The organism is Pedobacter miscanthi, assembly GCF_032678605.1.
Taxonomy (GTDB): Bacteria; Bacteroidota; Bacteroidia; order Sphingobacteriales; family Sphingobacteriaceae; genus Pedobacter; species Pedobacter miscanthi_A.
Genome location: NZ_JAVTSU010000014.1, coordinates 57,672 through 115,342 on the forward strand (window position 1 = coordinate 57,672; position 57,671 = coordinate 115,342).

54 protein-coding genes and 1 pseudogene (1 of these 55 only partly in view) are annotated in these 57,671 nt (G+C 38.2%); 26 read left to right on the forward strand and 29 right to left on the reverse strand.

Annotated features, from left to right (window positions below):
• Positions 1–52: 52 nt before the first annotated feature.
• Entirely contained in the window at positions 53–1,042 is a 990-nt protein-coding gene (locus R2R28_RS20125; protein ID WP_316827459.1) for an AraC family transcriptional regulator, read from the forward strand.
• A 47-nt stretch (positions 1,043–1,089) separates the two neighbouring features.
• Here R2R28_RS20125 and R2R28_RS20130 read toward each other — a convergent pair whose 3' ends face one another.
• Positions 1,090–3,510, reverse strand: coding sequence for a DUF5916 domain-containing protein (locus R2R28_RS20130; protein ID WP_316827460.1), 2,421 nt, complete (start codon positions 3,508–3,510; stop codon positions 1,090–1,092).
• 363 nt (positions 3,511–3,873) lie between these two features.
• On the opposite strand from R2R28_RS20130, the gene ffh reads away from it, so the two are divergent.
• The 6 genes and pseudogenes from ffh (at position 3,874) to R2R28_RS20160 (ending at position 8,584) form a co-directional block, all read left to right on the forward strand.
• Positions 3,874–5,211, forward strand: coding sequence for a signal recognition particle protein (ffh, locus tag R2R28_RS20135; RefSeq protein ID WP_316827461.1), 1,338 nt, complete (start codon positions 3,874–3,876; stop codon positions 5,209–5,211).
• Positions 5,212–5,506: 295 nt separating this feature from the next.
• Positions 5,507–5,851, forward strand: a pseudogene (locus R2R28_RS20140) (magnesium chelatase domain-containing protein); the annotation flags it as partial.
• A gap of 59 nt (positions 5,852–5,910) precedes the next feature.
• On the forward strand, positions 5,911–6,582 hold the full coding sequence (locus R2R28_RS20145) for a hypothetical protein (protein WP_316827462.1): 672 nt from the start codon (positions 5,911–5,913) through the stop codon (positions 6,580–6,582).
• An 18-nt stretch (positions 6,583–6,600) separates the two neighbouring features.
• Positions 6,601–7,320: a hypothetical protein gene (locus tag R2R28_RS20150; RefSeq protein WP_316827463.1), complete on the forward strand. Its 720-nt coding sequence runs from the start codon at positions 6,601–6,603 to the stop codon at positions 7,318–7,320.
• Positions 7,321–7,359: 39 nt separating this feature from the next.
• Complete coding sequence (locus R2R28_RS20155; RefSeq protein ID WP_316827464.1) at positions 7,360–7,977, forward strand: XAC2610-related protein; 618 nt, start codon at positions 7,360–7,362, stop codon at positions 7,975–7,977.
• 232 nt (positions 7,978–8,209) lie between these two features.
• Positions 8,210–8,584 (forward strand): hypothetical protein, encoded by a 375-nt coding sequence (locus R2R28_RS20160; RefSeq protein WP_316827465.1) that lies wholly within the window; start codon positions 8,210–8,212, stop codon positions 8,582–8,584.
• 55 nt (positions 8,585–8,639) lie between these two features.
• Here the strand turns inward: R2R28_RS20160 and R2R28_RS20165 are convergent, their stop codons facing one another.
• On the reverse strand, positions 8,640–8,891 hold the full coding sequence (locus tag R2R28_RS20165; RefSeq protein WP_316827466.1) for a hypothetical protein: 252 nt from the start codon (positions 8,889–8,891) through the stop codon (positions 8,640–8,642).
• A gap of 92 nt (positions 8,892–8,983) precedes the next feature.
• On the opposite strand from R2R28_RS20165, the gene R2R28_RS20170 reads away from it, so the two are divergent.
• On the forward strand, positions 8,984–9,334 hold the full coding sequence (locus R2R28_RS20170) for a hypothetical protein (protein WP_316827467.1): 351 nt from the start codon (positions 8,984–8,986) through the stop codon (positions 9,332–9,334).
• Between the two features lie 196 nt (positions 9,335–9,530).
• The gene (locus tag R2R28_RS20175) at positions 9,531–10,913 is read left to right on the forward strand and encodes an MBL fold metallo-hydrolase (protein WP_316827468.1); all 1,383 of its coding nucleotides are present in this window, start codon (positions 9,531–9,533) and stop codon (positions 10,911–10,913) included.
• Positions 10,914–11,196: 283 nt separating this feature from the next.
• On the opposite strand, the gene R2R28_RS20180 is transcribed toward R2R28_RS20175, so the two are convergent.
• Together R2R28_RS20180 and proB are read right to left on the reverse strand one after the other, a co-directional pair.
• The gene (locus R2R28_RS20180) at positions 11,197–12,444 is read right to left on the reverse strand and encodes a glutamate-5-semialdehyde dehydrogenase (RefSeq protein ID WP_316827469.1); all 1,248 of its coding nucleotides are present in this window, start codon (positions 12,442–12,444) and stop codon (positions 11,197–11,199) included.
• Positions 12,445–12,533: 89 nt separating this feature from the next.
• On the reverse strand, positions 12,534–13,613 hold the full coding sequence (proB, locus tag R2R28_RS20185) for a glutamate 5-kinase (RefSeq protein ID WP_316827470.1): 1,080 nt from the start codon (positions 13,611–13,613) through the stop codon (positions 12,534–12,536).
• A 402-nt stretch (positions 13,614–14,015) separates the two neighbouring features.
• Here proB and R2R28_RS20190 point away from each other — a divergent pair, with 402 nt between their 5' ends.
• From R2R28_RS20190 to def, 4 genes are all read left to right on the forward strand, one after another.
• Positions 14,016–16,166: a S9 family peptidase gene (locus R2R28_RS20190; RefSeq protein WP_316827471.1), complete on the forward strand. Its 2,151-nt coding sequence runs from the start codon at positions 14,016–14,018 to the stop codon at positions 16,164–16,166.
• Positions 16,167–16,295: 129 nt separating this feature from the next.
• A complete protein-coding gene (locus R2R28_RS20195; protein WP_316827472.1) occupies positions 16,296–16,748 on the forward strand; it encodes a hypothetical protein in 453 nt (150 codons plus the stop codon).
• A gap of 26 nt (positions 16,749–16,774) precedes the next feature.
• A complete protein-coding gene (locus R2R28_RS20200) occupies positions 16,775–18,007 on the forward strand; it encodes a pitrilysin family protein (protein ID WP_316827473.1) in 1,233 nt (410 codons plus the stop codon).
• 147 nt (positions 18,008–18,154) lie between these two features.
• Positions 18,155–18,715 carry a peptide deformylase gene (gene def / locus R2R28_RS20205; protein ID WP_316827474.1) on the forward strand — a complete coding sequence of 187 codons (561 nt, stop codon included), beginning with the start codon at positions 18,155–18,157 and terminating at the stop codon, positions 18,713–18,715.
• A gap of 198 nt (positions 18,716–18,913) precedes the next feature.
• Here the strand turns inward: def and R2R28_RS20210 are convergent, their stop codons facing one another.
• The 4 genes from R2R28_RS20210 to R2R28_RS20225 form a co-directional block, all read right to left on the reverse strand.
• Positions 18,914–19,396, reverse strand: a complete 483-nt coding sequence (locus tag R2R28_RS20210; protein WP_316827475.1) for a hypothetical protein — start codon at positions 19,394–19,396, stop codon at positions 18,914–18,916.
• A 150-nt stretch (positions 19,397–19,546) separates the two neighbouring features.
• On the reverse strand, positions 19,547–20,182 hold the full coding sequence (locus R2R28_RS20215) for a hypothetical protein (RefSeq protein ID WP_316827476.1): 636 nt from the start codon (positions 20,180–20,182) through the stop codon (positions 19,547–19,549).
• 53 nt (positions 20,183–20,235) lie between these two features.
• A complete protein-coding gene (locus R2R28_RS20220; protein ID WP_039474126.1) occupies positions 20,236–20,481 on the reverse strand; it encodes a NifU family protein in 246 nt (81 codons plus the stop codon).
• A 35-nt stretch (positions 20,482–20,516) separates the two neighbouring features.
• Positions 20,517–21,593 carry an Mrp/NBP35 family ATP-binding protein gene (locus R2R28_RS20225; RefSeq protein WP_316827477.1) on the reverse strand — a complete coding sequence of 359 codons (1,077 nt, stop codon included), beginning with the start codon at positions 21,591–21,593 and terminating at the stop codon, positions 20,517–20,519.
• A 131-nt stretch (positions 21,594–21,724) separates the two neighbouring features.
• Here R2R28_RS20225 and R2R28_RS20230 point away from each other — a divergent pair, with 131 nt between their 5' ends.
• From R2R28_RS20230 to R2R28_RS20245, 4 genes are all read left to right on the forward strand, one after another.
• Positions 21,725–23,887 carry a biosynthetic peptidoglycan transglycosylase gene (locus R2R28_RS20230; RefSeq protein WP_316827478.1) on the forward strand — a complete coding sequence of 721 codons (2,163 nt, stop codon included), beginning with the start codon at positions 21,725–21,727 and terminating at the stop codon, positions 23,885–23,887.
• Between the two features lie 104 nt (positions 23,888–23,991).
• The gene (gene hpt / locus R2R28_RS20235) at positions 23,992–24,534 is read left to right on the forward strand and encodes a hypoxanthine phosphoribosyltransferase (RefSeq protein ID WP_316827479.1); all 543 of its coding nucleotides are present in this window, start codon (positions 23,992–23,994) and stop codon (positions 24,532–24,534) included.
• 55 nt (positions 24,535–24,589) lie between these two features.
• On the forward strand, positions 24,590–25,249 hold the full coding sequence (locus tag R2R28_RS20240) for a phosphatidylserine decarboxylase family protein (protein ID WP_316827480.1): 660 nt from the start codon (positions 24,590–24,592) through the stop codon (positions 25,247–25,249).
• Between the two features lie 31 nt (positions 25,250–25,280).
• Positions 25,281–25,538, forward strand: coding sequence for a hypothetical protein (locus tag R2R28_RS20245; RefSeq protein WP_316827481.1), 258 nt, complete (start codon positions 25,281–25,283; stop codon positions 25,536–25,538).
• Positions 25,539–25,594: 56 nt separating this feature from the next.
• Here R2R28_RS20245 and R2R28_RS20250 read toward each other — a convergent pair whose 3' ends face one another.
• From R2R28_RS20250 to R2R28_RS20285, 8 genes are all read right to left on the reverse strand, one after another.
• On the reverse strand, positions 25,595–26,770 hold the full coding sequence (locus R2R28_RS20250; protein WP_316827482.1) for a mechanosensitive ion channel family protein: 1,176 nt from the start codon (positions 26,768–26,770) through the stop codon (positions 25,595–25,597).
• A gap of 70 nt (positions 26,771–26,840) precedes the next feature.
• Entirely contained in the window at positions 26,841–27,188 is a 348-nt protein-coding gene (rplS, locus tag R2R28_RS20255) for a 50S ribosomal protein L19 (RefSeq protein ID WP_370633640.1), read from the reverse strand.
• Positions 27,189–27,466: 278 nt separating this feature from the next.
• On the reverse strand, positions 27,467–29,248 hold the full coding sequence (locus R2R28_RS20260) for a 7TM diverse intracellular signaling domain-containing protein (protein WP_316827483.1): 1,782 nt from the start codon (positions 29,246–29,248) through the stop codon (positions 27,467–27,469).
• Positions 29,226–29,861 carry a response regulator transcription factor gene (locus R2R28_RS20265; RefSeq protein WP_316827484.1) on the reverse strand — a complete coding sequence of 212 codons (636 nt, stop codon included), beginning with the start codon at positions 29,859–29,861 and terminating at the stop codon, positions 29,226–29,228. Before R2R28_RS20265 ends, R2R28_RS20260 begins: the two co-directional genes overlap by 23 nt.
• A gap of 184 nt (positions 29,862–30,045) precedes the next feature.
• A complete protein-coding gene (gene trmD, locus R2R28_RS20270) occupies positions 30,046–30,720 on the reverse strand; it encodes a tRNA (guanosine(37)-N1)-methyltransferase TrmD (protein ID WP_316827485.1) in 675 nt (224 codons plus the stop codon).
• A 160-nt stretch (positions 30,721–30,880) separates the two neighbouring features.
• Positions 30,881–31,315 carry a hypothetical protein gene (locus R2R28_RS20275; protein WP_316827486.1) on the reverse strand — a complete coding sequence of 145 codons (435 nt, stop codon included), beginning with the start codon at positions 31,313–31,315 and terminating at the stop codon, positions 30,881–30,883.
• Positions 31,316–31,391: 76 nt separating this feature from the next.
• Complete coding sequence (gene rimM, locus R2R28_RS20280; protein WP_316827487.1) at positions 31,392–31,919, reverse strand: ribosome maturation factor RimM; 528 nt, start codon at positions 31,917–31,919, stop codon at positions 31,392–31,394.
• 121 nt (positions 31,920–32,040) lie between these two features.
• Positions 32,041–32,613, reverse strand: a complete 573-nt coding sequence (locus R2R28_RS20285; protein WP_316827488.1) for a 30S ribosomal protein S16 — start codon at positions 32,611–32,613, stop codon at positions 32,041–32,043.
• 144 nt (positions 32,614–32,757) lie between these two features.
• Between R2R28_RS20285 and R2R28_RS20290 the strand changes: the two genes are divergently transcribed.
• Positions 32,758–33,279 (forward strand): 5' nucleotidase, NT5C type, encoded by a 522-nt coding sequence (locus tag R2R28_RS20290; protein WP_316827489.1) that lies wholly within the window; start codon positions 32,758–32,760, stop codon positions 33,277–33,279.
• A gap of 159 nt (positions 33,280–33,438) precedes the next feature.
• On the opposite strand, the gene R2R28_RS20295 is transcribed toward R2R28_RS20290, so the two are convergent.
• A complete protein-coding gene (locus R2R28_RS20295) occupies positions 33,439–36,528 on the reverse strand; it encodes a VIT domain-containing protein (RefSeq protein WP_316827490.1) in 3,090 nt (1,029 codons plus the stop codon).
• A gap of 155 nt (positions 36,529–36,683) precedes the next feature.
• On the opposite strand from R2R28_RS20295, the gene R2R28_RS20300 reads away from it, so the two are divergent.
• The gene (locus tag R2R28_RS20300) at positions 36,684–37,007 is read left to right on the forward strand and encodes a heavy metal-binding domain-containing protein (protein ID WP_029281519.1); all 324 of its coding nucleotides are present in this window, start codon (positions 36,684–36,686) and stop codon (positions 37,005–37,007) included.
• An 87-nt stretch (positions 37,008–37,094) separates the two neighbouring features.
• On the opposite strand, the gene pfkA is transcribed toward R2R28_RS20300, so the two are convergent.
• From pfkA to R2R28_RS20320, 4 genes are all read right to left on the reverse strand, one after another.
• Positions 37,095–38,078: a 6-phosphofructokinase gene (pfkA, locus tag R2R28_RS20305; RefSeq protein ID WP_316827491.1), complete on the reverse strand. Its 984-nt coding sequence runs from the start codon at positions 38,076–38,078 to the stop codon at positions 37,095–37,097.
• Positions 38,071–39,765: a protein-disulfide reductase DsbD family protein gene (locus R2R28_RS20310; protein WP_316827492.1), complete on the reverse strand. Its 1,695-nt coding sequence runs from the start codon at positions 39,763–39,765 to the stop codon at positions 38,071–38,073. Before R2R28_RS20310 ends, pfkA begins: the two co-directional genes overlap by 8 nt.
• Positions 39,766–39,912: 147 nt before the next feature.
• Positions 39,913–40,362, reverse strand: coding sequence for a protein-disulfide reductase DsbD domain-containing protein (locus R2R28_RS20315; protein WP_316827493.1), 450 nt, complete (start codon positions 40,360–40,362; stop codon positions 39,913–39,915).
• A 7-nt stretch (positions 40,363–40,369) separates the two neighbouring features.
• Positions 40,370–41,146: a biotin--[acetyl-CoA-carboxylase] ligase gene (locus R2R28_RS20320; protein WP_316827494.1), complete on the reverse strand. Its 777-nt coding sequence runs from the start codon at positions 41,144–41,146 to the stop codon at positions 40,370–40,372.
• 44 nt (positions 41,147–41,190) lie between these two features.
• Between R2R28_RS20320 and rsfS the strand changes: the two genes are divergently transcribed.
• From rsfS to R2R28_RS20335, 3 genes are all read left to right on the forward strand, one after another.
• Complete coding sequence (gene rsfS / locus R2R28_RS20325) at positions 41,191–41,565, forward strand: ribosome silencing factor (protein ID WP_183766650.1); 375 nt, start codon at positions 41,191–41,193, stop codon at positions 41,563–41,565.
• 28 nt (positions 41,566–41,593) lie between these two features.
• The gene (ftsH, locus tag R2R28_RS20330) at positions 41,594–43,603 is read left to right on the forward strand and encodes an ATP-dependent zinc metalloprotease FtsH (protein WP_316827495.1); all 2,010 of its coding nucleotides are present in this window, start codon (positions 41,594–41,596) and stop codon (positions 43,601–43,603) included.
• Between the two features lie 63 nt (positions 43,604–43,666).
• On the forward strand, positions 43,667–44,311 hold the full coding sequence (locus R2R28_RS20335) for a lactate utilization protein C (protein ID WP_316827496.1): 645 nt from the start codon (positions 43,667–43,669) through the stop codon (positions 44,309–44,311).
• A 59-nt stretch (positions 44,312–44,370) separates the two neighbouring features.
• Here the strand turns inward: R2R28_RS20335 and R2R28_RS20340 are convergent, their stop codons facing one another.
• Positions 44,371–45,354: a hypothetical protein gene (locus R2R28_RS20340; RefSeq protein WP_316827497.1), complete on the reverse strand. Its 984-nt coding sequence runs from the start codon at positions 45,352–45,354 to the stop codon at positions 44,371–44,373.
• A gap of 331 nt (positions 45,355–45,685) precedes the next feature.
• Here R2R28_RS20340 and R2R28_RS20345 point away from each other — a divergent pair, with 331 nt between their 5' ends.
• The gene (locus R2R28_RS20345) at positions 45,686–46,765 is read left to right on the forward strand and encodes a ketoacyl-ACP synthase III (RefSeq protein WP_316827498.1); all 1,080 of its coding nucleotides are present in this window, start codon (positions 45,686–45,688) and stop codon (positions 46,763–46,765) included.
• Here the strand turns inward: R2R28_RS20345 and R2R28_RS20350 are convergent.
• From R2R28_RS20350 to R2R28_RS20370, 5 genes are all read right to left on the reverse strand, one after another.
• Positions 46,762–48,249 carry a tetratricopeptide repeat protein gene (locus R2R28_RS20350; protein WP_316827499.1) on the reverse strand — a complete coding sequence of 496 codons (1,488 nt, stop codon included), beginning with the start codon at positions 48,247–48,249 and terminating at the stop codon, positions 46,762–46,764. The genes R2R28_RS20345 and R2R28_RS20350 overlap by 4 nt on opposite strands.
• Positions 48,250–48,419: 170 nt before the next feature.
• Positions 48,420–49,163: a zinc ribbon domain-containing protein gene (locus R2R28_RS20355; RefSeq protein WP_316827500.1), complete on the reverse strand. Its 744-nt coding sequence runs from the start codon at positions 49,161–49,163 to the stop codon at positions 48,420–48,422.
• Positions 49,163–50,260, reverse strand: coding sequence for a Nif3-like dinuclear metal center hexameric protein (locus R2R28_RS20360; RefSeq protein ID WP_316827501.1), 1,098 nt, complete (start codon positions 50,258–50,260; stop codon positions 49,163–49,165). Before R2R28_RS20360 ends, R2R28_RS20355 begins: the two co-directional genes overlap by 1 nt.
• 87 nt (positions 50,261–50,347) lie before the next feature.
• Positions 50,348–50,734 (reverse strand): TM2 domain-containing protein, encoded by a 387-nt coding sequence (locus R2R28_RS20365; RefSeq protein WP_316827502.1) that lies wholly within the window; start codon positions 50,732–50,734, stop codon positions 50,348–50,350.
• A gap of 5 nt (positions 50,735–50,739) precedes the next feature.
• Positions 50,740–51,042 (reverse strand): DUF2752 domain-containing protein, encoded by a 303-nt coding sequence (locus R2R28_RS20370; protein ID WP_316827503.1) that lies wholly within the window; start codon positions 51,040–51,042, stop codon positions 50,740–50,742.
• A 231-nt stretch (positions 51,043–51,273) separates the two neighbouring features.
• Between R2R28_RS20370 and mfd the strand changes: the two genes are divergently transcribed.
• From mfd to R2R28_RS20385, 3 genes are all read left to right on the forward strand, one after another.
• Positions 51,274–54,612, forward strand: a complete 3,339-nt coding sequence (gene mfd / locus R2R28_RS20375) for a transcription-repair coupling factor (RefSeq protein ID WP_316827504.1) — start codon at positions 51,274–51,276, stop codon at positions 54,610–54,612.
• Between the two features lie 90 nt (positions 54,613–54,702).
• A complete protein-coding gene (locus R2R28_RS20380; protein ID WP_316827505.1) occupies positions 54,703–55,839 on the forward strand; it encodes an ATP-binding protein in 1,137 nt (378 codons plus the stop codon).
• On the forward strand, positions 55,840–56,061 hold the full coding sequence (locus R2R28_RS20385) for a DUF3820 family protein (RefSeq protein ID WP_230142986.1): 222 nt from the start codon (positions 55,840–55,842) through the stop codon (positions 56,059–56,061). It abuts the gene before it with no gap.
• Positions 56,062–56,262: 201 nt separating this feature from the next.
• On the opposite strand, the gene R2R28_RS20390 is transcribed toward R2R28_RS20385, so the two are convergent.
• Entirely contained in the window at positions 56,263–56,979 is a 717-nt protein-coding gene (locus R2R28_RS20390; protein WP_316827506.1) for a DsbA family oxidoreductase, read from the reverse strand.
• Positions 56,980–57,074: 95 nt separating this feature from the next.
• A protein-coding gene (locus R2R28_RS20395; protein ID WP_316827507.1) for a M14 family metallopeptidase crosses the window boundary here: on the reverse strand, positions 57,075–57,671 show its 3' portion. 2,100 nt of this gene lie beyond the right edge of the window; the window shows 597 of its 2,697 coding nt (coding positions 2,101–2,697); the start codon falls outside the window, past its right edge; the stop codon is at positions 57,075–57,077.

Consider the following 57,671-nt stretch of genomic DNA (forward strand, 5'->3'; position numbering starts at 1 on the left):
AAAACGGATCTTTTTATACCAAAAGGATTAAAGTTTATATCAAAAGGATTTTATGGCCTTAAACATTTACGATGGTGACGATAAATATTATGTGGTAGGAAATAAGTTTGATATTTCTAACTATAACCAGGCGCTGGTAACCGAAAGGAGGGATAAATATAGCTTTCCTTTTGGTGATGCGGAGATTGTGCAGATAGCTTTTTCGGGTATTTACATTGTTTACGGCGATATGGTGGTAAAAAAAAGCCGCCTTCGCATTAAATCTTTTGATGAACCTGATTTGGTAGAACTGCATTTTGCACTTACCGGTGGCGGGATTATGGAAAATTACCTCACCAACAAACGTTTGGATATTAAAGCAAACCAACATAATATCATTTACAGTCCTGATTTTGACGGGATGGCAGAATTTACAGGAGGAGGTGCCCATAAATTTTTTGAAGTCAATTTCGAACGGTCACGTTTTATTGATTTAACCAGCGAAAGCAGTGTTCTGTTAAAGAATTTTGCCGAAAATATCATGAATAACCGTTCAGTAGAAATTTCATCAGAAAATCTGCCTATTACGTTAGCCATGCATAGTTGCATCAACGATATCATGAACTGCCATTTTACAGGCGGATTAAAATTATTGTTCCTTCAATCTAAATGTTTAGAGCTTCTGGCCCTGCAGGCACAAGCTTTTGAAGAAGCCGCAAAAAAAACAGAGCGCCCGGCGCTTAAATCGGCTTACGATAAAGAACGGATTTATTACGCAAGGGAATATTTGTTGGCCAATGCCAACCATCCGCCATGTTTAACCGAACTGGCCAAAATTGCAGGAATAAACGAGTTTAAACTTAAACACGGCTTTAAAGAAGTGTTTAAAAATACCGTTTTTGGCTATTTAAGCGATTATAAACTGATGAAAGCCAAAGAACTCCTGGCCGACAACAGCAAAGACATCAAAAATATTTCTGACGAATTGGGTTATTCTTCGGTACAACACTTTAGCAATGCCTTTAGCAAGAAGTTTGGAATAAGCCCGGGGAAAGCACGTTAGTTTAGTCCCAAGTCTTTAGTCTTCGAACGCTTCCAACAAGCTAAGGTTTAAGCCTTTTTTCTTTTTTTCTTCAGATCAAGATAATCTACATAATATAAAACCTTTACCGAAAGGCTGTTATTCTGCGGCGCATTTAAAATCCCGCTCAGGTTTTTGTTGTACCGCTGTGTATAATAAGTCTCGTAAGTTTCTGCCGCGTCTTTATAAGAAACTGAAAGTGTACTGCCCGGAGCAAACTGCCAGGTATAAATTAAATCGATATTGAACACGTTATAATTTCTATCCAATCCATTTAGCGGCGTTCCGGTATAATCAGTTAAATTGCCATCTGGTTTAAGCAGAAAATATTCTTTATTCCTTCTATCGCTCCAATAATGTCTCAATACCACCGTAAAACCCATTAAATTGGTAAAAGTATATTTCGCATCGAAGGAGTTTTCTACCGTTCGGCGGTCGTATTTGGAGAAAATGGCTTTATCGCCCTGGGCCGTAACCCAGTTTACATAATTGTAGTTCGGGTTAAAATTAAGGTCTAAACCAAAGGCGATTTTATCATTTATCCGCAGGTTCTGAAAAAAGTAAAAATTATATTCTTTCCCTTTAAAAAGCTCCTGTTCTCTGTAGCGGATGTTTCCACCAAAATTATACGCTTTTGCACGGTTAGGGTTAATGTATAAAACGAAGCTGTAGCTTTCGGGTGCTTTATATACCTGCCCGTTTCTCGATTCGTAGAAATCGTTTTTTGCTCCGGTATAAATACCATTTACTTCTGCCGACCAAAGGTTTTTGAATTGAACGTAAGGTCCACCTTCTACAGAAAAAGTTTGAAAGCTGCCAGGCGTAGCTCTCCGCGAGTATAAAATATTAAAGTAGCTTAGTAACTGATTGTACCAGCCGCTAGGCTTATAAACGTTATAATGGAAATCCGCCACCTGATCTAAAAAATTGTTATTGGTAAAAAAGCCCAAATCAGAGGGATCGAATTTATCATCGGCGTATTGCTGCGAATAACTCCAGAGGAAATTACCGCTCTGTTTACCAAACTTAAACCCGTAACTATATCCGGTACCGGGTTCTTTACCCCGTAAATAACTCATTTTGCCTGCACCATTAACAAAATATTTGTTGCCTTTATTATTCAGGTTAAACAGTAAAGCTGTTACGTTTGCATCGTAAGCCGAACCTTGCCTTAAAACATTGGTATTGATAAATGTTGCCGAGCTGTTGTTTTTTAACGACTGATCGAAAACCAGGATATTATAATTGGTAAGTGGCTGGGTTTCTACCATACGGACATTGCCCTGCGCATCTTCCACCTCGGTTTCCATACTATTGGTTATCGCATTAAAAATTCCGATACCAAGGCCTTTTGCCGTCCGGCCTGAAATTTTTGTAGCATTTAAAACCTTGGCTTCTGTTTGGTCTTTTACAATTTTATCGCTGCCCAGCCCACTGTAATCGTAATAGGATGGGATAGAGCCAATACGTTTCGAATAAAACAGATCGCCTTTGTTAAAAAGCTCCGTTCCTTCGGTAAAAAACTGCCGGTTTTCGTTAAATTTTACTTCAAAAGGAGTGAGGTTTAGGATCCGGTTATCGGATTGAACCTGACCGAAATCGGGCACCAATGTCATATCCAGCGTAAAACTGTTGTTGATTCCGTATTTTACATCCATTCCCCCATTAAAACGCGATGTTGTATTTTTTACGCCTGGCAAATTAGCCGGATAATGATTTACATACGCCGAAATATAGGGCGAAAAAGATAACCTTAAAGGTGGTTTAATGTCTTTTATCCCCATCCAAAGACCTTCCTGGTTGATAAAACCATTTACTTTCGGATCAACAAAGTTCCAAAAGGTTTGAAGGTTTTTCCGTTGGATCCTCCGGCTAAAATTCAGTCCCCAATTCTGAATATCCTTACCCGAAAAACGAAGGGCCGAATAAGGAATTTTCATCTCGCAAGTCCAGCCCTTATCATCTATTTTAACCGCGCTTTCCCACACGGCATTCCAGTTCGAATCTTCATCGCCCACCTGCGAGTATTTGGCATCAAACTGCACACCAGCAGCGGTAACAAAAAATCCGTTTCCATTCATTTTATCATAGAAGGGATCTACAATAATGGAAATAAAATCCGCGTTACCAATATTATCCCTTGAAACCAGTTCGTGCGAAACACTATCAGGATGATCGTACATGCGGGCATAAACATAAATCGCAACGTCATCATAAATTACCTTCATTTCGGTACGTTTATCCTGAGTTTCAATTTTTCCAGGGTTAGGCTTATTTTCAATAAAATCAGTAGCAATAGGCACATTGTTCCAACAGTTGTCATCTAAAACACCATCAATTTTAGGAATCTGAATGGTTCTTTTAGCATCTAAATGCTTCTGTTTAGAAACATCCTGCGCCTTACAGAAAGTACAAATAAATATTAAAATAGGGAGGATACAGCTTTTCATTCGTTTAGGTTAGTTGGATATAAGACTGTTTACAAAACAAAATGTTGCACCAAAAGAAAAAAACACCAAATTTAACCCATTCATTAATCCTCTTTTGTTTAGGGAGCAAACCGCAGTGCCTAAACCCGACAGAAACGGAAATACTTTTTGTTGCATGGCTTCCAAACTTAGCACAACAGTAGCACAAAAAGATTTTAGTGTATGCGGGGCTGCAGGCCGCCAAATGCCTTAGAACGCCCGTTTTCAAAAAAAGATTTTTGACTTTGAGGTGCAGCGATTTACAAGCAAAATTTGATACATTTGCTTTTTATTAAAAACACCTAGCTTTTTGCCACGCGGCATAAGGCTTTAGCTTAAAAAAAGATGTTTGATAATTTACAGGACAAGCTAGACAGAGCATTTAAAGTATTAAAAGGACAAGGCAGCATTACGGAAATAAACGTGGCAGAAACCATGAAAGAGATCCGCAAAGCATTATTGGATGCCGATGTTAACTATAAAACAGCAAAAGCATTTACCGATGATGTGAGGCAGAAAGCGTTAGGACAAAACGTACTAACAGCCGTTTCTCCAGGCCAATTGCTTACCAAAATAATGAACGATGAACTTGCGGCCTTAATGGGTGGTGAAGTTACAGAGTTAGATACCAAAGCAAATCCTACCATTATATTAATTGCAGGTTTAAACGGTGCGGGTAAAACTACCTTCGCTGGTAAACTGGCATTACACTTAAAAGGTAAAGGCAAAAAACCTTTATTGGTTGCGGGTGATATGTACCGCCCGGCGGCTGTAGATCAGTTAGAGGTTTTAGGAACTTCTGTTGGTGTATCGGTTTATGCCAACCGCGATTCGAAAGATCCAGTTGCTATTGCTTTAGAAGGTATTGCACATGGTAAACAAAACGGAAATAATGTAATCATTATTGATACCGCCGGTCGTTTAGCTATTGATGAATCGTTAATGAACGAGATTTCAGAGGTGAAGGCCAAAACCCAGCCGCACGAAATTTTGTTTGTAGTAGATTCGATGACCGGTCAGGATGCGGTGAATACAGCCAAAGTATTTAACGATCGTTTAGATTTTACCGGTGTTGTTTTAACCAAATTAGATGGTGATACCCGCGGTGGTGCAGCCCTATCGATTAAATCGGTGGTTAACAAACCCATTAAATTTATCGGTACCGGCGAGAAAATGGAAGCATTGGATGTTTTCTATCCAGATCGTATGGCATCGCGTATTTTGGGTATGGGTGATGTGGTTTCACTTGTTGAGCGTGCACAAATGCAGTTCGACGAGAAAGAGGCAGCAGAATTACAAAAGAAAATCCGCAAGAATAAATTCGACTTCAACGATTTCTACAACCAGATCCAGCAGATCAAAAAAATGGGTAACATGAAAGATTTGATGGGTATGATACCGGGTGTAGGTAAAATGATGAAGAATGTAGATATTCAGGATGATGCCTTTAAATCAATCGAAGCAATTATCAATTCAATGACTCCATTTGAGAAAGAAAACCCAGATAGCATTCAACAAAGCCGCCGTTTGCGTATTGCAAAAGGATCGGGCAGCAAGGTAGAAGAAGTAACTAAGCTGATTAAACAGTTTGAAGATATGCGTAAAATGATGAAACAGTTTTCTAACCCGGCAGCCGCAGCAGCAATGATGAAAGGTATGCCTAAAATGCCATTTGGAAGATAAAAAAGGTTTAAGGTAGAAGGTTTAGGGCGTAAGGCTGGTAAACCGAAAATATAATCCCGATCAGCAATGATTGGGATTTTTTGTTTACGATGAATCGTCATTGCGAGGAGGCTTTTTCGGCCGACGAAGCAATCTTTTAGTAGATTTCACAATAGAGATTGCCTCATCCAATGAAAAATTGGCTCGCAATGACGATCCTTCGAAATGTGAAATAATCAAAAATTTACTATATTAGCTTAAATCACTATTCATCCCCGAATAATTTACATCCTGCTTTTATTTAATAAAAAATTTAATGCTTGTAAAAACATACGGGAGCGCTGTTTATGGCGTAAATGCACTCACGATAACCATCGAAGTGAATATCAGTGCAGGCACCAAATATTATATGGTGGGTTTGCCAGATAATGCAGTAAAAGAAAGCCTGCAACGCGTGGCCAGCGCCATTAATATTTCTGGCTTGCGCATGCCAAAGCAAAAAATCGTGGTCAATCTTGCTCCTGCAGATATCAAAAAAGAAGGCTCATCGTACGATTTGCCCATTGCCATCGGTATTTTAGCAGCTTCAGGGCAAATCCCCAATGAGGAACTGGAAAACTACTTTATTATGGGCGAACTTTCCTTAGACGGAAGCATTCAGTTTATTTATATTTATTACCTTAATAAGCATTATGTTTATTGATCTACAATTCTCCCTTTATGAAAAAATCAATTTTTGCGTTTTTCTATTTATTAATGATCACTTTAAGCAGCAACGGTCAAACTCTGCCTGATTTCACCCAACCAAAAAACTACAAATTGGTGCTCGAAACCAAGGGTGATTTAGATAAAGATGGGATAGACGAAGTGGTATATGCTTTTGATACCGATAAACCCGACGGAAAAAACGGGCTAAAAAGAATCCTCTACATCTGCAAACAGCTTGACGGCAAAATTAAATTATGGAAAAGCAACAACAGCATTTTATGGAGCAATAAAGATTGCGGTTTTTGCTTGGATGCAGGTGTAAATCTCTCAATCAAGATTAACAATAATACGTTACTTACCGAACAAACCTTTAACCACAATAGCAGGCATTATAGTACCTGGAAAAACATTTACCGTTATCAAAATAACGATTGGTTTCTGATCGGTTCTACTATGAACGACTATGATACCTGTGATTTTGATTATGAATACGACATAAATTTCTCTACCAAACAAGTGAACGTTGCCTATACTTATGGCAGTTGTGATGAAGGCAAAAAAATACCAAAAGATCATTTTTACAATTTTAAGTATCCATTTAAAACTATACCCAAAATGGAAGGTTTTACACCTGGTAAAGCTGAATTAAAAATTCCTGCAAACGGCAAATACTTCTATTATTAATCTCCGATTCAATCATCCATGAAAAACATTACACTCATCCTGTTTTCGCTGATATCAATTCATCTATATGCCCAAAGCGATCACCCTCAAATCCCTAAAACAGGTGCAAATACAAGTGCTTTTATCCCAAAAGGATGGAAAACAATTTATCAGGCCAAAGGCGATTTAAATAAAGATAATTTTCCTGATGAAGCGATCATTATCCAGAATACAAACCCGAAAAATATCATCAAAAACGACGGTATGGGCGGAGATAAACTGAATGTTAATCCACGTATGCTTTTGGTTCTTTTTAAAACAGCAAGCCAATACCAGTTACAGGTTCAGAATAGTAGATTTATACCCACCGAAAACGATACAGCAACCACTTGTCTGGCCGATCCGCTACAAGAAACAGGTGCCATTATGATCAAGAACGGCGCGCTCATTTTAAGTTATCAGTACTGGCTAAGCTGTGGCTCTTATGATGTGAGCAATCTTGATTATACATTCAGGTTCCAGAATCAAAAAATGGAACTGATTGGCTTTGACATCGAAAGTTACAGCCGCTCTTCGGGTGAAGAAACCATTACCAGCATTAATTTTTCTACACGCAAAAAAAGTGAAACATCCGGGGGAAACATGTTTAGCGACAAAACCAATAAACCAAAAACGGTTTGGAAGAAAATTAATTGGGGGCGACTACTTACACTTGATGAAATGACGGAAGAGCTTGCCCAAAAACTTTCAGAAATGTAACATAAATTCATGCTTATAACCAATTGTAAAATACCAAACATGAACAGGATATTTTTTCTATGTTTTCTATTTATCTCCAGCCATTCATTTGCCCAAAAAATATTTCATCAGCCTAATGCAAAAGGATCCTGGCAATACATTTATCCGTTTCAGGATAAAAACTATGTGCTGGCCATACAACATGATGTAGACGAGAAAGAGCCAGTGGGAGAGGATATAAATGCCAATATTTATTTCGGTAAAATTGGTTTAAAAACCGATCAGGTATTTTGGAAAGAAAAAATTTATGCAAAGCTGATCAATGAAAATATCGCTTACGAAGACTACAATGGTGATGGGATTAAAGATGTGCTGATCTTTTCAGAAACTGGCGCAAGAGGTGGCAATGCATTTTATTATTTGTTTCTGATAGATCCTAAAAACAAAAAGATCCATAAGGTTAAAAATTTCGAAACCATTGTAAATCCTGAGTACAACCATAAACACCATGTAGTTGTATCCTATGGTTTATCAGGTACAAATAATTATAGCATTTATAAAATTTCCAAGGAGTATAATGCCTATGAGATTGGAAAAAGTTTTGAAGATACATTTGAAAGCGATCCTACCGAATTAGATAAAAGAATTAGAAAAGTTTTAAAAAAATCTGTCCATTAACAACGATTATTCTAAAAAAGAATACGCTTCTTCGCTACCTCTTGTTGCTATCTTAAAAAAATTTAACTGTAAAAATTTAAAAGCACAATAACTAACTAATTTTCAATAAATTAAATTTCAAATCAATCACCTAAATCACCTTCATTTCAGCAGTATGCAATCTGCTTTGGCATAGTCATTGTCATAGGGCTGTTACATTTATTACCCTATTTTAAAACAAAAAGTGAAAGAGATGAAAAAGACAGTCCAAATTTTTAGCATGCTTTTAATAGCATTAACAGTAATGGTATCGTGTAAAAAAGATACTGATCCGGCAGATAAAGATTTCTTTGTTGGCACTTATAACGGCACAGTTTCTTACCGCAATGGCGAAACCACCATTAACAGTTCTGACGGTAAGGTAACCGTAAGTAAAGTTGGCGAAACGTATAATTTTTACTTTGGCAACAACATTCCTGACATTACAGGCGTAAAGTTTGAAAAAACCGGCGACAACAGTTATGTGAGTATAGGTTCGGGCTTAACAGGGATCAGTATTGATGCCAGTAACCTTAAAATCCTGGTTGTAAAAGATGGCCAAACCTGGACGGCAAATTGTACAAGGTAAACATTGAATAAGCAAAAGGCCCGATCAATAAAAATCGGGCCTTTTTATGTAAAGATTATAGTTCTTCTTCCTCGTCGCCTTCTTCAGGCACATATTTTTCAATAGCCTGTCCGATTGCATTCACTTCTTCATCTTCTTCAAAAATCGGAAGTTCTGTTTTGTAATCCATTTTTAGCCAGATTGATGAAGTATCTTTCTGAATCTGAATATATTCCCGTCCATCTTTAAAAATGGTGTATGAATCATTTCCTTCAGGAAAAACTGAATAATTAACTGGTCCGATTTCGATGTCGAAAGGTTCTTGCATAACTGATATTTTCTTACAAAGATAAAAATCTTTTGGCAGAGGTTAAACTAGCTCCATGCAGACTTGTTATCTTTATTTCATAATTTTAGCCTGTGGATTTTTCAAAAGCAGATAACAAAGTTGCCCGAAAATTATTCGAGTTGGCTTTACAACGCGAACTAAAAAAAGAAATGCAGGTATTTTCCGAAATTTTAGAGCAATGGAAAACGCAACAGCCTGAAGACAACAGAGACGATTATTATAAAATTTTTACCACCATAAAAGATTTTGATAAACACATCGCCAGAAGGTACGACGGGCTTAAAAATTCATGGTTTTTCGATACTGTAATAGCTTTGCTTACAGATAAAACCATTACTACTGCCGATTTAGAAGATTTTTCGGAAGAAGCAAAAAGCGAAGTATTGAAGAGCCTTAAATTCAGAGAAATCAATCAACTATAGATAAGCCCAAATCTATAATAATTAGAGATACGAACTTATATCGTAAAAGAATGACCATTAATTCTGTGTGGCCCTGTGATCTTTTCTCTGTGAACTTAGGGGTTAATGAATAATTAAAAAATTTACGCCTGATTGTTTAAAAATCCCTTCAATTATATTACTTTACGGCTAAAGATTTTACGCGATAGAAAAGAAGATGAAGTTAACGTTTTGGGGCGCAGCGCAACAGGTAACCGGGAGTATGCACTTACTCGAAATTGGGCATTATAAAATACTCATAGATTGCGGGTTAGATTATGAAAAGGAAACCTACCAGGAAGAAAACCAGCAATTCCCCTTCGATCCGGCCAGTATTAACCTGGTAATTTTAACCCACGCACATATCGATCACTCAGGCAATCTGCCAACACTCGTACGTATGGGTTTTAATGGTCAGGTGCTTTGTACGCCACCTACTGCCGATTTAACTTCGATATTGTTATTCGATTCTGTTGAACTGTTTTTGAGAAAAGCAGGGCGAAAACCCCGTACCAAACGCGGTAATTTCAGCGGACCAAAACCTTTATACCTGCACAAACATGTGATGGATACAATCGATCGTTTTGTAACCATCGCCTTTAACAAGCCCTTCAAGATTAATGGAGATATCAGCCTTACTTTTGTACCTGTAGGCCATCTGCTGGGTGCTGCTGCGGCTATTTTAACCATAAATGATAATGGTATAGAGAAAAAAATTGCTTTTTCGGGTGATATTGGCAGGGAAAATTATCCTGTTTTGGTTAACCCGGAGCCATTACCTGAAGTAGATTATGTGGTAAGCGAAGCAACCTATGGTGGCAGGATGCATACCAAAGATCAAACCTTAGAAGAAAGATTGGTTCAGGAAATTACCGAAGCCTGTATTAAAAGCCCGGGGCGACTGATTATTCCAGCATTTAGTATCGGCAGAACACAATCACTGGTATTTGCCTTAAACCAGATTTTTACCAAAAAACTATTACCTCCTGTCCAGATTTTTGTAGATAGTCCGATGGCTATTCAGGCTACTGAAGTGTATCGCAAACACCATAACCTGGTAAACCAGGAAGCGAAAGATTTTTACCAAACCATGGGTGATGAATTTGAATTTGAGCATTTGGCTTACGTGCAAACCATGAAAGAAAGTAAAGATGTTTCCAATTACTTCGATCCCTGCATCATCATTTCATCTGCAGGCATGTTAGAGGGAGGCAGGATTCAGGATCATTTATATTACAATATTCAGAATTATTATTGTACCATCCTTTTTATCGGATATTGTGCAAAAGGCACACTTGGATATAAGTTATTAAGCGGCGCGCCTATTGTCCGTATCAAAGACCGTGAAATGATGGTTTACGCAACAATACATCAAACTGACCTGTTAAGCGGCCACGGCGATCATAACGACCTGATCAAAACCATCAAACAAACCGGACAGCCCAAAAAGGTTTTTCTGGTGCATGGCGAAGATAAAAGTCTGAAAAGTTTATCATTGGCCCTACAGGAAGATGGCTTTAGTATTGAAATACCTGAAAGGGGAGAGGTTTTTGAACTTTAATACCGCGCTGTCATTCTGAGGGATAATTTATGGTATAAAAAATCAATATTAATGACAGATGGGTAAAAAGGTAAATGGCTTCGTGGTATCGTCATTTCGACCGCAGCGGAGAAATCTTTTAAACTTGATTTGATAACTTGTTACAAAGATTTCTCTCCCGAATGTGCAGATTTAAAGGTAATTTTTCATCGCCTGCAGATTCTTCATTGGATTCAGAATGACCCCATTTATTTTTATGAACCTAACCATTTTCCATCATCCCTGTCACATTTTCCATCTCACATTATTCCCTCACTTGCCCATCACCACGTACCACCCATTTGTAACTCGTTAATTCCTCTAAACCCATCGGTCCGCGGGCATGAAGTTTTTGTGTACTAATGCCTATTTCGGCACCAAGCCCAAATTGTGCGCCATCGGTAAACCCTGTAGAGGCATTGGCATAAACCGCAGCAGCATCTACTTCGTTTAAAAATTGGGTTATGTTAGCTCCATCTTCAGAAATAATGGCTTCGCTATGTTTTGAGCTATGATCGGCGATATGGTTTAATGCAGCAGTTAAATCGGCTACAACTTTTACTGCCAATTTTAATGATAAAAATTCTGTTCCAAAATGTTCAGGTGTTGCTTGATTTAATAATTCTGCAGGATAAGAATCTTTTAACAATTCATAACTTTTTTCATCTGCATATAGTTCCACATTTCCATCGGCCAATGGAGATAAAAGCGCGGGCAGATCGTTAAGTCGATTTTGATTAATCAGCACACAGTCCAAAGAATTGCATACACTAACCCTTCTGGTTTTGGCGTTAAAAATAATCGCCTTACCTTTCTCTAAATCACCTGATTCATCAAAATAGGTATGTACAATTCCCGCTCCGGTTTCAATAACTGGGATTTTACTATTTTCACGGACATAATTAATCAACGATTGGCTTCCTCTTGGAATCAGCACATCAACAAATCCCCTGGCATTTAATAATGCATCGGTTGCAGCCCTTTCTGCTGGCAATAAGGTTAAAACATCGCGGTTGATTTTATGCTTATCCAACACGCTGTGTATCACCTTTGCAATGGCCAGGTTAGAAAATTCAGCATCACTGCCGCCTTTTAGCACAGCAACATTTCCGGTTTTGAAACAAAGCGAAAATACATCGGCAGTAACATTCGGACGGGCTTCATAAATTACCCCCACTACACCCAATGGCACACTCACTTTTTGGATATGCAAATGGTTTTCCAATGTTTTATCAGAAAGGATTTTACCCAGTGGACCATTTAAATCAGCAACATTTTTAAGATCATTAGCAATATCTCCGATACGTGCTTCGCTTAGCTTTAATCTGTCATATTTGGGGTCTTCGATCGGCATTTTAGCTAAATCCTTAGCATTTTCAGTAAGAATCTCACCGGTATTGGCTACCAAAGCCATAGCTAAATCCCTTAAAACAGCATCAGTTGTTTCTTTAGTCAGGCTAATCAAAGTACGACCAGCTTGTTTTGCTTTTTCGAAGTATTGTTTGTAATCCATTATAATAGTATCAAGTAGTGAGTACCAAGACCTGAGTGCACCTTAATATTAAAGTAATCACTTTGGTCTTTCTGCTTTCACCTTTAAGTTTAAATAGCCGAGTAAAAATAATCGTAATGCACCAAAGCTTTCTGTTTCTTCTGGCCAATACGCTCCCTGGCTTTATCCGATCCGTATTCTGCTATGCCCAATCCGATCAGGTTATTTTTCTCGTCAATTATTTTAATAATATCTCCCTTCAAAAAGTCTGTTTGGATTTCGATAATTCCTACAGGCAATAAACTGGTTGCTTTACCAGAGGTTAATACCATTTTAGCCCCATCGTTCAGTTTAACAACGCCCGTTGCAGCAGTCTCAGAATGGGCAATCCATTTTTTCTTGCCTGATTTACTTTTTTCAGGCACAAAGCGCGTATGCACTAATTCATTGTTCAATAAAGAAATCAGCACATCATCTTTTGTTCCGTTAGCGATATGAACTGTAATCCCCAGTTTTGCCACTTTTTGTGCCATGGTCGATTTCGTAATCATCCCGCCACGACCAAATTGCGATTTGCCAGTCTGTATAAAAGAGGCCAGGTTAGCAAGAGAACCATTAATTTCCTGAATCACTTCCGAACCTTCAATTTTCGGGTCGCCGTTATAAATCCCATTTACATTCGATAAAATAATCAGCGCATCGGCATTCAGCATCGAAGCAATTAATCCGGCCAGCTCATCATTATCGGTAAACATCAGCTCGGTAACCGAAACCACGTCATTTTCATTCACCACCGGGATTACCTCGTTCTGAAGTAAAATCTGCAGGCAGTTTTTCATGTTTAAATAATGTGCCCGGTCGCGAAAATCTTCTTTAGTAACCAAAACCTGTGCACATTGTATGTTATGGGCAGCAAAGAAACTGGAATAAGTGTTAATCAGTTTTACCTGTCCAATGGCCGCCAATAGCTGTCTGGTAGTTACCGCATCCTGCTTTTCGGATACTTTGATCAAACTCCTGCCAGATGCCACCGCACCCGAAGAAACTAAAATCACCTCAATGCCCTGCTTTTTAATGTCGGCCAGTTGATTTACCAGGTGTTTAATCCTTGCTTCATCCGGCAAACCATTCGCTTGCGTAATTACATTTGAACCAACTTTAACAACTATTTTTTTGTAACCTAATTTCATTATAATCTTCAAACCGTTTGGATGTGGCAATTTAACATCAATTTTTCTAAATCAGAGGATTATCTATAGGCTTAATGGATTTTTACGAAAATGATAATAATTAATTTGGAGCTGGGAGTTTGGCCCTTGGAGTCGATTTTATGATAAGAGCAACTAACCGATTTTAGCCGTGAGTCTACATCTACGATTTAATAATCAACTGCTTTCTTATACAACATGATAACCAGTGAATAAATGACAAATGAACTACTTTATAAGTAAGAAGACCGAGGTAGGGAAGTGTGAGTTGCCTACAACAGTTAACCGATTTAAATAATTAACCACCACGCCACTAATGAACCAATAGCTATTGAACTAATGAACTATTTCCTTAAATTGCAATTGAACCTAAATCAAAGCACTATGAAACGTATCTTACCTGGCCTTATTTTGCTTTGTGCAATTACGGCCTGTAACCACCCACAAAAGAAAGAAATGAAAGCAATAAAGTGGCCTGATGCAAAGGCACCCATAGCAGAGATTATTCCGCACCAAAGAGTTATACATGGCGATACCGTAGTAGATAATTACTATTGGATGATCGATTATTTTAAAAAAGGACCCGATAGCACCAAGGTTGTGAATTACCTGAAGTCCGAAAATGCTTATCTGGATACGATGCTGAAAAGTACCGATAAGTTTCAGGCCGATTTGTTTAAGGAAATGAAAAGCCGGATCAAGGAAAAAGATGAATCGGTTCCGGTTTTTAAAAATGGATACTTCTACTATAGCCGTACCGAAGATGGACAACAATATTTTAAATACTGCCGCAAAAAAGGAAGTTTATCTGCTGCTGAAGAGATATTGCTGGATGTAGATCAATTGGCTAAAGGGCATTCCTATTACAGCGCTACCGGATTTAGCATCAGCCCAGACAATAAACTGCTTGCCTTTGGGGTAGATCAGGTTTCGCGCCGCCAGTATACCCTCAACATTAAAAATTTAGAAACGGGCGAAATCCTAAAAGATGTAATTACCAATACGGAAGGCGGAGTGGCATGGGCCAATGATAACAGAACATTCTTTTATACATCGAAAAATCCAGTTACGCTTCTGAGTGAAAAAATCAAAAAACATGTGCTCGGCGCTGACGCAAAAAGCGATGCCGTGGTTTATGACGAGAAAGACAACACAAACTATATCGGCGTAGGTAAATCGAAAAATGGCAGATATATTTCTATTGTCTCGCAGGGCACACTCACATCAGAATATAAAATAATTGATGCCGATCATCCTGAAACGCCGTTTAAAGTTTTTGCAGCCCGAACCAAAGATGTGCTTTATGATGTAATACCTGTTGATGGCAAATTCCTGATCTTAACCAACTGGAACGCGAAAAATTTCCGTTTGATGGAATGCCCGCTGGATAAAACCGAAAAAGAAAACTGGAAAGAAGTAATTTCGCACCGTGCTGATGTTTTATTGGAAGGTGTAGATGAGTTTAAGGATTATACCGTTTTATCAGAACGTAAAAACGGCTTGACTGAATTACGTGTAATCAAAAAAGACAAAAGTGATTATTATATCAAATTTGATGAACCTGTTTATGATGCTGGTGTTGGTGCAAATCCCGATTACAACAGCACAACATTGCGTTATGTATACACCTCATTAACTACCCCGAGCTCTATCTATGATTACGATCTTGCAAAAAAAGATCAGAAATTAATGAAACAACAGGAAGTTTTGGGCGGTTACAATCCTAAAGATTATGTAACCGAACGCGTTTTTGCAACGGCTAAAGATGGCACCAAAGTGCCCATTGCGCTGGTTTATAAAAAAGGATTTGAAAAGAACGGCGATTCGCCATTGTTGCTGTACGGCTATGGCTCTTACGGTGCAAATTCTGACGTTTATTTCTCTTCTCCTCGTTTAAGCCTGCTGGATAGGGGCTTTGTATTTGCCATTGCCAATATCCGCGGTGGACAAGAAATGGGTCGCCAGTGGTATGAAGATGGCAAACTGATGAAAAAGAAAAATACCTTCACCGATTTTATTGCAGCAGGAGAGTATTTAATTGATCAGAAATACACCTCAAAAGGTCATTTATATGCGCATGGAGGCAGCGCCGGAGGTTTATTAATGGGTGCCGTGGTAAATATTGCACCCAATTTATGGAATGGTGTAATTGCCGATGTTCCTTTTGTAGATGTAATTAATACCATGCTGGATGAAAGCATCCCTTTAACCACAAATGAATTTGATGAGTGGGGAAATCCGAAACAAAAAGCAGCTTACGACTACATGAAGAGTTACTCTCCTTACGAAAACGTAGAGAAAAAGGCTTATCCCAATATACTGGTTACCACAGGCTTACATGATAGCCAGGTGCAATATTTCGAGCCAGCCAAATGGGTAGCCAAATTGCGGGCCACCAAAACCGATAAAAATGTACTCTTGCTTAAAACCAATATGGAATTCGGTCATGGTGGTGCCTCCGGCCGTTTCGATTATTTAAAAGATGTGGCCTTACGCTGGGCCTTTTTATTCTCACTGGAGGGGATAACCAAATAAAATTCTACTCGGCTCGTCATTCCCAACCTGATTGCGAATCCTAAAGCGTTTATGCATTAAGATTCCAGCCTGCGCAGGAATGACGACCTTCTTTTTTAAAATTTAAATCAAAATCTATATCACCCCACAATGAACACCAAACTAAAAACACTCCAGATCATCCACCTTGCTTTATGCACCGGGGTTTTCCTTTTTGCCCTGATAACCATCTTTCTTAACCGCGAAATCATGTTTTTTGATGCCAATCCTAAAACTACCTCGCCTTTTAACCCAATATTCCCAATTATGGGCTTGATCACCATTTCGGGAAGTATCTTTTTTTATAGAAACTTAATGGCAAAAATTAACAAAAATGCTACTGCAGATACCAAGATCAATATGTATCAAAGTGCGTTTATCATTAGCTCGGCCATGTTAGAAGGGGGTGCACTCTTCAACATCGTTGGCTTTTTTATGACGCATAATTCGTTTTTTTTGATTTTCGGCTTGGCTAATTTTATTTTTCTAGTACTTAAAAGGCCAACTAAGGATAAATTGATTTCCGCTTTACAATTGCAATACCCCGATACAGAGGCTTTGTAATCAATTAGCCTTATCTTTGCCCCTCAATGGAATATAATGTTCACACCCTGCCAAACGGCATACGCCTATTGCATGTGCCTTCGGCTTCTGCCATATCTCATGCCTGCATCATCATCAATACAGGATCTCGTGATGAACCTGAAAATAAAGCAGGTTTAGCACATTTTATTGAACATTTAATTTTTAAGCGTACCGAAAAACGAAGTACAAACCAGATTCTAAATCGCTTAGAAAGTGTTGGCGCAGATTTAAATGCTTATACCACAAAAGAATATACTTGTGTACATGCTTCCTTTTTAAACCCTTACCTCGATCGCACATTAGATCTTTTTAACGATATCATGTTCCATTCTACTTTCCCCGAAGAGGAAATGGATAAGGAAAAAAGTGTGATTCTGGATGAAATTTCATCTTATTTAGATCAACCGGAAGAAGCCATTAATGATGATTTTGAAGATATGCTTTTCGCTGGTCATGCGCTTGGAAACAATATTTTAGGCACAACAGCATCTGTTCAGAATTTTACCCGTGAAGATGTTATTAATTTCAGAAAGGCCAATTACCGTACAAACGAAATTGTAGTGGCTGTGTTAGGCAACTACACCTTAAACAGCGTTGTAAATAAAGGAACTAAACACTTTGCGGATGTTGAAGAGAACAATCCTGTTAAAGAAAGAATTAAACCAGGCATTCGCCCCCAAAGCAATACCACCATTTACAAGCCTATTATGCAGGCGCACTGTATTTTAGGTACACAGGCCTATTCTACCTATCAATCGGAAAAAGTTCCTTTAATGTTGCTCAATAATTACTTTGGCGGTAACGGGATGAGTTCGGTTTTAAACTTGCAGATCAGAGAGAAATACGGCATTGCCTATACCATCGAGTCGAACTTCTCGCCATTAAATGATACTGGTATTTTTTCCATTTACTTTGGTACGGATAAAGAAAAACAGATAAAAGCACTTTCTCTAATTTTTAAAGAGATCAAAAAACTGAAAGAACATCCTTTAAATGAGTTACAGCTGCAAAAAGCCAAGAATAAATTTATCGGACAAATTGCCTTAGGTGAAGAAAACAGGATCGGTTTAATCATTTCAATGGCCAAAAGCCTCATCGACCATGATAAAATAGATTCTTTGGAAACTGTTTTTGAGAAAATTAATACCGTTACTACCACACAAATGGCTGATGTGGTGCATGAAGTTTTAGACATTGATCAACTGAATATCTTTACTTTCTGTCCAATAGAGGAATAATTCTTATTTTTGTAAAAAATGCGATTGCATTGCCCGACTTTTTCGTCATTGCAAGGCACGAAGTAATCCTACAACAATAGCCAGGTAAACCAGTGCATTAAGATTGCTTCGTGCCTCGCAATGACGGACTACATAAATTATGATACAATGAAATTACCAATAGTAGCTTACGGAGATCCTGTTTTAAAAAAGATAGGAACCGATATCGATAAAGATTATCCGGAATTAAAACAATTGATCAGTGACATGTTCGATACCATGTATTATGCAAATGGTGTTGGCCTTGCGGCGCCTCAAATTGGCTTACCAATCCGTTTGTTTATTGTAGATACCGGCGAAGACGAAGATGGCAAACCAGGTTATAAAAAAGTATTTATCAATGCTGAAATTGTGGAAGAAACGGGCGAAGCCTGGAGCTTTAACGAAGGCTGCTTAAGTATTCCTGATATCCGCGAAAACATCATGCGTAAACCGAACATCAAGATAACTTATTTCGATGAAAACTGGGTTGAGCATACGGATGATGTGGATGGAATGGCCGCACGCGTAATCCAGCACGAGTACGATCATATCGAAGGCAAGTTATTTACCGATAAAGTAAGTGTGTTGCGTAAAACGATGCTAAAAAGTAAACTGGATGCGATTTCGAAAGGAAATATCAAAACAGATTACAAAATGAAGTTTCCGAACAAGAGTAAGAAAAGATAGGCTTAAATGGAAGATGTAAGAGGGAAGATGGAAACGTTTTCCCTTTCTTATTGCTACAATCCGGATCAATTTCTCATGAGATTCGTCATCCTGATCCAATAGCTATCAGATTTGTTTCAGGATCTTTTTTTGCTTTAATTATTAAACCCAACACGCGCCTTCGTTCGTGTCTCCACGAACCACTCTTTAGTACACAAACTATTTATCATCCCTCCAGTCTTTTCCTTTAAAGATCGGTTGCGGCTCAACCTTAAAAACAGCATTTAGCGTTTTCCTGCATTCTTCACAATCAGATTTGAAACCAACAGATACAATTAAATAACAAAACCCAAGCATACCCAATGCGATTAATGAACCAAATGCGAGATTTGGCTCTTGCTCCTTTATTGCCCCAAAAAGAAATATGAGGCAAAAAATTCCTGCGAATGAACACCAAAGCATTAAAAAACCTTTTACAAGCGGCATTAAACTTAGCCTAACATCTATTTTACAACCACTGCCCTCTGCAAATATTTCTCCTGAAATATCTGCCTGAAAAGAGTTTCTATACAATAAATTTCTCTTGATATTAAATGTCGAACCGTAGATATATCCTTTGAATGATATATTGTCAGGATTTCTGGGAATGAAACCTAGAGAAAGTTTTTGATCTTTTGGTAAAGCGCCCGATAAATTATCCAAGGCCTCGTTGGCTGAAATATCCGAATGTAATTCGAATGATTGAGAGGGAAAAATTTTCATTCCGGATACGTTAAAATCTGAATGATGATAAATATAATTGCTAATTAAAACTGTACGCTACACCCAAGACTAAGGGCTCAAGACTCCCGACTAATTCGTCCTGCTTTTATCTCCGTCAAAAATCTGCTGCATCAGCTTGCCCCATGCAAAAGGATTAAGCAGGGGATTGGTTTGAACCATATTTTTATTCACCATCCTGTCAAAATTATACCGGTAATTCTGACTGCCGATTTCCTGTCCATCACGCGGCAACGTTTGGATCAAACCATCTATTGATGAACGCGAAAGGTTCTTTTTGGCAATGGCCATATCATCATCCGCCAGTTTCATCGATAAAAACTCGCGGGTAAATTCTTCTGTTGTAGCCCATGGAAAAACCCGCACCGATGGTAAATCGATTACATTTGCTTTCAATTTAACCATAATGGTGTACTTGCTATCCGGTGTACTTTGTGGTATTACGGTAGAAAACTTTTTGTAACCGATGGCGGTAAATAAAATGGTATCGCCCGGGTTAACAATAAAAGTAAAATATCCCCTGTAATCGGCACCAACCCTTTTACTTTTCGATGAAAGATTGGTGATGGTTACGTAAGGTATTACGTTTGAGCTATCGATATCGGTAATAATCCCTGAAAACTGGATGAGTTTATCCTGCGCCGGCTTCTGTTGTGCAAAAGCGGTTATGGAAAAAATTAGGCAAATCAGGGTAATACAATATCTCATTAAGACAAAAGTAATTTTTAAAATAAAACTTTCTAGTTAAATAGTGTTAAAGCTTACTCTTGCTCTGCCATATTTACGGCAACTACCGAAGTGATCTGTGGAACAGCTTTCATAATTGCCTGTTCTATACCAGATTTCATGGTCATGAAACTCATTGGGCAAGAGCCGCAGTTACCTAAAAGCTTAAGTTTTACCGTTCCTTCAGCTGTAATTTCTTCAACAGAAACATCACCTCCGTCGGCCTTTAAATATGGCCTGATGGTTTCCAATGCCTGTTCTACTTGTTCTGTTAAATTCATTATATGTTTTTTAAGGTTATAAAAATAGTAATTTTTTAACAATTCACCATTTGTGCATTGTTAATGGAAATTTGCTGTGCAATCTTACTTGCAATATCACCAAATATTTTATCCAGCAAAGGATTTTGGTTCAGGGCCACTGGTTTTCCTTTGTCTCCGGCTTCCGAAATGCTTTGAATAATCGGAATTTCGCCCAAAAATGGCACATCAAAGCGCGTTGCCAGCTCGGTGCCCCCACCTTTTCCAAAAATATAATATTTATTTTCCGGCAATTCTGCTGGTGTAAAATACGACATGTTTTCAATAACACCTAAAATCGGAATATTAATTCCCGGCATCCTGAACATCGCCAAACCTTTATGCGTATCGGCTAAAGCAACCTGCTGAGGGGTGGTTACCACAACTGCTCCCGAAATCGGGAAACTTTGCGTAATGGTAATGTGGATATCACCTGTGCCCGGAGGAAGATCAACGATTAAATAATCCAGTTCGCCCCAGCTCGTATCGTTAAACAATTGTTTTACTGCATTTGAAGCCATTGGACCACGCCATGGCACCGGTTGACCCGGATCAGCAAAAAAGCCTAATGATAAGATTTTGATCCCGTATTTCTCGATCGGTAAAATTTTAGTTTTGCCATCAGCGGTTTCTTCAGCACCAGGTTTTGCATCAACTAAATCAAACATCGTAGGTACCGATGGACCGTAAATATCGGCGTCGATCAGGCCAACTTTGGCACCATCCTTGGCCAAAACAACAGCCAGATTGCTCGATACGGTAGATTTACCCACACCACCTTTTCCTGATGAAACCAAAATGATGTTTTTGATGTTATCTAGTGAAGATGAATTGGTTGGCTGGGTAACCCTCGATGTTACATTGATGACTACTTCTGCCGTTGGTGATACAAAATGCCTAATGGCATTTGTACATGCGTTTTTTAGCATTTCCTTCATCGGGCATGCCGGCGTGGTAAGCTCTAATGTAAAATTGACTTGGTTATCTGCTATCTGTAAATCCTTAATCATGTTTAAGGTTACCAGGTCTTTTTTAAGATCGGGATCTTCCACATTTTTAAGCGCATCTAAAACTTGTTGCGGGCTAATCTGCATTGTATTAATTTAAATTCAAAATTAACAAAACATAGCCATAAATACTTTTATTTAGGCTTTTAAACTGTAATTTTAACACGAAATAAACATTTAATTGTTACGTTTAAGCAATTAACCATTTTAACGACTATATGCGAATACCAAAAATTAAGATCCCCAAAAAATATTTAAAAATCGGAGCCTGGGTTTTAGGTGTTTTTTTAGTCGTTTGTTTTGCTTTGGGTGCCGTAGCCTATAGCAAAAGGGAAGCTCTTCTTAAAAAAATGGTTGCTAGGGCGATTGCCAAAGCCGATAAGGATTATGGTTTGGATATTAAAATCGGATCTGCCGGATTTACCGGTCTGAGCACCGTAAAAATGACCAACATTTCTGTTGTTCCAAAAGAACGGGATACCCTTTCAAGCATTAGTGAACTAAGTGTAGGCGTAAAGCTTTTTCCGCTAATTTTTGGCAACGTAAAACTTTCGGAAGTAAAACTGAAAGAAGGTTTTGTAAGCGTGGTGCTTAAAGATTCGACCACCAACATCGATTTTATTTTAAAAAGAAAGAAAAAAGACAGCACTGAAACCAAGGGGAAAGTTAATTTATCAGAAATAGCCAGTAATATTTTAAATCAGGTTTTGTACAAAATACCTGATGATATGGACATGCAGAATATGGTTTTTAAACTGAATGATCATGATACTGCCAAACTGAGCTTTTCTACTATGGCCACCATTAATGGAGGCGACTTAAAATCGGCCATCAATGTAAATAACGGCGAAGCTACCTGGCATATAGATGGTTACGTAAACCCCGGAAGCAAAGAATTGCGTTTTACCGCTTATGCTGATGGTAAAAAACTTGAATTGCCTTACCTGAATAATAAACTCCACGCAAAAATCAGTTTCGACACCTTACAAACGGAGCTTAAAAATGCGAAATACAGTGGCGATGATTATAAAATTTCAGGTTCGTGGTCAGTAAAAAACATGCTGATTAACCAGCCGCGTATTGCCTCAAATGATATTATTGTACAAAGTGCCAAACTGGATGCCAATATCCTGGTTGGTCAAAATTATATTGCTTTAGATAGCTCATCAACGGCTTACCTTAAAAATGCACAGATTCACCCTTTTGTTAAATATACCTTAGGAAAAAACAAGATCTATGAGTTAAAGCTAAATGCAGAAGAACAAGATGCCCAAAGTATCCTTGATGCTTTCCCACAAGGTTTGTTCGAATCGTTGGAAGGATTAAAAGTGCAGGGTAAGGTTAAATATAGCCTCAACTTTTATTTAGACACAAAAATACCCGATAGCGTGCGTTTCAATTCTACGCTTACACCGGTTGGTTTTAAAATTATACAGTGGGGGAAAACCAACCTGCAAAAAATCAACACGCCTTTTGTGTACACGCCTTACGAGTATGGCAAACCGATGCGCGATATTACCATCGGGCCATCAAATCCGAATTTTACGCCATTATCCGCCATTTCCAAAAACTTTATCAATGCCGTTTTAACCGCCGAAGATCCTTCGTTTTTTACGCACAATGGTTTTGTTGAAGAATCGATCCGGAAATCGATTGCTGTAAACTTTAAAGAAAAGAAATTTAAACGGGGTGGCAGTACCATCAGCATGCAGCTGGTTAAAAACGTCTATTTAAGTCGCCAGAAAACTTTGGCGCGTAAAGCTGAAGAAATTTTAATTGTTTGGCTGATCGAACATAACCACTTAATCAGCAAACAACGGATGCTGGAGGTATATTTCAACATTATTGAACTGGGGCAAAATATTTACGGGATAGGAGAGGCATCAAGGTATTATTTCGGAAAACAACCTGCTGATTTAACCATTGGCGATGGTTTGTTTCTGGCCAGTATTGTACCTAAACCAAAGGCATCGATGTATAAATTTATGGCCGATGGTAGTTTGAAACCCTACATGTTCAACTACTTCAGGTTTATGGGAAATATTATGGCCAGAAAAGGCCTGATATCTAGCGATACTTCTGGCTACGGATTTTATAATGTACGATTAAGGGAAGGTTTACGTCAATATTTAGCTCCCGACACTGCTGTAATTGATACAGCAGCCTTTGATGATGATGGCGATGGTTTGCCGGTTGTAATTGTTCACGATAAAAATAAAAGTTTCTTCGAACGTCTTTTTGGTGGCGGATCTAAAAAAGATACAACCACAAACAAACAGACCACCACACCGGCCGACACCACTAAAACCAAAAAACAATTAAGGCAGGAGCGAAGGGAGGAGCGGAGACGCCAAAAGGAATTGGAGAACAGTCAACAATAGTTGGGAGTTTGAAGTTGGGAGACGATGAACCGAGAACAGTTTTTAGTTAAATCCAACAATTAAACAGTTAACCTATTTATACCATTAACCATTTTAAAACCGGCATGCACAAAATAAAAGTAGAGGATAAAGAGTTTGAGATATTTTTAGAAAACGACACTTTAAATAAACGGATCCGTTTGATGGGTATCCAGATGAACGTTGATTATGAAGGCAAATGCCCGTTATTTATTGGCGTATTAAATGGCAGCTTTTTATTTATGGCCGATTTGATTAAAGAAATCAATGTGCCCTGCGAAGTTGCTTTTATGCGTGTAGCCTCTTACGAGGGCACCTCAAGTTCGGGAAATGTAAAAGAACTGATCGGCTTGCCTGAAAATATTGAGGGAAGGGATATCATCATTGTTGAAGACATTGTTGATACCGGCCTTACCTTAACCCATATTTTAAAAACGATTAAAGAAAAAAATCCAGCTTCTGTAAAAGTAAGCTCACTTTTGCTAAAACCAAGCGCCCTGAAGTACGAAATTGAAGAACTGGAATATGTTGGTTTTGAAATACCTAACGAATTTGTGGTGGGCTATGGCTTAGATTATAATGGCCTTGGCAGAAACTTAACAGACATTTATAGAGCAACAGGAGCATAATTTTTAGATTGGATTAATTTATTTTTCGCACCTTTGCCCAATAATTTTTAACACAATGACCATACATAAAGAAGGTTACACCACCATTGCCCTGAGCGTATTGTTTATTTTCGTAATCAATGCAGTTGTTGATTATAAATATCACGACATTACCTGGTTGCGCTGGTTTATTTATATTTTTTCAGCTGCATTATTTATCATTGTGCTGCAGTTTTTCCGCAACCCGAGCCGCAGTTTCTCTTCAGGAGAAAACCTGGTAATCTGCCCTGCAGATGGTAAAGTGGTCGTAATTGAAGAAACTGAAGAAGGCGAATACTTTAAAGATAAACGTTTACAGGTTTCTATTTTTATGTCGCCCGTAAATGTGCACATTAACCGTAACCCAATTTCGGGCGTGGTTAAATTCTTTAAATACCATCCGGGTAAATACCTTGCAGCATGGAATCCTAAATCTTCAACCGAAAACGAGCGCACCACAACTGTTGTTGAGCATAAAAACGGTACCCCGGTATTATTCCGTCAAATTGCAGGCGCATTGGCCCGCAGGATTGTATGGTACGTAAAAGAAGGTGATCAGGTGGTGCAGACAGAACAGTTCGGTTTTATCAAATTCGGATCGAGGGTGGATGTTTTTTTACCTGTTGGTACAAAGGTTAACGTAGAACTTAACCAGGTGGTAAAAGGCGGAATAACTACTCTGGCTACTTTAAGCTAAAGATATTAAACTCATTAAAAAAGCCGTTCCGATGGAAAATCGGAACGGCTTTTCTGTTATAGCACACTTTTTTCAGGTATTTTGGTTGTCAGCGAAAACACCAGCCATAGTAGTTGAGTGTTCTGAAAAACAAAAGTTGCTAAATAAACCTGATCGAAGCGAGATGCCGGTATTTCAATCGGCAGAAGCGGGAGCAGGAACAAACTTCAATAGTATCGCTACACTTGCTTTCCAAAAAAGAAAAATTTTCTTTCCATTATCTAAAACGTCTAACACCATCAACTTTTAATAATATAAGCTTGTGGTTTGTGAGGACACAAACCACGGGGGCATAACTGGTAGATTTTAATCCGTAGCATCATTACCCACCTCTTCCTTATCACCTGCCGGAGCTGGCCTGTCGCTGATTAAACGCTGTGTCGGATAGGCAAAATCAGATTTATTCCGGATCACAATATCCATAATCTCCAGGTTGATTTCCTGTCTGATTTTAAGAAATTCTGTACCATTAAGCTCCGTTACAAAATAATTAACCTCTACATTCAATCCCGAATCACCAAAACTCTTAAACGATGCATTTCCATCATCGCTGGTACCCTGGTGGTGGTTGATATAATCTTGTATTTCTGATATAATTTTTCTTAAAGAATCAGAACTGGTTTCATAAGTAAGTCCGATAACAAATGATACTTTACGGGAGTTTCTTAACGAAAGATTTTCCAAAACCCCATCTATCATACCCCTGTTGGGTAGGGTAGCCATTGTTTTTTCGGAAGTTCTAATCCTGGTACTCCGAAAACCAACTTTTTCAACCGTTCCTTCCACACCATCAACCTTTACCAGATCGCCAACCGTAAAAGGCTTATCTAAAAAGATGGTGAACGAACCGATCAGGTTTTCTAAACTCTCTTTTGCAGCCAAAGCAATCGCAATACCACCAATCCCTAGTCCGGTAATCAGGGTGAGCACATTTACCTCGAAAACAAAGCCTAAAAGTGTAAAAAAGCCTATAAAGATGACAATGGTTTTAAATAATTCCTTTAAAAAAGGGACCAATTGGTCGTCGGCCTTATTTTCGGTAAGGGAAGCTTTATATAAGAGCACATGGCTAATGAAATCGATTATCCTTAAAATGATCCAGAAGAACGACAGGATAATCATAAACAGGAAAATCCGGTCTATACAATCGCCAATGGTTACCGGAATTAACTCTTTCGTTTTACCAATTAATTTACTGTAATGGAATACTGCAACCTCTAAAGGATGTTTTAACTGGTTAATAGACAGATAAAGGGTAGATAGCAGGATAAAAATTTCAATCGGTTTTACCAACAGTGCCACAAAGGCATCGTTATGCGATTGATTGGAGAAACTTCTGAAAAGCTTAAACAGCAACCTGCTTAACAGCTTAGAAAAAATATTTTTAAATACCAGGCCCAAAAACAATATTCCCCCGAAAAGGAAATAGGCCTTTACAGTGTTACCCCAAAAAACCTGGTCGAAAAAAGCAGAATCTAACATATAACAAAGGTATAAACAAAAAAACCTCCACGAAATTAATCGTGAAGGCTATATCTTATAATAAAGAATATTATTTTCTCAATGATTTGATACGGGCAGCTTTACCAGTTAAAGCACGTAAATAGAACAATTTTGCTCTACGAACTTTACCGTAGCTATTCACTTCTACTTTCTCAATGTTAGGAGAATTGATAGGGAAAATACGCTCAACACCAATACTGTTGCTTATTTTACGAACTGTGAAAGTTTCGTTAGCACCAGCACTGTTACGTTGTATTACAACACCTTGGTAAATTTGGATACGTTCCTTATTACCTTCGCGAATTTTATAGTGCACGCTCACTGTATCGCCAGACTTGAACGCAGGAAAATCTTTTTTCGCGATGGCCTGCTCTTCAACAAATTTTACTAAATCCATGATTTTAAGCTATTAAATCGATATTTCATCCCGTGAAAATCGGATTGCAATATTAGGGATTATTTTCGAGAAAAAAAAACCTATTTTAATTTTTTCCACATTCTTTATGAATTCCACATTTGATTGTGTTAAATGCTTCTATTCCAAAAGGTCAGGAGGGCACTTATTCATCAATTAATGATAAAATTTATCTTCAAAATTTTATTGCAGAATTGTTAGCCAAACTACGTTTACGAAATCGCCAGCTAAATTTTAGCTGTTTTTAAGGGCCGGCTAAATCAATGATGAATTGGAATATTAATCTGGATAATTGTACCCTCATTTTTAACGCTGTTGATTTCGAAATCACCTCTGTAGTAATTTACCCGTTTTTCTATATTCTCAAGCCCGAAGCCTTTACCCGTTTCCTGCATATCAAAGCCTATCCCGTCATCTACAAACTGAAAATGACAGTGGTTGCTGTATTGGTAACATTCGATTGTAATTAAGCCCGCCTGACCATGTTTTAAAGCATTATTGATGAGTTCTAGCGCAATCAGATACAAATCATACACCCAGGGTTCATTTATTTTCTCCGGAAAATCGTAACAAAAAAGCTCAATCTTTGCTTCGGTAAGGCCGGCGTTTAAACTGGTAATCTGGCTTTGCAAACTTGCTGCCAGGGCGCCATCATCAAGTGCTTTTGGAAGAATTTTATGAGAAATATCCCTGATATCTTCTGCCAGCTCACCAATGGTTTGTTTAGCCAGTTTAGTGTTTTTCATATCGAAAAGGTGAATGATATGCGCAATTTTACTACCTACTTTATCATGAATAATATTGGCAATGTTTCTCCGCTCGCGAAGCTGAACTTCACTGATCGTTTTTAAAGAGCTTTCTTTTTCAAAAATAACCTGCTCCATCAATTGGTTGTTTTTCAAAAAAACATCAATATAATTTCTCGACAGCACGTAACCGAACAAAAACACTTCGTAAAGACTGATGAACAACATCCAGTTATCACCAAGGGAATTAGGAATAATTCCGAAAGTTTTTAAAATTAAACAGGCACCCCAAACCAACTGGGGCAAAAAGGCAAATAAAGCATAAATCCCCTGCGTTCTTTCGATTTTTAAATGTGATACTGCCGACCAGAAGAGCAAGATGATAGAAGCGAGAAATACAATATAGCCGAACACAAAAAAGTAGCGAAATTCGAAATCGCGGTAAAAAATTAGTAAAGCAATCGAAATCACAATTAAAGAAAGGTTTATGATATTAAATCCTGTTACCACCTTATGTTTAATGGGTTGGTTTTTTCTTAGGTTTAAAAAATGGTCGAGAAAAATGCTTAGCGCAATGTACCAGAGTGCTCCTGTATAAATCCGCCCTTCGCTAAAGAACCTAAACCCGGTAAACAGCACATGTTTGGCAAAGTTGGTGGTAATAGCGGCATAACATGCCGTGAGTATAGAATAACCAATGTAGTACACATACAGCCTGTCTTTGGTCATTAAAAACAAAATTCCGTTAATCATGAGCAGTAAAAAAACGATGCCGACAAAAAAAGATGTTAATGCTATTTTCAGCGCCGATTTCGCTTCCAGATCGGCCTGGTTATCTAAACTATAAGTAAAATCCAAAAAAGACGTTTCTTTTTTTACCCTAACCCAAACGAATTTTGCCTCGCCAGGTTTAAAATTAAGTTCAAAGGCCAGGGTTTCAATAAAAGGGCTCCGCCCTGTGGTTCTATCTCCAAGGATTTTTACTGATTCAGCATCATAAAGCGTAAGGCTATCAATATGGTTATTGTTAAAACACAGCCATGTTTTAACACTTTCTTCAGCATTGTTATTTTTAAGAACGAACCTGCACCATACCGCAGCGTTTTTGTTGTAGCCAATATTAACTTCATCGTTTTGCCTGAATGAATGAAATTTTTGTTGTTGAAGAACCGTCCTGCTCCAGGAGGAATTATAATCTACAGCGAAAGCAGATGATATTAATAATTGTTTATTTACAGTTTGTGCAAACGAGAAACAGGAGCATAGCAGAAGGCTAATGAAGCAGGTTATTTTCATGAGCAAATTTGATGAGCGAACTGCTGTTACTGATTTCCAGTTTTCTGTGGATGTTTTTCCGATGGGTGGTAACGGTGGTTATGCTGATAAACAATACATCGGCAATTTCCTTACTTGTTAAGCCTTTGATAATTAATTTGATGATCTCTTTTTCTTGTCTGGATATCCGGAATTTATTGATAATGGGCTCATCAATGGTGCTGTACACGCTAACACCTTTTTTATAACTCTTATTGGTATAAAACTCCTTATTAAGCCCCGATTCTATTACACTGATCAGCTCTTCGGCAGGGGTTTCTTTTTTCAGGAAAGCATTTACCCCTAATTTCCGTGCCTTTTGGATTAGAAAATCTTCATAATAAGCCGTAAGAATAATCGTTTTAGTATTTTTTAGTTGGAATTTTAGCTCTTCGAGCAGTAAAAAGCCATCGAAATGATTGATATTTAAATCGCAGATAAAAACATCTGCTTCATTTTGCATTAAATGTTGCCTGCAGGAATGAACATCACTAAATTTAGCAATACCGTAGTTATTCCCCGTGTTTTTGAGTAACTCAGAAATGCCATTTAAAAAAAGTAAATGGTCATCACAAATAACAATCTGTTTTGGCATAACTTAGCGAGTAGTAAGCGTTTCCCTAAAAATAGCGCTTATATTAATCATCTACAAGAAATTCCGGATCATCATTTAATCGCTGTGTTACAAAATCCAGAAATCTACCCTGCTAAAATAGGATCCAGCCCATACGCAAACAATACCCATTAAGAGGTATTTTATCAAATAAGAAAAAGGGGAATTATTCTAATAAATCCGGGCGCCGTTGTTTGGTCCTTTCCAAAGCCTGGTCATGTCTCCACTCGTTTACTTTGGCCTCATGGCCACTTAATAAAACATCAGGCACTTTATGTCCGCGCCAGTCTGCAGGCCGGGTATAAACCGGCGCATCAAGCAAATCTCCCTGAAAACTATCGGAGAGGGCAGAGGTCTCATCATTTAAAACCCCGGGTATTAAACGCACCACGGCATCTACTACAATTGCAGCAGGAAGCTCACCACCGCTTAAAACATAATCGCCAACCGAGATCTCCCGGGTTACAAAGATATCGCGGATACGCTGATCTATGCCCTTGTAGTGGCCGCACAAAATGATGATGTTCTTTTTAATGGAAAGTTCGTTTGCGGTACTCTGGTTTAACGTAACACCATCAGGACTCATAAAGATAATTTCATCATACTCACGCTCAGCCTGAAGTTTTTCGATACATGCCGCAAAAGGCTCAATACTCATTACCATACCGCTGCCACCGCCATACTGATAATCGTCTACACTTTTTTGTTTATTGGTGGCATAATCACGTAGATTATGCACCACAATTTCGGCAATGCCTTTTTTCTGGGCCCGTTGCAAAATAGAATGTGCAAAGGGGCTTTCTAATAAACCCGGCAAAACTGTTATGATATCGAAACGCATGTTGCAAAGGTAAGCCTTTAGTGCGAAGTCTTTAACGCAAAGTCGAATTTTGCTGCTTTCAGAATAAATTTCTCTGGCAAATCAGCAAATCAATTACCTTTAGATTCCATTTAAGAAGCTTTTTTCAATTAACCTCGATGCTACGAAATCAATTTTACGCTTAATCCAGCGTATTTACTTTCACCAGGTCGCTTGCCCATTTAAGTGGGTTTCTGCCATTACGCCCATCAACTACTCCGCTTACTTTCATGGTTTTTTGATCATTACTTAAGGTATAATAGTTTGCATATTGCCTGCCTTTAAGGTCGTAAGTAGCATCTGCCCTTGCATCCGAAATATTTAGCACATACATGTTGTTGGATAAAATTTTAAACGTACCGCTATGCGTTACAATCTGCACGCCACCTTCTTTGGCAAGATTGTAAAAACTACCGTCGGATTTAAAAACGATTTTGCTCCCTGGATTAGTCGTATCGTTCCAAATACCTACAAATGGCTTTATTTCTTTTAGATTGGCCTGTTGAACCGTTTTACAAGAAAAAATTGTTAGCGTAGCCAGAAAAATCAGGGCAATTTTTGATGTTTTTTTGAGCATGTTAATTTTGGTTAGAATGAAATCTAAATTAACAATTTTTCTTCAAAAAACATTATTAGTTAATCACCAGATAAATTTATTTTTCCAGATAGATATCCAATAAACCCTCTGGTAAATCAAGGGTTAAGATTTTTTCCTCTGCATCAATTTCTACAATAAAATCTTCGTTTAAGGGGAAAAGGATTTCGGTTTCCTGGTAAATCACCGAGGCTACAAATTGTTGGGGGTATTCGTTTACTTCTACTATTTCACCCAGCTCACCAAGCGCCTCATCAACAGCCATAAAGCCTTTTAAATCGGTGTAGAAAAACTCTGATTCATCACGTTCGGGCATTTGAGCAATGGGAAGGTAGAGTTTCTTTTTTAATAGGGGTTGCACTTTATCGATATGATCAATATCATCAAAGTTAAAATAACCTGTTTTATTGGCCTGCAATTTTGCCGATTCCACAAAGTAAGGCACCAGTTTTCCGTTCATATCTGCAAAAACAACATCAAACTCCAGCTGTTCATATTCGTCGAATTCGAAAAATACCTGAACTTCTCCTTTTAAACCGCGTGTTTTTGTAACGTATCCTATGTAAAATGCTTCTTCGTGTTTCATACCTACCCCCTAAATCCCCTAAAGGGGACTTATTAACACCCCCCTTTAGGGGCAGGGGGTATTAATAAAAATAGCGTTCCGAATATCCGGAACGCTATTTATGAAAACAAAATAATTAAAATTATTCTGCTCCTTCTTCTTTAGTAGCTTCTGCTGCAGGAGCTTCTTCAGTTGCTTCAGCCTCAACAGCTGGCGCTTCTTCAGTAACTTCTTCTTCAACAACCTCTTCTGCAACTGGTGCATTTTTAGCTGCGATAGCTGCTGCTCTATCTTCTTTTTTCTTAGCTTCTGCGGCTAAAGCTGCTTTACGTACGTCAGCTTTAGAAGCGGCTAAACCTTCTGATTTACCAGAGATTTTACCTGCTTTAGCATCTAACCAAGATGCAAATTTTTCATCTGCTTGTTCTTGGGTTAAAGCGCCTTTTTTAACACCACCTTCTAAGTGTTTTTTGTATAAAACACCTTTGTAAGAAAGGATAGCACGAGCAGTATCAGTTGGCTCAGCACCACTGTTAACCCAAGCTAAAGTTTTTTCGAAGTTAATTTCGATGGTTGCAGGATTGGTGTTTGGGTTATAAGAACCTAAACGCTCAATAAATTTACCATCACGTGGAGAGCGAGAATCTGCTACCACAACGTGGAAAAAAGGTTTCCCTTTTTTACCGAATCTTTGCAATCTGATTTTAGTTGCCATTTTCTTTTGTATTTATGTATTCAACATAGTTCCCGGAGCTTCATGCTGCGGGGCTGCAAAGATAACTAAAATACTGGAAATTAAAAACATAGTTTAATTTCTTAGTTTTCAGGATATTTACACCAAAATATTTGCAGATACAAAATGGAAAGAATTGCGATTGATATGGACGAGGTAATTGCCGACGCCCTCGGAAAATTTATTAAATTATATAACCGTGATTTTAACGTCCCCTTGGATTTAAAAATAGATGCCGGAAACGAAATTTATCACCATGTACCACAAGAGGTTAACCAGAAATGGTTCGAATACATCAACGAACCAGGCTTTTTCCGCGATCTGGAAGTAATAGGCGATAGTAAGCGGGTAATTAAAGCCCTGCAGGAAAAATATGATGTTTATATCGTTTCGGCAGCAATGGAATTCCGTAACTCACTGGTAGATAAATATGATTGGATGGCCGAACATTTTCCGTTTATCGATTGGCAGCACATCATGTTCTGCGGAAATAAAATTGTAAACGTTGATATCATTATCGACGACCGTACCAAAAACTTTGTAAATTTTACGGGCAGGCCATTACTGTATACCTCCCCACATAATTTATTGGTAACCGAATATGAGCGAGTAAATACCTGGGAAGAGGTTGCGGGTTTGCTATTATAAGCCCTGTCAAAGTCCGTCATTTCGACCGCAGTGGAGAAATCTAATAATTAAAGTTAACTTATAGATTTCTCCATTCCGTTATACTCCAGTCGAAATGACGATCTAACTCATATGGCTCCCAAATCAATGTAATCCTGCCATTTGTGTAATCATCTTCCTCTAAAAGTTAAATTCTCCTACAAAGTTTCCGCCGCCACTTCCTGCTGCAAGTGGCAACACAATTACTTTCCTTTGCTGTTTTCCGGTGGCGTATTTGGTGTAAATCTCTGCAGTTACTGTTGTTGGTCCGCTGATATTAATCTGCCGATCGCCATAATAGTTTACCTCTATCTTATATTTTCCTTTTATGGCTTTTTTGATCATAAATTGCTCCGGTCCGTAACCTGAGGTAAAATCGTTGCTGATTCTTCCACCTATTTTTGTTCTGGAGTTACCATAAAACCCTTTTTCACCAGTAGGATCGGTTAACCATAAATCGATATCAGTATCATTTTTATTCCAGTTGAGTACTACGCGTACATCTACAGGCAGGGGCTGGATTAATCGTTTATCAATTCCTTTTGTACTAATGTTATTGCCATGTTTTGCAAGGAGGTTGTTCATTTCGGAAATTACAATCTCTTCAATGCCCTGGTCTCTATCCGTAATCTGTGCATTATAACTCTGGGTAAGCACTTTATATAAATTATCCAGTGCAGCCTGATACTGACCGTTATCAGCCAGGGCCAAAGCATAATCGCGGTAACTCTGTGCATCCATTGGCCGCCATTGTAAAACTTTTTGAGTGATAAAAATCTCTTCTTTATAATTACCCGTCTGTTTTAACTTATAAGCAAGTGTTTTATACAAATCAGCGTTTTCGAGGTCCAGATCGGCAATATTGCTTAAAATGGTTAAAGCCCTTACACTGTCTTTCTGTTGGTAGAACCAATTGGCCACATCGAAATAAAACATTGGGGTAGTGATGTATTTCGTTCTCATTTTTAAATAAGATTGATAAGCACTATCTGGTTTGCCAACCAGGTTTTTCATATAATCCTTATCACTTTTAAATTCAGGGATAATAATTCCAGGTTGCATTTCAGGTGCTGTTTTAGAACGGGTAATATTTATTCCGGCTACTTTTCCCTGCAACATGCTCATTGCTTCTCCGGGTGAGCCTTGTTGTAAGTTTCTACCGCTAATCGTTGTTACTGATCCGGTAACAGCACTTTTTCGTTGCGCAGCATATCCCACAACCACCACCTCATTTAATTGATTTGTTTCTTTATCCCTACTGGCAGCTCCGGTAGGTGGGGCAAGCGCCACAGCTTGTGGCACTGGGGGAACAATTACTTCGGCCGCTCTTAATGATTCTCTTCTTGGTCCTTCCCCAACAGGCTCCCGCATTACAATATCAGCAGTAGGATCTCCCTTTACATCCCTTTGTCCTGGATCAGGATATCTTTCTTTTTTCTTCTCGGGTTCTTTATAATAAAAGTTAGTGTTCCACCAGGTTTTTAAATCTTTTGTCATGGCTACCGCAGCATCGATCAGGTCTTTTTTATGTTCTAAAAGATCAACCCTGCGTTGCTTTAAAACGGTATTATAAGCCTGCTGCAATTCAACAGGAGGAACAATATCATAACGCAGGTAATCATCGAGGTTTTCTAATACGATTAAACTGGTATTACGGGTAACAATGCCAAACTGTTTACTTAAAACACTGATATCGTCTTTATTTTCTTCGTACTGAATGTCCATTTCTGCAATTTTCTTCTGTGCCCAAACCCGGCTTACATCGATACTGCTTAACGTATGTTCGGTTGCATTTAAACGGACTACCTGTTCGGCAACTACCGTATTCCCAAAGCCAAACTGCAAGGTAAATTCGGTATTAAACTCACTCATAATACCCGTTAAAGAAAAATGCCCGTTTACATTTACCTTCATAGAAGGATAAGTTTGGCGAATGCTGTTTCCATTTTTGATTCCTAAAAACTGGAGATTTTGTTGGTTCAATTGTTTAAAGGCATCATTAACTGAAATAGAATTAAGGTTTACAAATTGTCCGCCCGTTTTTAAAGTGATGTATTTTAATGTACTGTAATCTGCCTTTAATGCGGTATTTACACAATGAATCGGCTTATTTAAGCTAACCGTATTTTTTCCGAAAGTAGATAAGCCATCGGTAAACAAAAGGTATTCATCAGCCTGAATCGATTTTGCATTAATTGCACTGAAATTTGTGCCACCATCATACACCAGGTTTTTCAGTTTATCCTTTAATGCAGTCCAGTTACCGTTCGAAATAGCGAAAGTTCCGGCATTTTTAAAGCCATTGTTAACAAGCCCCAGCTGTATGGTTAAATTTTGTTTTTGTTTGATGATTAAATCCAACAGTTCAATTTCTTTATCCGTATTGCGTTGAAGACCACTTAACGATACATCCCAGATCAAGCCAAGATGATTGGCCCATTGCCGTTCGCGGCGTTGCATTTTCGGAAAAACATTTACCAGAAAATAATACCCTGATGATGCTTTTTGCAACTGCACTTCGGGAAGGTTATTCCGCTTTGGCAAATTAATGGTCAAACCGTTTTTAGGTTGATAATTGGTCTTGTTAATTTCGCCGACATAGGTATTTCCATTGGCCTTTAAATCAAAGCTGCCATCAGGTTGCTCGCCAAGTTCTGGCTTAATGATACTTTCGAAAACAGTAGTTTTTAAGCTAAAGTTTTCAATGGCCTGATTATAATCGAGGGGCAAATGATACTTTAAAACATTGGCACTGTTAAAACTTAATTCTTCTTCGTATCCTACAATAATGGTCCTGCTGCCATTAGCAGGCAAAGGGTAAATCCTGGTGCGAAAATTATTCCCTTCCACTTTTTCCAATAATCCCGGGTCAACTCTTCTACGTTCAATGCTTTCGAAAACTTCAGTTGCTTTTGCTTTTTCTACCGGTACAGCTTCCCGCATTTTCCCGTTGATATCTAAAGCATAACGGCTAATGCTTACGCCTTCGGGCATCGGGAAGGTTAGCTCTCCCTCTAAAACACGATTGCTGCTATTGTGAAAGGTCATTGTCATCACGGTTGTGGCAACATTTCCTGTGATCTGCACATCAATATTCAATTTTTTAAGTTTAACGGCTTCTTTCTGCTCAGCCGTTTCGGCCTGTGGTATCTTTAGCACAGGCATTTGTGCTTTAACAAAAAATGTCGTCAACATTAAAAGCAGGGTGAGTAAAGTTTTAGATGTTTTCATAGCAATGATTTTTAATAGTGATGCAAAAGCATCAGCGATTGCATAAATTTATTTTCAAAAGCCTTTTCCCTGTAAGAATTTAACCCTATAAATCAGCTTTTCTGAAACTGTAACATTTCCAGAAAAAATGATTCTAACAATAAAAAACTAAAACTATGTTAGTAACCACAACGCCTACAGTTGAGGGCAGAAAAATTATAAAATATATCGGTCTGGTTACCGGAGAAACCATTATTGGTGCAAATATTTTTAAAGATTTATTTGCGGGTATTACTGATATAGTAGGAGGCAGATCGAGTTCTTATGAGCGTGTTTTACGCGAGGGAAAAGATACCGCTGTTAACGAAATGCAACAATATGCAGCCGCTTTGGGTGCCAACGCAATTGTTGGCGTAGATTTAGATTACGAAACGGTTGGTAGCGGCGGCAGCATGCTCATGGTAAGCGCCAACGGTACTGCTGTAATTTTAGAAGATTAAGAAATTGCTTATTGCGAAAAACTAAGCAAAAACAAGAAAGTCTTTCCGGTGCGGGAAAGACTTTTCTTTTTATATCCTGTTTTCAGTTTAAAACGAAAGTATATCGATTAATTTAAGCCATTTGGCACTTACTTTTTCGGCATTAATGTGTTTAATGGCATGATCGAAAGGAGTAAAGATAATTTCGCGGTTTATCTGCCCGGCCATTACACCACTTTCGCCACTGATTAATCCTTCTACGGCCGAAACACCTAAACGGCTCGCCAATACGCGATCCATACAGGTTGGCTTACCACCACGCTGAATGTGGCCCAAAACTGAAACCTTGGTATCGTAATGTGGATACTTTTCCTGTAAAATTTCGCCCACTTTAAATGCACCACCGGTATCATCGCCTTCGGCAACTATAATAATCTTCGAAGCTTTATCTTTACGGCTATGCTCTAATTTATGTAAAATATCGTCTGCATTCATATTGGCTTCAGGAATCATGATGGCTTCTGCGCCCACGCCAATTCCACTTCGTAAAGCAATTAAACCCGAGTCGCGCCCCATTACTTCCACAATAAAAAGTCTGTCGTGCGATTCTGCCGTATCTCTGATCCTGTCTACAGCATCAATAACAGTATTAATAGCAGAGTCGTAGCCAATGGTAAAGTCGGTACCCGCCAAATCATTATCAATTGTACCTGGCAAACCTACAATCGGGAAATCAAATTCTTTGGAAAAAATGTTGGCTCCGGTAAATGTTCCGTCACCACCGATTACGATCAGCGCATCAATTCCTTTTGCTTTTAGGTTTTCGTAGGCTGTTTTTCTTCCTTCAACGGTTCTGAAAGCATCACTACGTGCTGTTTTTAGAATGGTACCGCCACGCTGAATGATGTTCGCTACAGATTTGCGGTCCATAGGGATGAAATCATTATTAATCAGCCCTTCGTAACCACGGATAAATCCGGTTACTTCAATATCATAATAAATAGAAGCCCTTACTACGGCCCTAATTGCGGCGTTCATGCCTGGCGAATCGCCGCCAGAGGTTAAAACGCCAATGTTCTTAATCTTATTCATTTGTCTTTTTTTGGAAAGCTGCCTTTCCGCTGTCTAAAAATTTAATGTAGTTTTCAGGTTCATAATCTGCACCTTGAGGTGGAACTAAAACATTTCCATCGCTATCTACAATTACGTATTGAGGTTGAGAGTTACTGTTAAAAGTTGCCGCCTGAAAGTCGCTCCATTTCTTCCCAATTGTATTTATTTTTTTGTTACTGAAAGTAGAAACATAATGTTCTGCTACAGGTAGTTCTGTTTTATCGTCAACCACAAGTTCGGCCATTACAAAATCATTTTTTAATCTTTTTGCAACCTCAGGGTTAGACCAAACATTGTTTTCCATTTTACGGCAATTTACACAATTCCAACCAGTAAAATCGATTAAAACTGGTTTGCCTAATTCCTTTGATGCTTGTTTAGCCTGTTCATAATCATAGTAAGGATCAAATCCTTTTGGAGTTAACCTATGAAAAAGCTCTGCATATTTTTTTTCTTTGATTGATGTTTTATTTCCAGAACCAGCAGGCGCAGCGGTTAGATTATTTAAATCAAAATCCTGAGTAGCAGTAGGGGGTAAAAATGCACTGATTGATTTTAATGGCGCTCCCCACATCCCAGGAATCAAATAAACGACCCATGCAAATACTAAAATTGCCAGGAATGTTCTTGGAACTGATAAATAAGGTAAATCACTATCATGCGAAAATTTTATCTTTCCTAAAAGATAAATCCCCATTAATGTAAAAATAGCAATCCAAATAGCCAAGAAAACTTCCCTATCCAATAAATTTAGGTGGTATGCCAAATCTACGTTAGATAAAAATTTAAATGCAAAAGCAAGTTCTATAAAACCTAAAACAACTTTTACACTGTTTAACCAACCTCCAGACTTTGGAAGAGATTTTAACAATGACGGAAAAAGGGCAAATAATGCAAACGGGATTGCTAATGCAAATGAAAATCCAAACATTCCAATGGCTGGTCCTAATCTATCGCCCTTAGATGCAGCATCAACCAACAATGTTCCAATAAGCGGACCTGTACAAGAAAAAGAAACTAAAGCTAAACTGAATGCCATAAAGAAGATACCCATTAGGCCTCCTTTGTCGGATTTTGCATCAATTTTATTTACGAAAGCGCTTGGCAAAGTAATTTCAAAAGCACCAAGGAAAGATGCCCCAAAAACAACAAGCATGAGAAAGAAAAATGTATTGAATATGCCATTGGTAGATAATGCATTTAAGGCATCTGATCCAAATGCTATAGTAACCAACATCCCTAACGCAACATAAATAATAATAATGGATAATCCATAGATTACAGCCTGGCCAACGGCTTTACTTTTACTTCCGGCCTTCTTTGTGAAAAAAGAAACGGTAAGTGGTAACATCGGGAATATACAAGGCATCAAAATAGCAGCAAAACCGAAAAGTAATCCTTTAAGAAAAGTTTGCCAAAGGGTTAATTTTTCAGAATCGCTAGTTTTTGTTGTTTTTAATGCAGTTGCTTTAGCTGTATCTTTTTTTACCGTGTCTTTTACTAGGTGATTCGCCGCACTATCTTGTGCAGAGCCTACTTCAGTAAAAACAATATCATCAGGAGGAGCGGTTGCTGTGGTATCTTGCGTTACGATGGCGTAACTTTTAACAGCCGGCAATGCAATAAACATGCTGGCCATTAGTAACAATAATAAAACCTTTTTCATTTGTGTGTTATGTGTGTGTATTTAAACCTGTGAAATTAAGAATAATTTTATAAACGGCTCTTTATAAACCTATACACCATGCAGATTTTACTTTAAAAAGAAACAGTCCCGAAAATTCGGGACTGTTTATAAATGTTTTGAGTTCAACTATTTAACGGGTACGCTAAACTCAACTTCTTCTGGTGGAAGGCATTGTTTATCGTTACAAACCATAAACTCTACCTTGCCCTTAACAACTGTTGTCGCTTTGTTTAACTTTATTTTTTGTTGGAAAATGACCACTTTTTCAAAATAACTTACATTCATTTTAAAAGTGCTTTCGTATTTCACAATGGCTTTAGGCTCGATTGTTTTTCCAACTAAACTAAAATCTTTAGATGGATCGAAAGTAAATGTAGTTTTTACAGGTCCACCATCTTTAACATTTTGAGAATAAATATGCCATCTGTCATCAATGGTAGCCTTTAAATATATAACGGCCTCCGTTTTACTTATTTTTTTTGCAGAGTAAGCCCAGGTAACAGGCTTTTCGATCTGAGCGAATGCACCAGCAATGGTAAAAAGTACCATCGACAGTACGAGTGTGATTTTTTTCATGTTGTGTTTATTTTGTGTGTGTGAATTCAATTTCTTTAAAGTTGAAGCTTTTCAAACCATGTATCGTCTCAACAGTTAACCTACCACCATCTTCAACTCCTTTAATTATACCTTCAAAAACCTCTTCTCCTTTTTTATATAACGCAGAAACATTGTAATTGTAAAGCCTTGCAAGGTAATCATTTTGTAAAATACCATATTTCCCTGCTCTCAAAATTAAGTAGTATTTTTCCATAAATATGAATATTTTCTCCATAATATCCATCAAAGGAACATCTCTTTGTAAAATTCGAATTACGGAAGTGGCCCGTTGACTGATACTTTCAGAAAATTCTGATTGATTTACGTTTAAGCCAATGCCAATTACCGATGATTTAATTGCACTCCCTGTCAGTGTATTCTCAATCAATATCCCTCCCAATTTCTTGTCCAGATGGTACATATCATTTGGCCATTTCACGGTTATCCCTTCCGGTATAAAACAGGATAAAGCATCACTAACGGCTAAACTAACGGCAATATTGAGGTAAAACTGTTTGTTCAAAGGTAAAAATGAGGGCCTTAAATAAATACTGGTGCTGATATTTTTGCCTGCCTGGGTTTGCCAAACGCTTTCCTGCTGCCCTCTGCCCGCAAACTGATTATCTGCCATAATTACAGTCCCTTCGGCTAATGGCTCGGAATTTGACACCAAATCTTTCAAAAAGTTATTAGTAGAATCAACTTCTTTTAATTTGATTAAATTTTGACCAACAAATAGTGTCGAAAAAGTGTTATTTTGCAAGTGTTGAATTTATATTATTGTAATTCCAAAATTAAAGCATTTTAATGGTAAAAAAGAAAATAGTAGCCCTTTCTACATACCTTTCTGAGTTAGCCGTACACGGCATCCAAGAAAAAAAAGGAGAAGATATAGTGCGGTTAGATCTAAGAAATATTCATACTTCTGTTGCTGATTACTTTATTATTGCGAGCGCAAATTCAGCTACGCAGGTAAAAGCTATTGCTGATAGTGTGGAAAAAGAAATATACAAAGCCACGCAGGCCGATCCAAGACATAAAGAAGGTTTCGAATCTGCTGATTGGATTATCCTCGATTATTTCGATGTGGTTGTGCACATTTTTAAAACCGAAAAGCGCCACTTTTATGGCATAGAAGAACTTTGGGGGGATGCAGAAAGCACAAATTATCAGAGCGCATAACCTTTAGAACCATTTTTGACAAAGAGAAATGAACGACAATCAAAATACCGAAAAACAAGGGAAAAGGATACCAAACATCCCAAAAAAACCACAGAAAGGATCAAAATTTAATATTTTCTGGGTTTATGCTGCCATCATTATCGCTATCATAGCAGCGCAGTTTTTATTTACCGGAGATAGCGGTAAAGAAGTTAAATACGATACTTTCGAAAGCAAAATGTTGTTAACGGGCGACGTTGACAGGATTGTAGCTTACCAAACGGAAGATTTAGTAAAAGCTGAGGTATATATTAAAAAAGATAGTTTAAATAAGCCTCAGTATAAAGCATTTAAAAGCACCAGTTCTTTTAATGTATCAAACGGACCAACTGTTTTTTTCACCTACGGAGGGAAATTTGCCGATTTAAGGGCTGCATTAGCTGACTCGCAAAAAGCATTGCCTGCTGGTAGAAAAGCAATTTCATTCCAATCAGAAAACCGTAGCAATCCTTTAGCCAGCTGGTTTTTAAGCATCATCTTACCGGTACTGCTTTTAATCGGTTTCTGGATTTTTATGATGCGCAGAATGGGCGGTGGTGCTGGTGGTGGCGGTCAGATTTTCAGCATTGGAAAATCTAAAGCTACATTATTTGATAAAGAAAGCCAGGTAAACATTACGTTTAACGATGTGGCCGGTTTAGAAGAAGCCAAAACTGAGGTAATGGAAATTGTAGATTTCCTTAAAAACCCTAAAAAATATACTGATTTGGGTGGAAAAATCCCTAAAGGTGCTTTATTGGTTGGTTCGCCGGGTACGGGTAAAACCTTATTGGCCAAAGCCGTTGCTGGTGAGGCTCAGGTTCCTTTTTTCTCTTTATCAGGTTCTGATTTTGTAGAGATGTTTGTTGGGGTAGGCGCATCACGTGTGCGTGATCTGTTCAAACAAGCAAAAGATAAATCGCCTTGTATCATCTTCATTGATGAGATTGATGCGATTGGCCGTGCCCGTGGTAAAAACGGTGTAATGGGAGGAAACGATGAACGTGAAAACACTTTAAACCAATTATTGGTTGAAATGGATGGTTTCGGAACCAATACTCATGTTATTATTTTAGCAGCTACCAACCGTGCCGATGTTTTAGATAAAGCTTTATTAAGAGCAGGTAGGTTTGACAGACAGATTTATGTTGACTTACCGGATGTTATCGAACGTAAACAGATTTTCGAAGTACACATCACTCCGTTAAAAAAATCAGAAGAGTTAGATACCGAATTTTTAGCAAAACAAACACCTGGTTTCTCAGGAGCTGATATTGCCAATGTTTGTAATGAGGCCGCTTTAATTGCAGCCCGTAAAAATAAATCAGCAGTTGATAAACAAGATTTCTTAGATGCTGTAGATCGTATTGTTGGTGGTTTAGAAAAGAAAAACAAAATCATTACCCCAAGCGAAAAACGTGCTATTGCGATTCACGAAGCTGGTCACGCCACGGTAAGCTGGTTATTGGAACATGCAGCGCCGTTGGTTAAAGTGACCATTGTACCACGCGGACAAAGTTTAGGTGCAGCCTGGTATTTACCAGAAGAACGCTTAATCGTTCGTCCTCACCAAATGCTTGATGAAATGTGTGCCACAATGGGTGGCAGGGCAGCTGAAAAAGTAATGTTCGATACCATTTCTACCGGTGCATTGAGTGATTTAGAAAAAGTTAATAAACAAGCCAGGGCAATGGTTACCATTTACGGTTTGAACGAAAAATTAGGAAACATTACCTATTACGACTCATCTGGTCAGAACGAGTATAATTTCTCTAAACCTTATTCAGAAGATACCGCTTTAACCATCGATAAAGAAATTTCAGCTTTAATTGAAGGTCAATACCAAAGAGCAATCAGTTTATTAGAAGAAAATAAAGATAAATTGATCCAGTTGGCCGACATCTTAATTGAAAAAGAAGTTCTATTTAAAGACGATTTAGAAGAGATTTTTGGAAAACGTTTATTCGAAAATCAAGGCGAAAGCGGAACACCAGGACACATTACTCCGGTTGAAGCTTAAATAAATAATTTCAATTAATTACATTTGCTACCCTAGTTAATCATTAGGGTAGCTTTTTTTTATATGAAGGATAATACGACAGCGAAGGAACAAATACTAAAAAAGATAAGAAAAGCACTGTTAGAAAAGCGTGAAAATCCTTATCCTAATTTAGAAGAAAGTGTACTGTATAAAAAAAATACAGATGAGCTGGAAGTCCTTTTTGCCGAACAACTTACCGCCATATCGGGTAATTTTATTTTTTGTGAGGACGGCATCGACTTTTTTGAAAACATGTTACAATTGGCCGATAAGTTTAAATGGCGTAAAATATACTGCTGGGAGCCCGAGCTACAGCAGTTTTTAAGTAAATACGAGTTCCCTTTTTACCAAACTGATAAGGATTTTGAACAGGCCGAAGTAGGTATTACCCTTTGCGAGGCACTGGTTGCCCGCAATGGCAGTGTAATGGTAAGCAACCGCGGTGCTGCAGGCAGGAGGTTGAGTATTTTCCCACATCACCATATTGTAATCGCGAGAACGAGTCAATTGGTTTTAGACCTTAAAGATGCTTTCCAGCTATTAAAAAACAAATACGGCAACCAGATTCCATCCATGATTAGCAACATTACCGGACCAAGCAGAACTGCCGATATTGAAAAAACACTGGTTTTAGGTGCACATGGCCCAAAAGAGCTTTTTGTGTTTTTGATTGATGATTTTAGTTAGTGCGAGGGGCCAGGCAACACTTATTTAGTTCTACCAAGCCCATCGCATTTTAGCTTAAACTACCTCGAACGCTGAAACCTTTTCACCACCAGCTCTCCTGCTGCATTTAGGCAGTATATGTCTTCATCATAATTCGAATACCTTCTCGAGAGTACAGGTTTTAACCCCTCATCTTCCAGTTTACGGTGATCAAAAGCCACATAAATTTCTACCCTTGAACGATCCTTATCCAAAGTAATGGTTTTCTTCGTTTTGGCATTATAAATATCTACATCCTGAATTCTCCTGTAATTGTATCCCCAGCTAGAATCCTCTCCAAAATCCCTGCTTCTGCCAATCACGAAATATTCGTTCATTAAATGAAAGATGGTACTGATACTCTTATCATTAAAAAGCCGTTTTCCCTTCAGGTCAACGATATCTGCAACCTTTCTTGTTTTACCATTGGTTAACGTATTTTCCTCATTTAAAATTACGATGCCTATATTTTTAGGGAAATTGTTTTTATTATCACTAAAAGCCGCGAATGTGCCGTAATAATCCTTGCTCTTTAAAACCGTATCGCCATTTTCATTCAAAAAGTAATTTAAACGATTGCCATTCATCGACATTGATCCGGGATAATCAGCAAAAAAAAGAATATCTTTTGTAAGTTTGACTGGTACTTTTTTTACTGGCTTTTCAGGTGTTTTGCTTGCGGTTACAGGTGTTTTTCCCATCGCCACGTGCACTTCAGTAACTTTATTTTTTTCCGCATTTTCTGCTTGTTTCTTTTTAAATTTAGCTTCGTTTTCTGCCTTCAGTTTTACATTGTTTATCTTGTTAGCCTCAGAAGCTGCCTTATCATCAGCGATACTTTTTTTGCGTGCATCTTCATTTTCTTTTGCACAGGCGGGGCACATTAGCTTTCCTTCAGAGTTATTCCAGCCTTTAGGAGCAAACCTGCAGTTGTAACGGGCATATTCACTTTTAGAAACATGCGATTGAGCATTTGCCACCTTTGCCACGAACAGGAGCAAAATAATAATCAGGAAATTTTTCATTTTTGAGTTTGTTTGAGTTAGCGTAAAAATAGCCTGCAGATAAAGCCTTGTATATACCCAATACTTGGTATATTTATTATCAAAACTGGTTGTCATTCGATCGGGAAGATGATGCCTGTAAGCAAATTGTCCGAAAATTATTTATAGCTTTAACACCTGTTTTAATAAACTTCATAAAAGCATATTAAAGGAGCCAAATAACACCATTATAACCGAACTATTAAAATTTAATTTCAAAAACAAAGCGGGTTAAAATCAAATATATTTTCGATTATCGAATATAATTGATATTTTTATACTACATACCGTTTTAGTATGCGGTATTATAATTATGAGCAAAGTGATAAATACGGTAATTGCCGGTACTGGAAGTTATATTCCACAGAATGTTATTTCTGGTAACGAATTCTTAAATTCTACGTTTTTTGAGAACGGGAACCGGTTAGAGAAAGAGAACTCAGAGATTATTCATAAATTCTCTGAAATTACTGAGATTGTAGAAAGGCGTTATGTATGCCCCGAGCAATTGAGTAATCACATCGGCGCAAAGGCGGCAGAAAAAGCCATAGAAAATGCAGGTATAGATAAAGAAACTTTAGACTATATCATCTTTTGCCATAATTTTGGGGATATTCCTTTAAACAGTAATAGAAGCGATATTTTACCTTCATTAGCATCAAAAGTGAAACAACAGCTGGATATTCACAATCCTGACTGTGTGGCTTATGATCTTATTTTTGGTTGCCCGGGCTGGGTTCAGGGGGCCATTCAGGCCGATTACTACATCAAAAGTGGCGATGCTAAACGGGTGATGGTAATTGGTGCAGAAACTTTAAGTCGTATTATCGATCCACACGACCGTGACAGTATGATTTTTTCGGATGGTGCCGGAGCGGTAATTTTCGAAGCAAAAGAAGAAGAAACACAAAAAACAGGAATTTTAGCCCATAAAACAGAAACACATGCCGTTAATTATGGCAACCTGTTAACCATGGGCAAGGGATCGCATCCTGATGAAACCAATGGAAACCTTTACTTAAAAATGAACGGGCGTAAACTCTACGAGTTTGCGGTGGTACAAGTGCCCCAGGTAATTAAAAAAGCCATTGATAAAGCAGGTTTGAGTGTAGAAGATATCAACATCGTATTTGTACACCAGGCAAACGGCAAAATGGATACGGCTATTATGAAACGCTTATTTAAACTTTATGGCAAAGATACCGTACCTGAAAACCTGGTTCCGATGACGATTTCATGGTTAGGAAACAGCTCGGTTGCCACTGTACCAACCTTATTAGATCTGGTATTAAAAGGCGAGGTTAAGGGTTATAAAGTTAAAGCTGGTGATGTTGCTGTATTTGCTTCGGTAGGAGCAGGGATGCACATTAATGCTTTTGTACACCGTTTCTAGTTCGCCAATCGTTTTAATCCGGCTTTAGCCTGGCTTTCAATACTACTTTCAAATTCATGATTTTTCATGGCAATGGCAGTATTGAAAGCCTCTTTTGCTTTTGCCGTATTTTTTCTTCTTTCGTAAACCTTACCCATCTGTACCGCAGCATTAGCCGCGAAATAATATTTCAGGTTTTTACCTTCGTTAATCGTTTCCTGATAGGCCGCCAAAGCCTGGTCATCTTTACCTAAATCGTCATATATCCGTCCTAAACGGTAATTAAATTCAGTTTTATCTTTATCGTTAGTATAGTCTGCAACTTTTTTATCATCCAGTAGCTGCAAGGCCTTATTTAAATAACCCCCGTCAAATAAAAGCCTGGCTTTTAAAAGATCCAGGGTGGGTGTTCCTGCAGAAGCTTCACTTTTTGCCTGCTTATCTTTTTCCATATAAGTATAACCGTTTTTAACTGCCTTTGCAGCAAATGCTCCATAACCCGCTTTATCTCCCTTCAGCAGCGATATCCAGCCTAAATGAAGATATCCGTCCTTTAAAAAATTTACGCCCTTGGTGGTCTGTAAAAATCGGTTAAAATAAGTTGCTGAATTGAGGTCGAGTTTATTTAAATGTGCAATTCCTTCCAGGTAATCCAGATAAGGAAAAGGCTGGTAAACACCTCCTTCAGGCTTTTTGGCTAAAATGGCTATGGCCTCGTCGCTATGCGAATTTTTAATGCACACATAACTCTGGAGATAACTTTTTAACAAACTGGTATCCGCAATCCTTTCGGTATATTTCATTGTTTTGGCATAAGCCAGCGGACTGTGTGCTACATCGGTTAATACATAGGCGTAATAAAATACCACTTCTTCGTAAAACGGTTCATAAGATGATTTTGGTAAATTATCGGCCAGTTTTTCGAACATATTCAATCCACTTTGCAGATTTCCTTTTATTCCGAAGGTAGAAAGCGCTGTTTTCAAAGCTCCGTCAGGTAAATTACCTAAAACGGCATTGATCAAACCAAGTCCTTTTAAATTGAGGTGAAAATTCGGGAATTTTTTATTGTTCTCCTGCAAAAGGTTATTCGCTCTCTTAACTTCCATCGCAGCGTTAAAATATTCCCCAAAACGCCCGCGGATAAGCGCCCATTGCAAATTAATTTCTGCCTGAGCGTATAGGTAATAGGGCGAATTTTTATCATCTTCGCTAATCTGGTCTAACCGGCTTGATTTATTCCCTTTTAAGCGGTCAAAATCGGCCTTGCTTTCTGAAGTAAGTACCGTGAAAAAATCAACGTAATTTTCAAGAAACGGAATAATGGAATTATTGGGATGCTGCTTCTTTTCGGTAGAAATGTAGGCCCTTGCATTACCAAGTTTAAGTTCGAAAATACTTTTATATGCGTTTAAGCAATTGCTATTGAAATCGAAGTTTGCAAATGAAAACAGCGGAAATATGAGCAGGGCAGAGGTTATAAAAAAACGGAAGCTTTTATTCATTCGGGATTTATTTCGGTTTGGTTCTGCACTGCAGCAATAGCAGTTTACATGTTAACAAATATCTACATTAAACGCTAAAATCGTATTCTTGTTTTGTGTGAGCAAAAAACAGGCCTAAACAAAAAACGTCCCGATCAGATCGGGACGTTTAATTTTTTTAATGCGGTTAATTAACCTTCAGCTACTTCGTGAGTTAAAGCCTCATCAACCAAAATACGGCCGCAGTGCTCGCAAACGATGATTTTTTTGCGCTGACGGATATCTAACTGACGTTGAGGTGGAATCTGGTTGAAACAACCTGAACAAGAATCACGATCGATGGTTACAACAGCCAAACCATTTACAGCATTTTTGCGTAAACGTTTGTAAGCCACTAGTAAACGCTCCTCAATTTGAGGCTCTGCTTTATCGGCTTTCTTTTGTAAATCCTGCTCTTCTTTTTCAGTTTCTGCAGTAATTACATCCAATTCGCCTTTTTTAATTTCTAAATCTTTCTTTCTGCCATCTAATTCACCTTTAGCAGCTTCGTAGATTTCAGTTTTTGAATTGATTTCGAAACCATGTTCTTTAATTTTCTTTTCAGAAACCTGGATATCTAAACCTTGAATCTCAATTTCTTTAGTTAAAGCATCGTATTCACGGTTGTTTTTAACTTCTTTTAATTGAGTATCGTATCTTTTGATGGCAGCTTGCGCATCTTTAATTGTATTTTTACGGGTTACGATCGAATCCTCAAGATCATCAAGTTCGCCTTTGATTTTTGCAATTCTAGTTTCTAATCCTAAAACGTCATCCTCAAGATCGGCAACTTCCATTGGTAATTCGCCACGTACCTGACGGATCTTATCAATTTTTGTGTGGATATTTTGTAATTCGTATAAAGCCTTTAGCTTTTGTTCTACGGTTTGTTCCATTAAAACAAGTAATTTATGGGGTTTGTATTTTGCTCCGTTAAACGGATTGCAAAGTTAGTAAATTTTTTCTGAATAATTTCAAGCAATAAATTTGAGGTAAATTGTTCAGTTTCAAAGTGTCCGATGTCTGCAATGATCAATTTTTCCTCTGCATCAAAAAACTCATGATATTTAAAATCTGCCGTAATAAAAGCGTCTGCCCCTGCAGCAATAGCCTCTTTTAAAAGGAAACTACCAGAACCACCACAAACTGCAACTTTTTTAATCCTCTTGCCGGTAATATCGGTATGCCGGACCACCTTTGCCTGCATCCGGTCTTTTACCAGGTGTAAAAAATCGTAAGCATCCATATCATATTCTAGCCAACCCACCATGCCCGAACCCACCAGTTGATGTTTGTTCTCGAGATTATAAATATCGTAGGCTACTTCTTCATAAGGATGGTTTTCGAATAGGGCAACCAGAATTTTCCGCTCGGCTTGTGTAGGATAAACCATTTCAATCCGTACTTCGGCTTCGCGATGACGTACACCTTTTTCGCCTACAAAGGGATCCGAATTTTCATTCCCCTTAAATGTGCCAAAACCATCTGCATTGAAACTGCACTCGCTGTAATTACCAATATTACCTGCACCGGCATAAAATAATGCCGACCGCAATTGTTCTGCCTGTGCCTGCGGGCAATAAGTAACCAGTTTTTTTAATAGTCCCGCCTTTGGCGAAAGCACTTTGGTGCCGGTTAAGCCCAAACGCTCGCAAATCCTGGCATTTACACCGGTATGGATGCTATCGAGATTAGTATGAATGGCATAAAGCGCAATATTATTTTTAATGGCTTTTAACACCACCCGTTCTACATAATTTTTGCCGTTCAGCTTTTTTAGCCCTTTAAAAACAATGGGGTGGTGGGTAATAATGAGGTTACAGCCGGTAGAAATGGCTTCGTCTACAATTTTCTCCACGCAATCTAAAGCCACCAAAGCCGCCCGGATTTCCATATTCGGATCGCCTACAATTAAGCCCGAGTTGTCGTAATCTTCCTGGTAATTAAGCGGCGCAATGCTTTCTAAGTAATTGGTAATTTCAGCTAATTTCATTCGATAAATATAGAAATTTCAGCACTTTTGTTTTACTTAAAAACCTACCAGGTTTTTAAAACCTGGTAGGTTTGAAAATATTATATTCTAGAATTTTCCTGGCTGCTGAAAACCACCGCTCATTCTTACCATTTGCAGGCTTTCGAAAACCATTTTCTGATTATGTTCAAAAGCTAAGGTTTTATGGTTTACTACATCGATAATGGATCCGATAAAGCATAAACCAGCTGTTAAAAGATATAAAATACCCATGCCAATCTGGCCGATGATAAATCTTTGTAAACCTGGTACAGCAAATAAACCGATTAAACAGAAAATCAACATATCCGATGGATTTTTCCTTTTGCTGCTGTAAACCATTAAGAAATTGCGCAACTGCTCTTCGGTTAATCCGGTTGTAGCTTGTTGTAAGTATGAGTATTCCTCTGGTGTTATACCTGGTAACGACATTAGAGGTGATTGAAATATATCCATGGTTTCTATGTATTAGTGGTTGAAATTTTAAACTTTTTTTTATTTTTTATCAATGTATAAATTCTGCAAATTATAATCATAAGTGCCGGAAACCCAAACCAGTGTTCGGAAAAACTTTCGGTAAACTCGCCATGTAAAATATGACTTATCGACCTGCCTATACCACATCCCGGACACCAATCCTTAAAGCCTAAATTAGCTAAAGGACAAAGTGTAAAATGATGCTCGCGGCCATTCGTTGCTGCCAGTAATACTAAAGCTGTTACCCAGAAAACAAGTTCTAGTGGAAAGCTTCTGACGTATTTCATTGTTTCACTTTTTATATAATTTAGAGGCTGTACAACTGCCTTTGTTACATCGATTTGCCCTTAATCGACGAAAGGGGGATATATTTCGACCAAACGAGTAATGGAATCTAAGAATAACATCTTATTTCTTTTTCTGTTTTTGAATTTCACCTGTAACCCGGCCAAAAATAGTTAAAAAAACCTTTACACAAATTGGGGGTTAATATTAAAAGATAAGCTTATTTTTGTGCCTTGAACATTCGAGATTTAATAAACAGATACAAAACCGACGATAGGGTAACCCAATTTACCAAAGCGTTGAACGCTACCAAAAGCCCAAAGATACAATTAAAGGGGTTGGTGGGCTCGGCCGATGCTATTGTTGCACTTTCATCTTATTTTTTATTACATAAACCTATCCTTTTTGTTTTGCCAGATAGGGAAGAGGCAGCCTATTTCCAGTCAGACCTTGAAAGTGTATTGGATAAACAGGTTTTATTATTTCCTTCTTCCTACCGTAAATCTTTCGATTTTACTCAGGTAGATACAGCCAACGTATTAGCACGTGCCGAAGTATTGAACGAACTGAACCACGATTCGGAATATGGAAAAATTGTGGTTTCTTATCCTGAAGCCATTGCCGAAAAGGTAATCGATCGTTCTGCTCTGGAAAAAAACACATTGGAAATCAGTCTAGGTGCAAAACTGGGGATTGATTTTATCAACGAGTTTTTAATCGACTACGATTTCGACAGAAGGGATTTTGTTTACGAACCTGGCCAGTTTTCTATCCGCGGAGGTATTGTAGATATATTCTCTTTTTCTTCCGACCTTCCTTACCGCATCGAATTTTTTGGAGATGAAGTGGAGAGCATCAGAAGTTTTGAAATTGAAAGTCAGCTTTCAGTAAACGATGTTAAATCGTTAACCATTGTGCCAAACGTGCAGGCCAAGTTTTTAACGGAAAGTAATATCAGTATTCTCGATTATATCGATCAGGATACCCAGCTCTGGTTTAAAGATGTAGAATTTACTTTAGACATTGTAAAAGCAGGATATAAAAAAGCTGTTGAGCTTTGGAAAGCTTTGCCTGCAGCAGATAAAACACAAAATCCAGAATGGATAGACCCTAAATTTGCTTTTAGCGACGAGAAATTACTGGGCGATCACCTTCAGGATTTCCCTTTGGTAGAGTTCGGCAAACAGTTTTTTTATAAAACAGATAACCGTTTCGAGTTCGAAACCAAACCACAGCCTTCTTTCAACAAAGATTTCAATCTCCTGATTCACAACCTTAAGGAAAATGAAAAAGCCGGTATTGTTAATTTTATTTTTACCGATTCGCCTAAGCAGATCGAGCGTTTATATGCCATTTTAGAGGATATTGATAAAACAGCCAAATTTACGCCGATTAACAGCATGTTGCGTGAGGGTTTTGTTGATCCGCAGATCCAGACCGCATTTTATACCGATCACCAGATTTTTGATCGTTACTATAAATACAAGCTTAAAAAAGGTTATCAGAAAAGTCAGGCCATTACCCTGAAAGATTTAAGAGAACTAAAATCAGGCGATTACGTTACGCACATCGATCACGGAATTGGTAAGTATGCCGGACTTGAAAAAGTTGAGGTAAATGGCAAAACGCAGGAGATGATCCGTTTAATTTATGCTGATAATGATCTGCTTTATGTAAACATCAACTCCTTAAACCGTATAGCGAAATACAGCGGCAAGGAAAGTGGCGTACCCAAAATGAATAAGCTGGGCACGGATGCCTGGGACAAGCTAAAAAAAACTACTAAAAAAAAAGTTAAAGATATCGCCCGGGATTTGATCAAGCTTTATGCTTTGCGCAAAACGCAAGCTGGAACGGCTTTTTCTCCCGATAGTTATCTACAAACCGAACTGGAGGCTTCTTTCATTTACGAAGATACCCCCGACCAGTTAAAAGCAACACAGGACGTTAAAAAGGATATGGAATCGCCACACCCGATGGACCGTTTGGTTTGCGGTGATGTAGGTTTCGGAAAAACGGAGATCGCCGTTCGTGCGGCGTTTAAAGCGGTAGCAGAGGGCAAACAGGCTGCTATATTGGTGCCAACAACCATTTTAGCCCTACAGCATTTTAAAACTTTCTCTTCACGTTTAAAAGATTTTCCGGTTACGGTTGATTACATTAACCGTTTTAAAACCAGTAAACAGATTAAAGATACCCTGGCCGAAGCGGCAGCGGGTAAAGTGGACATATTGATTGGTACACACCGTTTATTGAGCAAAGATGTAAAATTTAAGGATCTCGGCATCATGATTATTGATGAAGAGCAGAAATTTGGCGTTACCGCAAAAGAACGCTTAAAAGCCGTGCGTGTAAACGTTGATACCTTAACGCTTACGGCAACGCCGATTCCGAGAACACTGCATTTCTCTTTAATGGGGGCAAGGGATTTATCCATCATTAGTACACCACCACCAAACCGACAGCCGGTAAGCACGGAATTACATGTTTTTAATGATAAACTGATCCAGGAAGCCGTTCAGTTTGAGTTAGACCGTGGCGGACAGGTCTTTTTTATCCATAACCGGGTTAACGACCTGATGCAATTGGGTGGAATGATCCAGAAACTGGTTCCAAAAGCAAGGATTGGTATTGCCCATGGGCAGTTAGATGGCGACCAACTGGAAGATGTAATGCTCGATTTCATTAACGGGGAAAAAGATGTTCTCGTAGCCACTACGATTATCGAAGCTGGTTTGGATATTCCTAATGCCAATACGATCATCATTAACCATGCACACATGTTTGGCTTGAGCGATCTACACCAAATGCGTGGCAGGGTAGGCCGGAGCAATAAAAAGGCTTTCTGTTACCTGCTTTCGCCGCCTTTATCAACTTTAACTTCCGAAGCGCGTAAACGTTTAAGTGCCATAGAAGAGTTTTCTGATCTGGGCAGTGGATTTAACGTAGCCATGCGCGATTTGGATATTCGTGGCAGTGGGAATTTATTAGGTGCTGAGCAAAGTGGTTTCATTGCGGAGATCGGTTTTGAAATGTACCACAAAATATTGGATGAAGCTATTCAGGAACTAAAAGAAGCTGAGTTTAAAGGTTTGTTCGAAAATGAACCCGCCCGTCCGTTTGTGGGTTTTACGCAAGTTGATACCGATTTGGAATTGTACATTCCGGATGCTTACATCACCAATATTACCGAGCGTTACAATTTATACACCGAGCTTTCTAAACTCGATAACGAAGCTGAACTGGCTATTTTCGAAAAACACCTGGCTGATCGTTTCGGACCAGTTCCTCTACAGGTAAAAACCATGCTTAGTGTAGTACGCCTGCAATGGCTGGGCAAGAAACTAGGTTTCGAGAAAATCAGCTTCAAGAAAAATAGTTTACGCGGATATTTCTTAAGTGATAAACAATCGGCTTATTTTGATTCTAACACTTTCACCAAAATTTTAACTTTTGCGCAGAACCATCCACGGATGTGTAACTTAAAAGAGGTAAAAAATACGCTCAGAATTGCTTTTGATCATGTAAGTACCGTTGAAGAAGCAATTGAAACTTTAGAGCTTATCGATTAAAAACGTTAATTGAGTCAGTCTATTGACTGAATTAACGTTAATTGAGTCAATAGACTGACTCAATTAACGTTTTTCGTATATTTGACTTAAATGGAGAGTCAAATTGTTAGAGCTTTAAAATCAATAATTCTCAATAAGATTGGGAAAAATAAGGTTATCCTAATTTTCGGAACAAGGAGGGTAGGCAAAACCTGGCTGATTGAAAACATTATTAAAGATGCCAATATTAACCATCTTTCTTTAAACGGAGAAGACCAGGATGTACAGCTGTTATTGGCAACCCGTACAGCGGCCAACTACAAAAGGATTTTAGGCGATGCTAAATTACTCGTTATTGATGAAGCTCAGGTGATACCTGAAATAGGAAAAATACTGAAGCTATTGATCGATACTTTTAAAGACCTCACGATTATTGCGAGCGGATCGTCTACTTTCGATCTGTCGAACCAAACAGGGGAGCCACTAACAGGAAGAAGTTTAACCTATTACCTTTACCCAATTGCGCAGGTTGAATTGGATAAACAGGAAAATGCGCTGCAGACCACACAAAACTTTGAAGAACGCCTGATTTTTGGTTCCTATCCAGAGTTATTTCATTTGGGTTCGCTTGCAGAAAAAGCGCAGTATTTAGCAGAGCTGGTTAAATCGTACCTCTTAAAAGATATTTTAATGTACGAGAACATTCAAAATAGTGCTAAGCTGCTAGAATTGTTAAAATTAATTGCCTACCAAGTGGGTTCGGAAGTTTCGATTGATGAGATTTCGCGTACTTTGGGCATTAGCAAAAATACGGTAAACCGTTACCTTGATTTACTTTCGAAGGTTTTTATCATTTATAAAGTTGGTGGTTACAGCAATAATTTACGCAAAGAGGTTACCAAATCATCCAAATGGTATTTTTATGATAACGGTATCCGAAATGCAATTGTTAATGATTTTAGATTGTTAGCATTACGGAATGATCAGGGTATTTTATGGGAAAACTACTGTTTTAGTGAACGTATTAAAAAAAGGGAATATGAACAGCAAAATTCCACTTATTACTTTTGGAGAACTTACGATCAGCAAGAAATAGACCTTATTGAAATTAATAACGGAGCAATTTTGGCTGCCGATTTTAAATGGGGCAATCAAAAAAAGAAAATACCCGGCTTTTTTGCTAAAAATTATCCTCAAGCCACATTTTCAATAATTAACAAAGAAAATTATTTAGATTTCATACTATAAATGTTAGACCCAACCCTGTTGCTCGATTTAGTGAAAATGCAAATGCCTTATGGAAAATATAAGGGTTACCTGATCTGCAATATACCCGAAAGTTATTTGCTTTGGTATAAAGATAAGGGTTTCCCGAAAGGTAAATTAGGCGATTTAATGGCTACCATGTTTGAAATAAGGGTAAATGGGCTAGAATATCTTTTAACGCCTTTGAAGAATCAGCAACGGTAAATCGAATAGAGGTATTCTCCTAAAGCGATGTCATCCTGAGCGTAGTTGAAGGATCCCTTGTCATTCGTATTCCTTAAACTCGTTTCAGGATCCATTTACAGAACCTACACCGGCAGATGCTGACCACGAAGTAGTTATCAGGCCATTAAAACCGCAAAAATGACTAATAAACCAAGTTCAGCAGGACGATCTTAAGAAAATCTAAATCTCACAGCCATTCTCATCACAAACCGCACCGTCATTTTTGTTTAACGAAGTAAGTGTTGTTTTGGGTTGCGTTTCTTTCCACTCCGTAAAACTTTGGGTAAGTGCATCAGTAAAAGCCTGAACAGGTTGAGCACCTGAAACGCCAAATTTACGGTCCATTACAAAATAAGGTACCCCACGGATGCCTAAATTCTGGCTTTCATAAATGTCATAACGAACAGCCTCAGCAAACTCTTCACCATTTAAAACTGCCTGGGCTTCTGCCTTATTTAAGCCGATTTCTACAGCGAGATCAACCAAAACATCGGTTTCACCAATATTTTTGCTATTTACAAAATGGGCTTCAAACAGTTTTTCTTCTGCTAAATCCTGAAGATTGTGTTTTGCTGCCAAATGGATTAAACGATGTGCATTAAAAGTATTTGCGGGAATATTGGTGTCAAAATCAAGCGTTAAACCAGCATTTGCAGCCATATCAACCACCTGTTTAGTCATTTGTTTGGCCTGCTCAATTGGCATGCCTTTGCTTCTCGAAAGGTAATCGTAAACCGTTTCATTATTGGTATTGTGATATTCGGGATTGAGCTGAAAACTCTTCCAATCTATTTCAATTTCATTTTTAAAGGGCAGTTTTTCAATTGCCTGTTCAAAATGTCTTTTCCCGATATAGCAAAACGGACACATTACGTCCGACCAGATTTCTACTTTCATAACACAAAATTAAGGTGATTATAATTGCCTATAGTAAGGCTAAAGTAAAAAGCCGCTATCGTTTGGGATAGTGGCTCTCATTTACAATTACTTTATTATTTATACAATTGGTTAAAGATCAGTTTAAAAGTACCGTGCGTTTGCGCCCGGAAAGCTATTTCTGGTCCAAAAGCAAGTAATTTACCTTTCCCAACCTTCGCTTCAAAAGCCGTTACGCCATCTTGAAGGTAAGCTTGCCCCCAGGCCCAGCCACTACGTAGGGGAGTAGCATTTTCGAACCACATTAAAGGTTTAATCTTACCAGAAGCAATGGCATCGCCTGTAAGCTTAAAAACAGGACTGTTATCAAAATAAATATCCGTTTCCTTTTCCATACCCCAATTGGTTGGTAAAGTAGCGTCTACACCTACATTCAGAACAGTTCCGGGAACATAATATTTTTCGGTTGGTAATCTCTTTTCCTCTCCGTTAACGATTTCAACCATTGCATTGCGTACCGGAAGATTTAGATGATAGGCCAAATTGGTACTGCTGCCAATGGTTACAATATTGCCTCCAGCCTCTAAGAATTTCTTTAATTCAGGGATCGATTTATCTGCGGTAATCCTGCCTAAACGGTTTCTAAATTCCTGCGGAATTTCCTCAGCCTTTGGTCCGAATGATCTGTTTCCTGTACCTCCATTTTGAAACGA

Bases quoted from the DNA above. Each gene is read 5' to 3' on its own strand.
- R2R28_RS20200 (WP_316827473.1), top strand. From the start codon at position 16,775: ATGGAATATAATGTTCACACCCTGCCAAACGGCATACGCCTATTGCAT.
- R2R28_RS20250 (WP_316827482.1), bottom strand. From the start codon at position 26,770: ATGTTAGATTCTGCTTTTTTCGACCAGGTTTTTTGGGGTAACACTGTA.
- trmD (WP_316827485.1), bottom strand. From the start codon at position 30,720: ATGCGTTTCGATATCATAACAGTTTTGCCGGGTTTATTAGAAAGCCCC.
- R2R28_RS20310 (WP_316827492.1), bottom strand. From the start codon at position 39,765: ATGAAAAAGGTTTTATTATTGTTACTAATGGCCAGCATGTTTATTGCA.
- R2R28_RS20225 (WP_316827477.1), bottom strand. From the start codon at position 21,593: ATGCAGATTAGCCCGCAACAAGTTTTAGATGCGCTTAAAAATGTGGAA.
- hpt (WP_316827479.1), top strand. From the start codon at position 23,992: ATGCACAAAATAAAAGTAGAGGATAAAGAGTTTGAGATATTTTTAGAA.
- R2R28_RS20315 (WP_316827493.1), bottom strand. From the start codon at position 40,362: ATGAAAAAAATCACACTCGTACTGTCGATGGTACTTTTTACCATTGCT.
- R2R28_RS20165 (WP_316827466.1), bottom strand. From the start codon at position 8,891: ATGCAAGAACCTTTCGACATCGAAATCGGACCAGTTAATTATTCAGTT.
- R2R28_RS20390 (WP_316827506.1), bottom strand. From the start codon at position 56,979: ATGAAAGTAGAAATCTGGTCGGACGTAATGTGTCCGTTTTGCTATATC.
- R2R28_RS20260 (WP_316827483.1), bottom strand. From the start codon at position 29,248: ATGAAAATAACCTGCTTCATTAGCCTTCTGCTATGCTCCTGTTTCTCG.
- R2R28_RS20340 (WP_316827497.1), bottom strand. From the start codon at position 45,354: ATGAAAAATTTCCTGATTATTATTTTGCTCCTGTTCGTGGCAAAGGTG.
- R2R28_RS20230 (WP_316827478.1), top strand. From the start codon at position 21,725: ATGCGAATACCAAAAATTAAGATCCCCAAAAAATATTTAAAAATCGGA.
- R2R28_RS20130 (WP_316827460.1), bottom strand. From the start codon at position 3,510: ATGAAAAGCTGTATCCTCCCTATTTTAATATTTATTTGTACTTTCTGT.
- R2R28_RS20160 (WP_316827465.1), top strand. From the start codon at position 8,210: ATGAAAAAGACAGTCCAAATTTTTAGCATGCTTTTAATAGCATTAACA.
- R2R28_RS20155 (WP_316827464.1), top strand. From the start codon at position 7,360: ATGAACAGGATATTTTTTCTATGTTTTCTATTTATCTCCAGCCATTCA.
- R2R28_RS20380 (WP_316827505.1), top strand. From the start codon at position 54,703: ATGGAGAGTCAAATTGTTAGAGCTTTAAAATCAATAATTCTCAATAAG.
- R2R28_RS20195 (WP_316827472.1), top strand. From the start codon at position 16,296: ATGAACACCAAACTAAAAACACTCCAGATCATCCACCTTGCTTTATGC.
- R2R28_RS20360 (WP_316827501.1), bottom strand. From the start codon at position 50,260: ATGAAATTAGCTGAAATTACCAATTACTTAGAAAGCATTGCGCCGCTT.
- rimM (WP_316827487.1), bottom strand. From the start codon at position 31,919: ATGAAACACGAAGAAGCATTTTACATAGGATACGTTACAAAAACACGC.
- ftsH (WP_316827495.1), top strand. From the start codon at position 41,594: ATGAACGACAATCAAAATACCGAAAAACAAGGGAAAAGGATACCAAAC.
- R2R28_RS20355 (WP_316827500.1), bottom strand. From the start codon at position 49,163: ATGGAACAAACCGTAGAACAAAAGCTAAAGGCTTTATACGAATTACAA.
- R2R28_RS20125 (WP_316827459.1), top strand. From the start codon at position 53: ATGGCCTTAAACATTTACGATGGTGACGATAAATATTATGTGGTAGGA.
- R2R28_RS20265 (WP_316827484.1), bottom strand. From the start codon at position 29,861: ATGCCAAAACAGATTGTTATTTGTGATGACCATTTACTTTTTTTAAAT.
- R2R28_RS20295 (WP_316827490.1), bottom strand. From the start codon at position 36,528: ATGAAAACATCTAAAACTTTACTCACCCTGCTTTTAATGTTGACGACA.
- R2R28_RS20350 (WP_316827499.1), bottom strand. From the start codon at position 48,249: ATGAATAAAAGCTTCCGTTTTTTTATAACCTCTGCCCTGCTCATATTT.
- def (WP_316827474.1), top strand. From the start codon at position 18,155: ATGAAATTACCAATAGTAGCTTACGGAGATCCTGTTTTAAAAAAGATA.
- R2R28_RS20180 (WP_316827469.1), bottom strand. From the start codon at position 12,444: ATGGATTACAAACAATACTTCGAAAAAGCAAAACAAGCTGGTCGTACT.
- R2R28_RS20150 (WP_316827463.1), top strand. From the start codon at position 6,601: ATGAAAAACATTACACTCATCCTGTTTTCGCTGATATCAATTCATCTA.
- rsfS (WP_183766650.1), top strand. From the start codon at position 41,191: ATGGTAAAAAAGAAAATAGTAGCCCTTTCTACATACCTTTCTGAGTTA.
- R2R28_RS20190 (WP_316827471.1), top strand. From the start codon at position 14,016: ATGAAACGTATCTTACCTGGCCTTATTTTGCTTTGTGCAATTACGGCC.
- R2R28_RS20300 (WP_029281519.1), top strand. From the start codon at position 36,684: ATGTTAGTAACCACAACGCCTACAGTTGAGGGCAGAAAAATTATAAAA.
- R2R28_RS20245 (WP_316827481.1), top strand. From the start codon at position 25,281: ATGGAAAATCGGAACGGCTTTTCTGTTATAGCACACTTTTTTCAGGTA.
- R2R28_RS20220 (WP_039474126.1), bottom strand. From the start codon at position 20,481: ATGAATTTAACAGAACAAGTAGAACAGGCATTGGAAACCATCAGGCCA.
- R2R28_RS20175 (WP_316827468.1), top strand. From the start codon at position 9,531: ATGAAGTTAACGTTTTGGGGCGCAGCGCAACAGGTAACCGGGAGTATG.
- R2R28_RS20215 (WP_316827476.1), bottom strand. From the start codon at position 20,182: ATGAGATATTGTATTACCCTGATTTGCCTAATTTTTTCCATAACCGCT.
- pfkA (WP_316827491.1), bottom strand. From the start codon at position 38,078: ATGAATAAGATTAAGAACATTGGCGTTTTAACCTCTGGCGGCGATTCG.
- R2R28_RS20285 (WP_316827488.1), bottom strand. From the start codon at position 32,613: ATGGCAACTAAAATCAGATTGCAAAGATTCGGTAAAAAAGGGAAACCT.
- rplS (WP_370633640.1), bottom strand. From the start codon at position 27,188: ATGGATTTAGTAAAATTTGTTGAAGAGCAGGCCATCGCGAAAAAAGAT.
- R2R28_RS20335 (WP_316827496.1), top strand. From the start codon at position 43,667: ATGAAGGATAATACGACAGCGAAGGAACAAATACTAAAAAAGATAAGA.
- R2R28_RS20290 (WP_316827489.1), top strand. From the start codon at position 32,758: ATGGAAAGAATTGCGATTGATATGGACGAGGTAATTGCCGACGCCCTC.
- R2R28_RS20345 (WP_316827498.1), top strand. From the start codon at position 45,686: ATGAGCAAAGTGATAAATACGGTAATTGCCGGTACTGGAAGTTATATT.
- R2R28_RS20370 (WP_316827503.1), bottom strand. From the start codon at position 51,042: ATGAAATACGTCAGAAGCTTTCCACTAGAACTTGTTTTCTGGGTAACA.
- ffh (WP_316827461.1), top strand. From the start codon at position 3,874: ATGTTTGATAATTTACAGGACAAGCTAGACAGAGCATTTAAAGTATTA.
- R2R28_RS20240 (WP_316827480.1), top strand. From the start codon at position 24,590: ATGACCATACATAAAGAAGGTTACACCACCATTGCCCTGAGCGTATTG.
- proB (WP_316827470.1), bottom strand. From the start codon at position 13,613: ATGAAATTAGGTTACAAAAAAATAGTTGTTAAAGTTGGTTCAAATGTA.
- R2R28_RS20365 (WP_316827502.1), bottom strand. From the start codon at position 50,734: ATGGATATATTTCAATCACCTCTAATGTCGTTACCAGGTATAACACCA.
- R2R28_RS20275 (WP_316827486.1), bottom strand. From the start codon at position 31,315: ATGCTCAAAAAAACATCAAAAATTGCCCTGATTTTTCTGGCTACGCTA.
- R2R28_RS20145 (WP_316827462.1), top strand. From the start codon at position 5,911: ATGAAAAAATCAATTTTTGCGTTTTTCTATTTATTAATGATCACTTTA.
- R2R28_RS20385 (WP_230142986.1), top strand. From the start codon at position 55,840: ATGTTAGACCCAACCCTGTTGCTCGATTTAGTGAAAATGCAAATGCCT.